The organism is Streptomyces sp. NPDC002138 (genome assembly GCF_040296485.1).
Taxonomy (GTDB): domain Bacteria; phylum Actinomycetota; class Actinomycetes; order Streptomycetales; family Streptomycetaceae; genus Streptomyces.
In genome coordinates, this window is sequence record NZ_JBEOXE010000004.1 from 168792 (window position 1) to 215298 (window position 46507).

A 46507-nucleotide genomic window follows, 5' to 3' on the forward strand; every position below is an offset into this window, starting at 1 on the left:
GGGGTGCTCAGGGAGCGGGTCTCAAGCCCCCGCCCCGCGCGGGACGAAGGAGGCCTGGCCGGCGAAGGACGCGGTGCCGTCGGAGCCGTCGAGCCAGATGCCCCCGTCGCGGTGGCGCAGGACCGATCCCGGGTAGTTGTGCGCGTGCAGGGTCACCGATCCGGGGGCCGAACCGGTGCTCGGGCAGAAGGTGGCGTCCTCACGGAACAGTCCGCTGCCGTCGTCGGCGCTCAGCCGCAACCGCAGGAGGCGATGGCGCAGATAGCGGCCGTCAGCGGCGCGGAAGGTGACGCACCGCGGGTCGGCCAGCCCCTGGACGACCGTGAAGGTGACCCGCTCCCGTGTCTGCGCGCCGCTGGACGCGGAGACTCGGCCGAGCGCCGCGAAGTCGTCGGCGTACGTGAGGTACAGGCCGGGTTCGTCCACGGACTCCAGCGACCGCGCGCCCAGCGGCACCGTGCCCGCGGCGGCGGACGGGCCCGACGGGGACGGGCCCGACGGGGACGGGTCGGCCGGAGACGCGCCGGCCGACGGGGTGGTGCCCGTCGGGACCGGCGTGGGACCGCCGGCCGTGGGGGCGGCGAGGACGCCGGACCCCCGATGCTCCGGTGCGGGCCAGGTCGCGTAGGTGGCGGTCCCGGCGATGAGCACCGCGGCGGTGGCGAGGCTCACCACCGGATGAGCGGTCACCACCTGCAGCTTGCCGATCAGCGAGCCGTACAGGCCGCTTCCCCCCGCGGCCGTGCCGAAGGCGGCGGGCGCCGTGGCCAGCCCGGCGGCGCTCGCGGCCGTGCCCGACAGCAGGCCCTTGGCCACCAGCGCGGCGCCGAGTCCGGCCGGGACGGCCAGCGGCAGGAGGCTGAGGACCAGCCGTTCGGCCGGAACCCGCTCCGTCGTCGTCGCCGTGCAGAGCGGGCAGCCGCGGGTGTGCCGCGCGATCCGCTTGCGCCACACGGAGGACCGCAGACCGTCCCAGCCGACGACGGTCCCGTCCAACTCCGGACAGCGCGGGTCCGCCGCCAGCGCGGCCACGATCGTCCGGCTCAGCTCCAGCTGCTCGCGCATGCGCTGCAGGCGTACGCCGACGTGGGCGACGGTGAGTCCCAGCGAGGCGGACATGTCGTCGCGGCTCAGCGAGCCGGCGCATTCCTGCCACCACAGCGACAGCAGCACCCGATGGTCCGGGTCGAGCCACCGGCCGGCTTCGACGACCTGCCGGCGCTCGTCGGACACGTGCAGACGCAGGAGCGTCACGTCCTCGGGTTCGGCGCCCAGGTCCGGTATCCGCAACGCCTCGTCGATGACCGTGGTCCGGTCGGCGGCGGCGCGTTGCCGCTGCCAGTGCGTGGTGATCTGGCGGAGCGTGATCGACACCAGCCAGGACCGGAAGCTCTCCGGGGCCCGCAGGGCGGGCAGGTCGCGCACCACGCGCAGCAGGGTTTCCTGGACGACGTCGTCGACGTCGGCATGCCCGCTCAACGCCCGGCCGACGATGTTGTACACCAACGGCAGGTAAGCGGCGATCAGTTCCTCGCGCGCCCGGTCGTCACCGGCCTGCGCCGCGAGCACCAGCCCCGCGTGGTCCGCGTTCATGAGCCCCATTCCCTACCTCCCTCAGGGGAGCGCCCGCCGAGTACGGCGCAACACCTTGGCGTCGGCAAGGGTATGTGGCCCGAGCCCATGCCCCGGGTCCCGGGAAAGGTGACCTGGAAAAGACTTCCGGCTCGCGGCAACCCTTTGCGGTGCCTGCGGCGACAAGGGGGCGGATCCGGCCGGTTCTGGCGGCCGGGATCCGCATTTCCTCTGGTGAACGGCATGCAAGGAGAACACCTCCCCCATGAAGAACCCCACGAACGGCGGGCGCCGCGGGCGTCACCGCCGTCGCTGGACCGCCACCGGTCTGCTGCTCGGCGTACCGGCCGTCCTCGTGCCGTATCTCCTGTTCGTGCAGGAGGACTCGCAGGCCGCGACGATCGATGACGCGGCCTACTACCGGCTGGTCTCCGTGCGCAGCGGCAAGGTACTGGACGTCAACGCCTTCTCGACCGCCGACGGCACCCGGATCCAGCAGTGGACCGACCAGAACACCGCCAACCAGCAGTGGAAGCTGAAGCCCACCGGCGACGGCTACTACGAGCTGGTGAACCGCAACAGCGGCAAGGTGCTGGGCATAGCCGGTCAGTCGGCTGCCAAGGCGGCCGCCGCGGAGCAGCAGACCGACAGCGCCTCCCCCTCCCAGGAGTGGCGGATCGACGATGTGGGCGGCTCCGGCGCGGTCACCTTCACTTCACGCCGGACCGGCCAGGTCCTGGACGTCTCCGGGGGTTCCACGGCCGACGGCGCGGGAGTCATCCAGTATCCGAATGGTGGCAGCGCGAACCAGCAGTGGAAGCTCGTGAGAGTGCCCGGGGATCGGGCGGCCGGGGCGAGCGGACCGTACGTGTGGAAGAACGCCCAGGTGGTGGGCGGTGGTTACGTCACCGGGCTGGTGTTCAATCCGCGGGAGAGGGGTCTGCTGTACGCGCGGACCGACATGGGTGGCGCCTACCGCTGGGACTCCGAGGCCGAGCAGTGGATCCCGCTGACCGACTGGGTCGGCGAGAAGGACTGGAACCTGCTGGGCATCGACTCGCTGGCCACGGACCCCGTCGACCCGGGGCGGCTCTACCTCGGAGCGGGCACCTACACCAACGACTGGGCCGGAAACGCCGCGATCCTGCGTTCCACGGACCGGGGCCGCACCTTCCAGCGCACCGAGCTGCCCTTCAAGCTGGGCGGCAACGAGTCCGGCCGCGGCGCGGGCGAACGGCTGGTGGTCGACCCCGCGGACCACGGCACCCTGCTGCTGGGCACCCGTAAGAACGGCCTGTGGCGCAGCACCGATTACGGCGTGACGTGGAAGCAGGTCTCCGCCTTCCCCGTCAAGGACGGGGCGAGCAGCGGCACGGGCATCTCCTTCGTGACGTACGGTCCGGCCGGCAGCAGGACGGTCTACGTCGGCGTCGGCGACAAGTCCACCTCCCTGTACCGCTCCACCGACGGCGGAAACACCTGGCAGGCCGTCTCCGGGCAGCCCACCGGGCAGATGCCGCAGCACGGCGTGCTCTCCGGTGACGGCTCGCTGTACCTGACGTACACCAACGACGTCGGGCCCAACGACGTGACGGCCGGCTCGGTCTGGAAGTACACGCCGGCTGGCGGGGCGTGGAAGAACGTCTCCCCCTCCCAGGGCAGTTACGGCTTCTCCGGTCTGGCCGTCGACCCTCAGAAGCCCTCCACGGTGATGGTGACCACCCTCGACCGCTGGTGGCCCGAGGACGAGGTGTACCGGAGCACCGACGGCGGCGCGACCTGGAAGGCACAGGCCGCGAAGTCGGAGCGGGACGCCTCCGCCGCGCCCTACTTCGGCACCGGCATCGGGCACTGGATGACCGCCCTGGCCATCGATCCCTTCAGCTCCGGGCACGTGCTGTACGGCACCGGCAACGGCATCTGGCGCAGCAAGGACGCCTCCGCCACCGACAGCGGCGGCACCAGCCACTGGACCCCGGGGGCGCGCGGGCTGGAGGAGACGGCGCTGGCGGACGCGATCGCCCCGCCCGGCGGCGCCACCCTGATCACTTCCATGGGCGACCAGGGCGGTTTCCGGTACGACGGCTCCCTGGCCACGGTGCCCGCCGGGCGGCTGAAGAACCCGCTGATGTCCAACAGCACCAGCATCGATTTCGCCCAGTCCAACCCCTCGATGATGGTTCGCGTCGGCCGTGGCGGCACGCAGGACGGCGCCTACTCCACCGATGGCGGCGTCAACTGGAACGGCTTCACGGCAGAGCCGGTGGCCGGCGCCCACAGCGGTCATGTGGCGATCTCGGCGGACGGCTCCGCCATCGTGTGGACCGAGGCCGGCCAGGCTCCGTACCGCTCGACGGACCACGGGGCGAGCTGGTCGAAGGTCGGCGGCCTGGGCACCGACGCCGTGGTCGTCGCCGACCGCTCCTCGGCCAGGACGTTCTACTCGCTGTCCGGCGGCACGCTCTACGCCAGCACCGACGGCGGCGCGACCTTCACCGCCCGCGCCACCAACCTGCCCAACGGCCGGGTCTCGGCCGTACCCGGCATCGCCGGGGACCTGTGGATCGCCGGCGGCGGCAAGGGACTGCTGCACTCCACCGACGGCGGCCGCGCCTTCACCACGCTCGACGCGGTGCAGTCCGCCTCGGGCATCGGATTCGGCAAGGCCGCGCCGGGCGCCTCCTACCAGGCCCTGTACATGATCGGCACCGTCAAGGGCGTCCCCGGGGTCTTCCGCTCCACCGACAAGGGCGCCACCTGGCTCCGCGTCAACGACGACGCCCATCAGTGGGGCAACTTCGCCGGCCTCGGCATCGTCACCGGTGACCCCGACACCTTCGGCCGGGTCTACATCGGCACCAACGGACGCGGCCTCCAGTACGGCGACCCGTCCTCCTGAACCCGAGTTGAACCCGATGTGAACCCGACGCCGGGGCGGGGCCGCAGGCACGAGGAGCCTGCGGCCCCGCTCCTGGAATCACGGGCCATGGAACTCCGGCAGTTGCGGTACTTCGTCGCGGTGGTGGAGGAGGCCGGCTTCACGCGCGCCGCCGCCCGCCTGCACCTGGCCCGGCCGGGGATCAGCGCCCAGATCCGGCAGCTGGAACGGGAACTCGGGCAGTCGCTGCTGGACCGCTCGGGCCGGTCGGTGACCCCGACAGCGGAACGCCTTCCAGTAGGGGTGCAGATCGACGACGTTGAACGGCATCAGGCTGATGCGCGCCGGGGAGACGTGCAGGCGCTGTGCGGTCCGGCCGAAGTGCAGCTCCTCGGCCAGCGCGAGGAAGATCTCGATGTCCCGCAGCTCCGCCGGTTCCCCAGCCCCCGTCGGTAACCCAGCGGTTATCGAACCGCGCGGAAGTTCGCATTGATCATACGGGCGCGTCGAAAGAGGGTGGGGGGCATGGAAGCACGCATGCGGAAACCCGTTCGACCCCGTCAACGCCGTGGTCGGTGAGCCCGCCGACGTCGGTGAGCTCGCCGTGGTCGGTGAGCCCGCCGACGCGTCCGCGCCCCGGAACCGGCCATGAGCGACGCCATCGATCTGACCGTGATGTACGCGATGCACGACGCCCTGCGCGGGGAACTGGCCCAGCTGGACCGGATCACCGCCACCGCGGACCGTGACCCCCGGGACGTACTGGCCGCCGGCGCCGGGTGGCGGCTATTCAAGAAGGCGCTGCGCGCCCACCACACGGCCGAAGACGACGCCCTGTGGCCGGTGTTGCGCCGCCGTCTGGCCGGCCGCCCGAAGGACCTGGCCCTGCTGGAGGTGATGGAGGCCGAACACGCCGCCCTCGAACCGGTGATCGAGGCCATCGACGCGGCGCTGGCCGACCCGTGGGCCGCCCCGCTGCGGCTGGGCCCGCTGACCGACGCGCTGACCGGCGGCCTGGCCGGGCACCTCGCGCACGAGGAGGAGGCGGTCCTGCCGCTGGTCCGGCGGGTGTTGATGGCCGCGCAGTGGGACCGCTTCGTCCGGGTCCACGCCCGACAGCTGGCCCGGGACGCGCCGGTGCTGCTGCCGTGGCTGCTGGACGGCGCCGACGGACCGGCCGCCTCGGACCGTTGGAGTCCGGACCCTGCGGCCTGACGCGGCCTGACGCGGTTTCACCTGCCGCGGCACCCCGAAACACGACCGACTCGATCACGGGAGACATCGCCTTGTTTGAGAATGTCCACGCCACCCCGCTCCAGCACGCCCCGGTCACCGACACGGACACCGACACGGACACCGCGCACCGGGCCGTCGCCGCCTCGATGGCGGCCGCGCTCCGCCGGGATCAGCGGGGCCGCCCCGATCCGAGCCGCCGAGCCCGGACCCGGGCGCGCCGCCTGCCGACCGGCTGGACCGGAACGGCCGCCGACGACTTCGGCGACGACTCCCCGTACCCCTAGCCTCCCGCGCACCCACACCCTCACCGCACTCACACCGGCATCGAACGAGCGGGACACCCATGCGCAAGCTGATCTACTACATCGCCACCACCCTCGACGGCTACATCGCCGGTCCCGAGGACCAGTACGACTTCTTCCCCTTCGAGGGCGAGGAAGCCGCCGCCATCCTGAAGGCGGCGTCGTACGAGAATCCCAGGATTTAGGATCGCGGCATGGCGCTGATCACGAGTGACGTCGACCGGTTCGAGGCCGCCAGGCCGCGGCTGGAGGCCATCGCCTACCGGCTGCTCGGGTCGGCGAGCGAGGCGGAGGACGCCGTGCAGGAGACGTTCCTGCGCTGGCAGGCGGCCGACGTCGGGCGGATCGAGGTGCCCGAGGCCTGGCTGACGAAGGTCCTCACCAACTGGTGCCTCAACCTGCTCACTTCGGCGCGCGCCCGGCGCGAGACGTACGTGGGCAGGTGGCTGCCCGAGCCGCTGCTCACCGGGGACCCGATGCTCGGCCCGGCCGACACCGCGGAGCAGCGCGAGTCGGTGTCGTACGCCGTCCTCGTCCTGCTGGAGCGCCTGTCGCCGGGCGAGCGGGCGGTGTACGTGCTGCGCGAGGCCTTCGACCACCCGCACCGGGAGATCGCCGAGATCCTGGAGATCACCGAGGCCGCCAGTCAGCAGACCTACCACCGGGCCAAGAGGCACATCGCGGACGGCAAGGCGCGCACCGAGATCGACGAGGCCACCGCGCGGAGCATCGTCGAGGAGTTCCTCGCCGCGGCGACCAGCGGCCGTACCGAACCCCTCCTGCGCCTGCTCACCCAGGACGCCGTCGCGGTCGGCGACGGCGGCGGGAAGGTTCCGGCCCGCGCGAAGGCGTTCGAGGGCGCCGTCGCGGTCGCGACCTTCATGCGCGGCCTGTTCAAGCCCGCCCCGGCGAAGCGGGCCCATGTCGGCGGCGCGCCCGACATCTACGCCACGACCGCCAACGGCGGGCCCGCCGTCGTGGCGGTCGTGGACGGCCGGGTCGTCGGGATCATCTGCCTGGAGGTCACCCCGGAGGGCATCACCACCCTCAGCAGCCAGGTCAACCCCGACAAGCTCGTCCGCGCGACCGCCCAGTGGGCTGCCGGGGACCACCGGGAGGGCCCGCTGCACACCCTCTGAGGCGATGTGGCGCAGGTCACCTTCCGATCCTGTCAGGGATCGGGGCGCTGTCCGGTTCAAGGGGCGACACCACGCCGGACACCGGCGGCCCCGCCCAGACAGGAGCACGGACATGCAGGACACTCGGCACCGCATCGTCGTTCTCGGAGCCGGCTACACCGGCGCCGTCACCGCCGGCCGCCTCGCCAAGCGGCTGCGCCGCGAGGACGTCACCATCACCCTCGTCAACCCCGAGCCCGACTTCGTCGAGCGCGTCCGGCTGCACCAGATCGCGGCCGGCCAGGACCTCGCGCCCCGGCCGTTCGGCGAGATGTTCGCGGGCACGGCCGTGGAGCTGAAGGTCGCGCGGGTCACCGCCGTGGACGTGGACCGCAAGACGGTCACGGTCGCCCCCGCGAGCATCTCGCCGACCGGCCCCGGCCAGGAGGAACTGGCGTACGACACCCTGATCTACGCCCTCGGCAGCGGCTGGAACGACGGGGGCGTCCCCGGCGCCGCCGCACATGCCCTCGAGGTCTCCAGCCGCCCCGGCGCCCTGCGCCTGCGCGATCGCCTGGCCGCCCTGGAGGCCGGCCGGCCCGTCGTCGTGGTCGGCGGCGGCCTGACCGGCCTGGAGGCCGCGACCGAGATCGCCGAGGCCCGCCCGGACCTCGACGTCGCCCTGGCCGCCCACGGCGCCCTCGGCGACTGGCTGTCGGAGAAGGGCCGCGCCCACCTGCGGAAGGTGGTGGACACCCTCGGCATCACCGTCCACGAGCGGACCGAGGTCGACGCCGTGGGGGCGGACGCCGTGACGACCGTCGACGGCCGGACCCTGCCCGCCTCGGTCACGGTCTGGACCACCGGATTCGCCGTCCACCCGATCGCCGGGGCCACCGCCCTGGAGCTCGCCGACGACGGCCGGATCGCGGTCGACGACACCATGCGCTCGGTGTCCCACCCGGACGTGTACGCCGTGGGCGACGCGGCGATGGCGACCGGCCCGGGCGGCAAGCCCCTGCGCATGTCCTGCGCCTCGGGCATCCCCATGGCCTGGCAGGCCGCCGACGCCCTGGCCGCCCGGCTCACCGGCATCAAGGTGCCCCGGGTCGCCATCCGCTACTCCCAGCAGTGCGTCTCCCTCGGCCGCAAGGAGGGCCTGATCCAGTTCGTCACCGCCGACGACCGCGCGGTCGAGCGGGCGCTGACGGGCCGCGTGGCCGCCTTCTACAAGGAACTGATCTGCAAGGGCGCGGCCTGGAGCGTCGCCAACCCGACCGTGGGCATGCCGACCCGGCACCGCCGGGTCGTCCGGCAGGAGACCCGCAGCGGCGCACGGACGCGGGCCGCGGCCTGAGGCCGGCCCACCAGGCACCCGCGAGGAAGCCCGCTGTCAGCGCGGTCGGAGGCGGAAGTCCGGGCAGGTGTCCGGGTCACCGCGCCGGATGCTCGGCGCGGTGGGCGGGGCAGGCGGCGTGCGGCAGGCGGGTGCCCGTCGCCTTCAACACCGCCCGGACGTCGGTGAAGTAGACCCGCCAGGAGCAGTTGCGGCCGTTGCCGGTCGGTGCGCCGGAGCAGGGGGCCGTCTGCTGCCGGTCGTACGCCGTGATCATGCCGTGCGCCATCACCGGTCCGGTGCTCGTGGTGGCCGAGTAGACCGGTCCGCCGCTGTCACCGTTCCCGGCCGCCGCGACGTGCCCGGTCTGTTCGGCCTCGATCTGATCGGGGACGTCCGTCCCCGCGACGGACACCACCACGCCGGTCCGGGTGACGCGCAGGCCGCAGTGCGTCCCGGACACCGCGCCCGAGGTGCACACGTACTGGCCGACCTCGGGGGAGCGCGCCTCGGTGACCGTCCGGGCCGCCTCGTCGATGCCGTCGAGGGTCTCGCTCACCGCGCCGTGCCAGACCCGGTCGGAGCTGTTCACGTCGATGACCAGGGCGTCGGCCTCGGGGTGGCGGGAGACCGCGTTGCCGAGGAACTCCCCGTCCCCGTTGAACCACGGACTGCCGACGGGCCCGCAGTGCCCGGCGGTGAGCAGCTGCTTCCTGCCCGTCGCCTCGCTGACCACGCCGAAGCCGGCCGTGCACGTCTCGGGCTGGGTGATGAGCAGCGCCCCGCCGGACACGGGCGCCCTGTCGTTCACCCGGCCGGGCGGCCGGGGCGCGGGCGCGGGATCCGTGGTCCCGGCGACCGCTCCGGCCGCGGTCCCCGCCGCCACCGGCACCTGGCGGGCCGCGCCGGTCCCGCCGGGGTCCGGCGCGGGCGCCCGGCCGACCTCGATGCGTACGGAGGGCCCGCCGAGGCGGCGTACGGTCCGCTGCGCCGCGGCGGGGAGGGGGCCGTCCCAGTACAGGTGGAGGGTGGAGCGCTCCGGATCGACGGTGATGCCGGAGAAGCCGGGCAGGGCGGCCGTGCCCGCCTGGCGCAGCTGGTGCGCGGCGTCCAGCAGCGGTCGCTGGCGCCGCATCAGCGCCATGGCGGCGGCGTCCGGATCCGGGCGGGGCGTGGCGGTGGCAGTGGCGGTGGCGGTGGCGGTGCCCGTACGGGGACCGTCCGGAGCGGGCGCGGCGTACGCCGGTACCGCCGCCGTGGCCAGCAGGCCGAGGGCGAGAGCGCCGGCGCGCAGGGATGCGGACACGGACGCGGACAGGGGCGTGGACATCACAGAACTCCTCGGAGGGACCGGAGGGATACCGGGAAACGAAACGAGAGGGGACGGGCGCGGACGGCCGCGGACGGCCGCCTACGGGCGACGGTTCAGCCGCGCACGTGCGACCAGGCCCGCACACCGGCCCAGGCCGCCAGACCGGCGGTGCCGAGCAGCAGGCCGCCGCCCATGACGCAGCCGGCGAGCAGGCTCGGCGCACCGCGCTCGACGCAGCGCAGCCCGTAGGCCAGGAAGGGGAACAGCACCGCGCAAGCAGCCAGCGGACCCCGCAGGTACCAGACGGCCACCTGGATCACCGCCGTGTTCCCCATGGCCGTGTCGGCGCCGACGAGGAGCTCGAGGGGCAGCGTCCCCCGGCAGGCGGAGACCAGCGCCGCGCCCACGAGGGCGGGGAAGCAGCACAGCAGCAGGACGGCGGGCAGCACGGGCCGGCCGAGTACGGCGACCAGCGCGCAGGCGGCGCCACCGGCCGCCGACAGCACCACGAGCGGCAGCGCCGCGTGGCGCAGGACGATGCCGGGAAACGCCCAGGGCAGGGCCCGGGAGCGGTTCACGTCGTCGCCGTCCAGCCGCGCCGCCTCCAGCAGCCCGGCCGCGGCGCCGTACCCGGCGGCCAGCGCCACCAGCACGGCGGCGGCCCGGTCCAGGCCCTCGGCGGCGGGGGCGACCGTCACGGCGGTGTACGCGCCCGCCAGCCATACGGCCGCCCAGCCGAGGCGGCCCGGCCCGGCGAGCCAGCCGACCGCGGTGCGCCAGGGAACGACCAGCTCGGGACGGCGCGGCGCGGGCAGCGCGGGCAGGCGGGACCGGGCCCCGCCCGCACCGGCCTGCCGGACCGCCAGGCGGGCCCGCCGGAAGTCCACGCTCACCACCGCCGCGGAGACCGAGGTCGCCGAGCGGATCCGCCGCAGCAGCACGCCCACGGGCACGCCGGCGATCTCCCGGTCGGCCCGGCGGACCACCCAGGCCGCGCAGCCCACGAGCAGGGCCGCGGCCACGGGCCAGCCCACGGGCGGGGCGCCGGACGCGGCGGCCAGGCACTGCGTCACCCAGCCCCACGGGCCCGACCACAGCAGGACCGACTGCGCCCAGGCCGGGGCGGCCGACACCGCGCAGAGCAGCGCCGCCGCGGCCAGGGCCGTCAGCGCGGTGGCCGCCCGGCGCGCGGACACGACGGCGTCACGGCACACGACCAGAGCGGCGGTCCCGACCGTCAGCGCGCCGAAGGCGGCCGCGGCGGCCGCCGCGAGGCCGATGCCCGCCGTGGGCCTGCCCAGCATCACCAGGTTCAGGAAGTACCCGGCCACCGCGGTCAGCAGCCCGGCCACCGTGGCGTGCAGCACGACCGCGCGGCGGAGCCCGGGCCGCAGCAGCCGGCCGCGGTCGACGGGCGCGGGCAGCAGCCAGGCCGCGGTCGCCGCGTCCAGCAGGGCGGGCCCCCGCCACCGCGCGTCGCCCACGACGACGCGCAGCCAGGTCAGGGCGACGGCCGTACCGGCGCAGGGCAGCGCCTCGCGCGCGTACGAGGCCCAGGGCTCCCTCGGGCCGCCCGCCGCGCCGTAGGCCATCGCCCCGAAGGGGACGAGGTACACGGCCGTGAGGAGCAGGACGACGTAGAGGTGGAAGGCCGTGTCGCCGCGCCTCCGCAGCCGGTGCTCGCGGCGCAGCGCGTGCAGGAGGCCGAACGTCTCGTCGGTCGCGTCCCGGCACTCGGGCCCCGCGCCCGCCGGGGCGGGTTCCGCCGTGCCGTTCGGTATCGCCGGGGTCTCCCGGGTCATCGGGCGGCCTCGCGCAGGACGCTCCCGGGCGGCCCCTCGTCGACGAGCCGGCCGTCGGCCAGGACGAGCACCCGGTCGGCCGCGCCCAGGGCCAGCTCGGTGTGGTGGGTGGCGAAGACGACCGCGACGCCGCGCAGCCGCTCCTGCCGGATGTGCTCCATGAGCCGCGTCCGCGCCTCGGGGTCGAGCCGCTGCTCGGGCTCGTCGAGGACGAGCAGGTCCCGGGGGCGCACCAGCGAAGCGGCGAGGAGGAGTTGCTGGGCCTGCCCGGAGGAGAGCGCGGAGGGCCGCAGGTCCGCCTGACCGGTCAGGCGGGTGTGCTCCAGCGCGTGCGCGACGAGCGTGCCCGCCCCGCCGCCCGCGCCGTGGGCCACCGCGACCAGCCGCAGGTGCTGGCGGACCGTGAGGTCCGGGTAGAAGGAGGGCCCGTCGGCGACCACGGCGATGCGCGCCCGCACCCGGGGGTCGTCCTCGTGCAGCGGGCTCCCGTCGAAGGTGACGGCGCCCTCGGTCGGCCGGTCCCGGCCGACCGCGATCCGCAGCAGGGTGGACTTGCCGGAGCCGTTCGGCCCCATCAGGGCGACGGACTCGCCGGGGCGCAGCGTGAGGTCGACGGGGTGCAGCACCGTGCGCTCGCCGTACGTCTTGCGTACGCCGTCCAGTTGGAGCAGGGGCGCGTCGCTCACGTCCGCTTCCAGCCCCGTACGAGGCACCACGCTCCACCGCCGATCAGGACGAAGGTCGCTCCGCGCATCCCGAGGGTGGCCATGAAGCGGATGTCCTGCGACATGTCGGCGACGTAGATCTGCGTCAGGCGGATCAGTACGACGCCCAGGACGACGAGGACGACACCCCCGGCGAGCCACGCCGCCCTGGCGAGCGGGGAGGTGGCCGTGGTCTGGTCGCGCTGCTCGGACGGCATGGTGAATTCGCCTTCGTGTGGGGGGATCTGTGCGGGGGAGCGGGTCACGTCGCCTCCGCCGCCGGCTCGTCGAGGTACCCGGCGGCCTGGAGGCGGAACAACTCGGCGTAGGTGCCGTCCCGTTCCATCAACTCTAGGTGCGTGCCCTCTTCGAGCACGCGGCCCTGCTCCATCACCACGATGTGGTCGGCCACGCGCACGGTGGAGAAGCGGTGGGCGATCAGCAGCGTGGTCGCCTGGCCGGAGATCTCCCGGAGCTTCTCGAAGATCTCGGCCTCCGCCGCCGCGTCGATGGCGGCGGTGGGCTCGTCGAGCACCACCACGGGTGCGTTGCGCAGGAAGGCCCTGGCCAGGGCGACCTTCTGCCACTGGCCGCCGGAGAGCTGGCGGCCGCCTTCGAACAGGCGGCCCAGCTGGGTGTCCAGGCCGTCCGGCAGCCGGTCGATGAAGCCGGTCGCGTCGGCCTGGGCGGCGGCCCGGCGGATGCCCTCCTCGTCCTGGAGGTCCGTCACCTTGGCGTAGCCGATGTTGGCGCGGGCGGACTCCTCGTACTGGACGAAGTCCTGGAAGATCACCCCGATGTTGGCGCGCAGCTCGTCGAGGTCGTACTCCTGCACCGGGTGACCGTCGATGAGGATCGTCCCGCTGTCCGGCTCGTACAGCCGCGAGAGCAGCTTGACGATGGTGGTCTTGCCCGCGCCGTTCTGGCCGACCAGCGCCACGCAGCGGCCGGCGGGGAGGGTGAGGCTGAATCGGTCGAGGACCGGGGCGGTGGTGCCCGGGTAGCTGAAGGTCACGTCCCGGAATTCGACGCCCTTGCCCAGCCGCGCGGGGAAGGGCCTGGTCCCGGTGGCCACCGCGCGCTCGGGTATGTCGAGGAACGCGAAGAGGTTGCCCAGGAACAGGTTGTGCTCGTACAGCTCGCCGAAGCCGGAGAAGAGCGCGTGCGCGGAGCCCTGCACCACGGTGACGGCCGCCATGTACCCGGCGAGCTGCCCGATGCTGCCGCTGTCGATGGTGCTGGTGATGGCGAAGAGGATGGCGCCGCTGGTCGCGGCGACGCTGAGCAGGCCCAGCAGGGCGTTGGCGGTGGACTGCCGCCGGGCCACGGAACGGTCGACGTGGTAGAAGCGGCCGATCAGGTCCCGGTAGCGGTCGAGGAAGAAGCCCCCCAGGCCGAAGAGCCGGGTCTCCTTGTAGGTGCGGTCGCTGGTGACCAGGTACTGGAGGTAGTTGGTGCGGCGGCGGTCGGCGGAGCGCTCGTTCTCCACCTGCCAGGTGATCCGGCTGAAGAACATGGTGGCGCCGACCGCGGGCAGCGGCGCGCACAGGACGGCCACCGCCACCCACGGGTCCCAGGACAGCAGGACGGCGGCGACGGACACCAGGGTGACCGCGTTGGACATCACCGAGATCAGCTGGGTGAAGAGCTGGTACGGGCGGTAGGCCGCCTCGCGGTTGGCGAGCTGCAGGCTGTCGTAGGTGGCGGAGTCCTCGAAGTGCTCCAGCCGCAGGCGTACGGCCTTCTCCATGATCCGGGTGTTGATCCCGTTGGCCATGCGGTACTGCAGCAGGGCCTCGAGGTAGTTCTGGGCCGTGGAGCACAGGTGGCCGAGCAGGGCGACCGCGGTCAGCAGGATGCCCGCGCCCAGGGCGGCGCGCCCGGCGGCGCCGTCACCGGCGACCGCGTCGGCCACCTTCTGCACGGCCTGCGTGGTCAACTGCACGGAGGCGGCGGGCATCAGGGCGCTCAGCACGGTGGTGACGACCACGCCCAGCATGTGGGCGGGGCTCACCTGCCACAGCAGGCGCAGCGTACGGGCCCAGTGCCGCCGGGACGGCTCGGCGCCCGGGTCGGCCGCGGTCATCGGCCGTCTCCCGGGGCCGCGGCGGCGGTCGCGGTGGCCGCGGTGGTCGCGGTGGTCGCGGCCGGGCGCCGGCGTATCGCCTCGGCGGCCAGGATCCACAGATCGTGGCAGAGCCGCTCGCGGTCCTGTCCCAGGCCCAGGAACCGGTTGGCGTGCATGTGCGCCAGACTTGCCAACATTTGCCGTTCGTCCCCCACGAGCCGGTTCCCCGATGCCAACGCCCGTACGTGGTCACTCACTTCGGCCAGCACACCTTGCTGACGGGAAACTATACCTTCAACATGTTCTCGGCTGTTTCGTGCGGTCTGGTCCGGGTATGCGTCCCAGGGGACGAGCAGGTCGCACAACTGCCGCTGCACGCGGCGGAAGTGCTTGCGCGCGGCCTCGGAGATCCGCCTCCCGGCGGGCGGGGGCAGCAGCTCCAGGGGGTCGAGCCCCCAGTCCCGGTAGAGGGCGTGCATCCCCAGGACGCACAGCACCTCGTCGTCCAGCGGCACCCCGCCCTGGCGGCGGGCCGCGACCAGCTCGGCGCAGACCTCGCTGTTGGCCTGGAACAGGCGCTCCATGGCGTCGATCGCCTCGGGGCCGCCGTAGCGCTCCACCTCGCGGTCGTAGGCGACCACGGCCACGTCGTGGGCGAGACCCTCGGCGATCAGGCCGTTCGCCCAGTCCAGGCAGGCGGCGAGCACCGGGGCCGCCAGCTCCGGCCGGGCCGCGCGGAAGCGGATCCGCAGGTGGGGCATCGGATCGGCGTACCGCAGGAAGAACCAGCGGTCGACGGCCCCTTGCTCCCCCAGGCTCGCCGCGAGCTCGCGCAGCGGACCGGCGACGACGTCGTCCTGCCCTCCCACCGGGCAGTACAGCTTCAGGTACGTCCACTCGCCGCCCGGCGGGAAGCTGCGCGGGTGTGCCGGAGCGGTGACGTCGGTGAGCGGCGCCGCCGACGGGCCGGACAGCGGCCGGGCGGGACCGGCCGGGACGGCGGAGCGACGGCAGTGCTCCGGGTCGCGGGCCAGCAGGGGGACGACGACCTCGTTGAGGTACTGCCCGCCCGCCGGGTCCCGCAGCCAGGTGCGCGGGAAGCCGGTCAGCGCCTCCTGGACGACCACGTGCTGCCGGTCCGCCCCGGGCAGGGCGGCCACCTCGTCGTACAGCTCGTCCACGGACAGCGGGTGTTCCAGGTCCAGCGCCAGCCAGTTGTCCATGTACACCAGCGAGACGTACCGCGGCACGTTCCAGCGCTCGCGCCAGCGCTGCACGGCGGCGTGGAAGTCGTCGCGGCCGGGCAGAGCGCCCTTCCCGGCGGGAAGGCCCAGGCGCTCGGGGGTGAGGGACCACTGCGCGGGGTGCAGTACGGCGCGCCCGCGGGTCACCCGGGGCAGGAAGGGGGACATGCGCAGCGGCCCCCAGTCGAAGCCCGCGAGCGGCGCGTAGCCGTCGTCGGAGAGCTCCAGGAGGAGCCTGCACGCGTTCGGCGCCTGGAACGCGCTGAGCATGTGCCCTTGGGAGACGACCAGTTCCTTGCCGAGCCGGGCCGAGCGCAGGAAGAAGCGGCTCGCCGTGGCGCCCACCAGGATGTCGTCGAGCGCGATCTGCCGGTCCGGCCCGAGCGCGGGCGCGGTGTTGACGCAGATCTCGTGGGAGCGCAGCCCGGGGTGCAGCGCCACATTGGCCGAACGGCCGTGCGGGTGCAGGTAGTTGAGGTCGGCGAAGACCACGTCCGGGCACAGCTCTTCCTCGGCCCGCGCGTACTGCCGCAGACGGGCCAGGGTCGCCTCGTCGAAGAGGTCGAAGAAGCGGCCGAAGGTGCGGCCGCCCTCGGCCATGCCCGCGGGGGCCAGCACCAGGCGCCAGTCGCCGTCCCGCAGCGCCTCGGGCGACTCGGCCGCGATCTGGGCGTACAGGTCGATCGCCGGGCGCACGCGGGGCTGCGCCTCGGCCGCCTGCCACACCGACAGCTGCCGCAGGCGCTCGTCGGTGATCTCCAGCTCGTACGCCCCCGTCCGCAGGGCCTCGGTGAGCAGCGCGGCCAGGCGCATCTCCTTGCCGACGGCGCGGTCCTCGCCGACCGGCGGCAGCGGGAAGGCCCGCACGGGATGGCTGTACGAGTTGGGCGCGTCGAGCCCGGTCTCGGGGCTGAGCAGCTGGAGCAGCGGGATCTCGGAGTCGACGCCGAACTTCTCCAGGAAGGCCGCGTGGTATTCGGCGATGTGCTGGGGGCGGGGCGGGAAGCTGCCCATGCGCAGGAGCGCCTCGGCCGTGCCCGCCGCCTCGGCGCCGATCTCGCGCGGCAGCCCGGTGCCGGTGACGGCGAGCGCGGTGTCGAGCTGGTAGGTCTCCCGGGCGTAATCGGGCGCCAGCGACTTCTGCTGCGCGGTGAGTTCGCGCAGCAGGGACACCGGCGCCGCGCCGCGCGCGGCGTCGACGCGCCCGGCCAGCTCCCGGACCGTGTGGAGCCCGCCTCGGACGTCCGCGGTCGCCTCCAGCCCGGTCAGCCGCTTGGCGAGCTCCCGCTCGGGGTGCGGCTCGACGAGCGACGGCCGCAGGTCGCTGGTCAGGACGTGCAGGTCCCACAGCTGGGCGAGGAACGCCTCCGCCTTGTCGCGGGTCGCGCCCGGCACGGTGGCCGCGACGCGGTCGAGGATGTCGCCGTACAGGGCGCCCGGGAGGGCGGCGGCGCGCAGCGCCAGCTCCGCGGGCTCGGTGATGCGGAATCCGGCGAGCCGGTTGTCCTCCTCGCCGTAGACGTCGGCGCCGGGCAGCACGCCCCGGCCGCCCGCCCGGTAGAGGCCGGAGTTGACCCGCACGCCCAGCCCGGGCCTGACGGCCGGATCGTTCTCCAGCCGCTTGAGGAGGGCGAGGAGCCAGCCCAGATCGGCCCGGGTCCGGGTCCGGGCGACCGGATCGGCCGCCATCCCCAGGTCGGCCGTGTCGGTGAACAGCCCCGTGGCCACGCCCGCGAACAGGCCGTACGGCGTGGACCGGGTCGACATGCGGGTCAGGTACCGGAACAGCGTGGAGTAGGTGCGCCGGACCCGCTTGCCGTCCTGCGGACCCTCGCCGAGCCGGTCGAGGCCGACGGTGACGGAGCCGCTGGCGATGTGCAGCGCCTGGGCCACCCGCGGCTCGCGCACCCGCTCCCGCAGCAGGCCGCGGCCGTGCTCGCGCATCCGCTCGAGCCGGTACGGATCCTCGGGGCCGGTGGCCGAGCCCTGCGGCCCGGGGCCGCCGGTGAGCGCCAGGAAGTCCTGTACGGGCAGCACGGGCGCGCGCAGCAGGAAGAAGTCGGCGGCCCGGTACAGCGGGCCTCCGGCGGTGGCGGAGGGTTGACGTGCTGCCTGCAAGTGACTGTGCTCCTCGATGACCCGTCAGTGTCCTGGCGTCGTACGTGCTCTCACGCGATCAGCAGCGCGCGCGTCCAGCGGGCCGGTACGGAGGTGGAGACCGCCCACAGCGCCAGGGCCACGCCGTCCGCGCCGGTCAGGATGCCGGGGCTGTCCAGCAGGACACCGGGCTGCTCCAGGTCCTGGACGCCGAGCGGAAGGCCGGGATCGCAGTGCGTCAGGAGGTGCTCGGTCAGCGGGACGAGGGACGCCGCGGCCTTCCGGCTCCCGGTGCGGCGGGCGAACTCGGCGCACATGACCACCAGGCCGGCCGCTCCGTGGCACACGGTGGCGGAGGGGAAGCCGTCGCTGGCGTCGAACCGGCGCAGCACCGCCTCGAAGGCGTCGACGGCGACGGCGCGCAGGGCCGCGTCACCGAGCGCCTCGGCGGCGTTCAGCAGCGCGCAGGCGATGCCCGGCGCGCCGTAGCACCAGGTGGCGCGGGCGGGACGCAGGCCGGCGGTGGGCTGTTCGGCGCCGGAGGCGTCCAGCGGGATGCCGGTGGGCCAGTTGCGGCCCCACGGGTCCTCGAAGGAGGCAGCGACCACCTGGTCGGCGATCCGCCGTACGGCCGCGGCGAGTCCGGGCGTGCCGTCGCCGCCGGACAGGGCGAGCGCGAGGGCGGAGAGGATGCCCGGTACGCCGTGGGCGAGGCCGAGGTTCACATAGCCGTGCGGGAACGTCTCGCGGTAGCTGTCGAGCGGGTAGTGCCGCGGGGGGACGTACCAGCTCGGCCGGCCCTCGGCGGTCCGGGCGCCGGACAGGGCGACCAGTTCACCGGTCAGGGAGCGCGCCGCGCTCCGTACGGCCTCGCCGCCCGGTCCCCGGCCGCTGGGCGTGGTCGCCAGGTGGGCCAGGACGCCGGACAGGCCGGCCACCGCGTCGTACGCGTCGAAGGCGACGCCGTCCCCCGCGGTGGTGTGGCCCGGCGGCAGGTCGGCGATCTGGGCCGCCAGCTGGGCGTCGACGCTCGCGAGCGCCGGGGCGTACCGGGCGTCGTCGGCCGCGAAGTCGGCGAGCGCCAGGGCGAGTCCGGCGGTGCCGCCGGCCATCCCGGGGGCGTCGATGGGTTCGTCGTGGGTGGAGCGCACCACGGCCGCGAGGCGCTCCTGGGCCAGGCCCGTCCAGTACGCGCCCTCCTCGGGAACGGCCCGGGCCGCGTACCGGAAGGTGAGGGCGCTTCCGGCCTCTCCGGCCAGCAGGGAAACACCGCCCCACATATAGGGATTGGCGGCGTTCCGCTCGCTGGAAGCCAGGGAATCGCGCACCACATCAGGGTCGGCCAGACGGCGGACGATGATTTCCGCGAATTCCCGGGAGCGGGCCGCGAGGGCGTCCGGGATAAGGGGAAGGACACTTGTGGACACGGCCAGGGTGTTCTTTCAGGAGGGGGTGGAAAAGGGGGGTGTGCCGCCGCCGACGGCGGCACACCCATGGGGCCGCGGCAGCGGCCCCGCACCGACTAGCAGCTGATCGGCGTCATGGTCACGCAGGACGCGCAGGTGCAGCTGTGGCAGGTCACCTTGGTGATGACCTTCGCCGTGGTGCGGACGACGGCGGTCCACGAGGCGGGCTCGGCGCCCGTCTGCTGCGGGGTGGCGACTCGGACGTCCAGGTTGAACGGGTCGTTCGCGGACATGGAATTCTCCTTCAGGAAATGCTTGCCGAAAGGCAGGAAGTGAGCACGCTCGATATGTGCGCGCATTCCTGAAGCATTTCCCGGATCAGGCCGCGGCCGATAGTGGACCTTGGTACACACCCGCAGGTCCGAGCGGGTGGCACAGCATGTCGTGATAGCGCAGGGCGACGATCGCGCTCTCCGTCCGCGACCCCAGACCGAGCTTCGCCATGATGCGCGTCAGATGCGCCTTGGCCGTGCGTTCGGTGATGTGCAGGCTCCGGGCGATGGCCCGGTTGGTGTCGCACAGAGCCAGTCGGCTCAGCACTTCCCGCTCCCTCGGCGTGAGTTCCGCCAGCTCCCGTACGAAGTCCTCGGTGATGGCGGGTACTCCGCCCAGACATCGGCACTCCTGGCCGAACGGCGCCGGGTCCGGTCCGGCCCCTTCCGCCTCGCAGTGTCGCCCGTCCCCCGTGACGTGCTTCAAGTTGGCTCTCCCTGTGCAATGAACCCCGTAGGAAGCGCCGGTCGGCATCGGGCTGAGCTCGTCACGCACCGGTCCGCCGGACGCTTCCTGCCACTCACGCGCTCTGTCCGCGGACCCGGCTGGTCAGGGCCGTGCCGCGGAGGCGTCGGTGAAAGCGACATAATGATCTTTCCAATGATGTCCCCCCGTCCGGTCGCCCGGCTGCGACCACGGGATGACATCGGTTCTACGACTTGAGGCCGGTCGCCGACGGGGGGAGACGGTAGCCGTGGTCCGGGTGCTGCTGGTCGACGACGAGGAACTGGTACGGGTCGCGCTGCGGGCCGTCCTCGATTCCGCACCGGACATCGAGGCGGTGGCCTGCGACGGCCCCGAGGCGGTCGGGCTCGCCCGCAGCGCCGCGCCCGACGTCGTCCTGCTGGACGTCAACATGCCCGGGGAGGACGGCTTCTCCGTGCTGCGCGAGCTGCGCGCCCTGCCCGAGCCGCCCCCGGTCGCCATGCTGACGCTGATGGGTTCCGACGAATACCTCGATGCCGCTCTGCGGTTCGGCGCCTGCGGCTACCTCCTCAAGGACACCGAGCCGCACCTCCTCATCGACTGCGTCCGCATCCTCGCCCGGGGCGGCGTCGTCTACGTGCCGCCCCGGAGCCGTTCCGTGATGGGCGTCCACGTCGGCGCGCCGCGGCCCGCGCCCGTCCCGGCGGGGCTGCGGGACCTGCTCACCGGCCGCGAGCAGGAAGTACTGGCGCTCCTCGCGGCGGGACTGACCAACACGCAGCTGGCCGGGCGGCTCGGGGTGGGCGTGACCACGGTCAAGACGCACATCGGCTCCCTCAAGAGGAAGCTCAACGCTCCGAGCCGGGTGGCGATCGCCGCCATCGCCCACCGCGAGGGTCTGTCCGCCGTCAGCCCAGCGGAAGCAGCGCGCTGACCAGGAACCCCCGGTCGCTCGTGGGGTGCGCCTCCAGGGTGCCGCCCACGTCGTGCGCCCGCTCCTTGAGCCCCACCAGCCCGTGGCCGCCGCCGGTCTCGCACCGCGGCGCCCGGCCGGGTGCGGAGGGACCGTTGCGCACCTCGATCCGCAGGGCCTCCCCGTCCCCCTCCAGGGCGATCACGACGTGCACGTGCGCGGCCGGGGCGTACCGGCGCGCGTTCGTCAGCGCCTCCTGCACGGTCCGGTAGGCGGTCCGCTCGACGCCCGTGGAGAGCGGGGCGTCCGCCGGGACGTCGTTGCGGTACGCGACGTCGAGCCCCGACTGGCCGATCATCCGGGGCACGTCCCGCAGACGCGGCCGCGGAGCGGGGCGGGCGCCGTCGCCATCGCCGTCGGTGCCCCTGTCCGGGTCGGCGCCGCCGCGCAGCACCCCGACCATGTCCCGCAGTTCGTCGAGCGTGCGCGCGGACAGCTCCCGTATGGTCCGGGCGCTCTCCCCGGCCCGCGGGTCGTCCGTCGTGAGCTGGAGCGCTCCCGCCTGCATGCTGATCAGGCCGACCTGATGGGCGACCACGTCGTGCATCTCCCGGGCCAGCCGGGCCCGCTCCGCGGCCAGCACCTGGTCGGCGAGCAGCCGCCGCTCGCCGGCCCGGCTGCTGCGCAGCACCGCCATACCGGCGGCCAGTTCGCGGCGGGTCCGGACGAGCAGCCCGAGCGCCAGCGGCACGGCCACCGCGCCGCAGGTGTCGACCGCCGCGAGCGCGATCTCCCGGTGGGAGTGCCCGGCGAGCTCGGAGACCGGGTACGGAACGAAGTGGGCGACGGCGAACAGGGCTCCGGCCACCGCCAGGAGCCAGTCCCGGCCGCGCGTGGAGGCCATCGTGTACAGGGCGATCAGCGGCGCGAACCACACGTAGCCGAGGTACAGACCGGGCAGCGTGGCCAGGAACACCACCGCGGGCCACCGCCGGCGCGCCAGCAGCGCGACGGCCGCCCCGAGACCCGCGCCCATCCCGGGCCCGACGTCCCTGCCGTGCACGAGCAGCGCGTCCAGCACCCCGAGCAGCACCGGCGTGAACAGCGCGGCCCGTCGGACCAGGGCGGGACTGGCCTTCATACGACGAGGTACGCGGAGGCGGCGGGCGCTGCGGTGGCGGGCGCTGCGGTGGTGGGCGCTGCGGGCGTGCCGTTCGCGGTGCCGCCGGTCACGCGCTGTACTCCGGACAGGACCGCAGCAGGGCCCGGGTCCGCTGCTCCGGGACGGCCTTGTAGGCGGCGGCCACCCGCAGCAGCCAGGCGACCTCGCCGTCCTGGTCGGTGGCGTGCTTGGTCTCGAAGGCGGCGGCCTTCCCGGCGGGCGCTCCCCCGGCCTTGGCGGCCAGGGCCGCCTTGATCCAGTACGCGTCGGCGAGCGAGCCCGTCTTCGCGGGGTCCGCGCCCTCGCCCGCGGCGGCTTCCTTCGCGGCGGCCAGCAGGCTGTCGGGCACGTAGTGCCGCAGCTTCTCGACCGCGTCCGCGATGTCGGCGGCCCAGCGGTCGACGCGCAGGTCGGCGGGGGTGTCGAAGCGGGTCAGCTCCCGGGTGAGCGAGGCCGGCGCGGCGAAGGGCTGGTCGGGGAAGGCCGTCATCAGCTCGCGCCACAGCGGATGCAGGTTCACCTGGGCCCGCCACAGCCGGGCCCGCCGCCAGCCCTTGCTGAACGCGGGAATGGAGGCGCCGAGCGCGAAGAAGGCGAAGAGGACCAGCTGGGCGGCCTCGGTGGCCTTGTCGAAGGTCAGCGCGAAGCTCTCGCTCGGCCGGTCGACGACGCTGATCCACAGGAACAGGGTCCGGCTGAGGGTGTAGGCGACACCGATGAACATGGCGAAGGTCATCATGCCGAGCCCCACCCGCAGGTGGAGCAGCTTGGTGTCGGCGGTGGCCAGGGCCCACTGGTAGGCGCAGACGGCGGACGCGGCGCCCAAGTACAGGTAGAAGACGCTCATGTAGAGCGTCGCGCCCCACTCACCGGCGTGTTCGGCCACGAACCGGTCGGCGGGGACCGAGCGGTCCACCACCGTGAAGAAGAGCACGGTGAGGAGGACGAGGGTGACCACGGAGGCCTTGGTGGCCAGCCGCTGGACGACGCGCGCGAACCGGACGTGGCGCGGGATCGCCCCACCCTCCGGGAAGTGCCCATAGATGGCGACGATGTAGCTGAGGATCGCCAGGATGGCGATGGTGGACGTGTAGTGCTTGATCAGCACCGCGAGGTCCACGACGGAGCTGTTGTTGAGGCCGATGCGGACCACGCGGGTCTTGGTCCACAGGGCTATGGCGAAGCCCGCGTAGCAGCCCCACAGGGCCCGGCGGCGTCTGTCCTCCTCATCGCCCCAGAGTGCGGCCGGCATGCGCCACAGGGCTACGGCGGTCATCAGCGCGGCGATGAGGTAGCCGGCGAGGTCGAGCGCGGTCACGTGAGTTCCTCGGGGGTCTGCGGGTCTGCGGGGGGGGCTGCGGGGCGGGTGTGCGGGTCGACTGTGGCACGGGCCGTCGGCGGGTGGACCCTCAGGTGGCGCTACGAGCGGCGGAAGAGGCCGCGGAGCAGACCGCTGCGCCGGTGGGCGACCGGCTGGGAGAGCGAGTTGGCCAGCCGTCCGACCATGTCGTCGCTGGTCACGTCCCGGGCCATGCGGGGGATGAGGGAGGCGCCGAACTCCGCGATCCGCTCGTCGTGCGTGCCGTACTGCGCCCGGGCCTGGACCGCCTCGGACGACAGCACCCGCTTGATCAGCGAGGCGTCGAACACCGGCAGCAGCAGCCGCAGTTGATCCGCGTCCAGGCTGCTGCCATGGTCGAACCACTCGTGGCACAGCTCGTGCAGGATCACGTGCTGGGTCTGGTACGCGGTGGGGCGGCGGCGGTAGAGCACGTAGCTGGTGGTGCCGGACTTCAGCCGCAGCCCGCAGGGCGCGTTGACGCGCGCCAGCCGCTCGGGCAGCTCCTGGAGGACGATGGTCCGGCCGCGGGCCGCCTCCATGTTCGCCACCAGGCCCTCGATGGTGAAGGGGGCGGGTATGGGGAGGTCCGCCAGTCCGGCTTCGCACTCTTTGCGCAGTTCACGCAGGGACATTGAGGCCTCTTGGTCGTCGTCACGCGTTCGTGACATACGGTCGGCGAGTTTAGCCAACGCCGCCCGTCCGCACAGAGACGCCCGCGCTAGCGCCCCGGTTCCCCGTCCTGCACACCGTCGGGCCGCTGCTTGGCCTTGGTGTCCGCCAGCAGGGAGAGCGCGAACTCCAGCAGCTCCGCCGACAGTCCGTCGTCCTCGACACCACGGCCCGCGACGCCGCTGATCTCGCCGGTGCGCCGCTTGGCGAGGAACTGGAGCCCGGCGACCACGTCGCCGACGACCTCCGACTCCTCCTTGAAGAACCGCCAGTCCACGCCGAAGCCCAGCCCGAGCGCCTTGAGGATCTCCTCGGAGGGCTCGGTGACCTTCCCGGCCAGGATGTTCGAGAAGTAGCTGTGGGAGAGGGAGCCGCCGCGCTCCTTGACCAGCTCGGCGAAGGTCCGCCCGGACACCTTCTGCCCCGGGAAGGTCTTCTCCAGCATGTACTCGACCTTCTGCCGCAATGACTGCAGCTCAGGCACGTGTTCTTCGCCGACGTCCATCCGGTTACCCACGTTCGCATCATGCTCCGGCGCGTGTGCCGGGCTTGCGTAAACACTCTACGTCACTGTTAACTGCAAAAAACACGGTCAGGGGACCACAGGGGAGTCCCCTGCCCGTGGGGCACGTTCGTGCGCCGATCACGCCATCGCGCCGCACCGGCCTATGGCTGTAGCCCTTCGCGACGGGGGATGCACGAAGGGCTACCCGAGCAGTATGCCAGCCTGTCAGGGGCCTTTCCACAGCGCACCCCTGACGCCCCGCGCGATCCCCGCCCAGCGGCGGCTGACAAGGGCTGACAGCGGCTGACAGCCGGTGGCGCGGGGCTGTCAGGGAACAGGCCGCGGACTGTCAGCGCGGGTCGGCATCGTCAGGTCCATCGAGAACGACAGGGACCTGACGAGGAGTTGTTGAGCATGGCGTATGCGATCCGGGCCGAGGGACTGGTCAAGAAGTACGGCGACTTCACCGCCCTGGACGGCGTCGACCTGGAGGTCCCGGCCGGCAAGGTCGTCGGCGTGCTGGGCCCCAACGGCGCCGGCAAGACCACCACCGTCCGCATCCTGGCCACCCTGGCGCGCCCCGACGGCGGGCACGCCACCATCGGCGGTCACGACATCGTCAAGGACCCGGTCCGGGTCCGCCGCCTGATCGGCCTGACCGGGCAGTACGCCTCCGTGGACGAGACCCTGTCCGGAGCCGAGAACCTGGTGCTCATCGCGCGGCTGCTCGGTCTGTCCCGGCGCGACGCGAAGGCGCGGGCCGCCGAGCTCCTGGAGAGCTTCTCCCTCGCCGAGGCGGCCCGCAAGCCGATCGCCACCTTCTCCGGCGGCATGCGGCGGCGGCTGGACCTGGCCGCCTCCCTGGTCGGCCGGCCCCAGGTGCTCTTCCTGGACGAGCCCACCACCGGCCTGGACCCGCACGCCCGGCAGGAGGTCTGGGACGTCGTGCGCACGCTGGTCGCCGACGGCTCCACGGTGCTCCTGACCACCCAGTACCTGGAGGAGGCCGACCAGCTCGCCGACTCCATCACCGTCTTCGACAAGGGCCGCAAGGTCGCCGAGGGCCGCCCCGGTGAGCTCAAGCGCCGGGTCGGCGGCCAGATCCTCCAGGTCCGGCCCACCGTGGCCACCGATGTGCCGCAGGTCGCCGGAATGCTCGCCGAGCTGACCGGGCACCACCCCGCCCAGGACTCGGGCGTGCTCACCGTGCCCGCCGACGACCCGCTGGTCGTCGCCGCGGTCGCCCGCCGCCTGGACGGCGCCGGCATCACCACCGACGAGCTCGGTCTGCGGCTGCCCAGCCTGGACGAGGTCTTCCTCGCCCTGACCGGACACGCGCCCGCCGGTGACCGGCCCGTCGCCGCCTGAGACCCGGCTTTCCGGGGCTTCCCCTGGCTTCCCCGACTTCTCCCGGCTCCCCGGCTCCCCCGCTTCCGCGCAGACTTCCCGAGAGGACCCCGTCATGAGCACCCAGACCCTCCCCGCCCCCGCCCCCGCCACCGCGCCGGCCACCGCCCGGCTCAGCGGCCGCATCGGCCTCGCGCAGACCGCGCAGCACAGCCTCGCCCTCGCGGGCCGGGGCGTCACCAAGTTCATGAAGTCGCCGATCCAGCTGGTCGACGTGGTCCTGACCCCGATCATCAGCCTGCTGATGTTCATCTACCTCTTCGGGGACGCCATGTCCGGCGGCGACACCGACGGGTACCTGAGGCTCGTCACCCCGGGCGTCATGGTGATGGCCGTCTTCCAGGCCAGCATCGGCATCGGCGCCTCGCTCTGCGCCGACGCCGGCACCGGAATCTTCGACCGGTTCCGCAGCATGCCGATCGCCCGCTCCAGCCCGCTGATCGGCGCCGTCCTCGCCGACATCGTCCGCTACGCCGTCTGCCTGGCCACCCTGGCCGTCCTGGCCCTGGTCATGGGGTACCGCGTCCAGACCGGCCCGGTCGCCGCGCTCGCCGCGGTCGCCCTGCTCGTCGGCTTCGCGCTCAGCTTCTCCTGGATCTCGGTGTACCTCGGCATGCTGATCAAGAACCCCGCCTCCGTGCACGGGCTGATGACCGTCCTGATCCTGCCGCTCACCTTCGCCAGCAACGTCTTCGTCCCCCGGGAGGGCATGGCCGGCTGGCTCCGGGCGTGGTCCGACGTCAACCCCGTCTCCCTGGTCTCCGACGCGGTCCGCGGCCTGCTGAACGGCGGCCCGGTCGCCGGATCCCTGGCCGGCACCTTCGCCTGGATGGCCGGCGTGATCGTGGTCTTCTTCCCCCTGGCCATCCGCGCCTACCGCAAGAACGCCGGCTGATCCGGCGACGAGCCCGGCCGGGCGGAGTCCGCACCCACGGGGGTGTGCGGACCCCGCCCGGTCGTCATGCGTCCCCGCCCGGTGGTCCGTGCGTCCCCGCCCGGTCGTCGTGCGTCCGCGCCCCGTCAGGCCCGTGGCGCCGCCCGCAGGGCCTCCGCCTCCAGCCAGCGCAGAGCGTCCGCACGGGAGTACGCGGCCCCCTCCTCGTACGCCTCCTTGAAGCGCGCCTCGCCCAGCGTCGCCACCATGCGGTCGACCAGCTCGCGCCACTCCGGCTCGCCCCGGTCGAAGGCGCCGCGCATCACCTCGCTCATGCCGAGCGACCTGGCGCCGTCCTCGGGAGCGCCCTCCAAGGTCCGCAGACCGCCGAGCAGTTCGGCCACCCAGGCGAGGGCCGCGCCCGCCCCCTGGCCGAGCAGCGCGCCGGCCGCCTCGGGCAGCAGCGCCCGGGCCGCCGCGGCGTCCCCCTCCGCGAGCCGGTTCTCGATGCGGGTGCTGACGATCAGATCGCGGGCCGTCTCGCGCAGCGAGGGGCGCCGCACGCTCAGGGCCTCGAGGCGGTCGAGGGTCGCGTCGGAGCGCGCCAGGTCACCGGCCCTGCGGTGCACATTGGCCAGGCCCACCAGGATGTTGGCCTCCAGGCGCAGCTGGCCGCGCTCCCGGGCCTGGCGGTGCGCGGCGTGCAGATCGCGGAAGGCGCCCTCCAGGTCGCCGCTGCGGCGTCGCTCGCGGGCGAGCCGGGCCTTGCTGAGGTAGAGGTAGTCCTCGGTGCCGAGTTCGGAGCTGAGCGCCACGGTCCGCTCGAAGGTGGCGATGGCCTCGGGGTACTCGCCGCGCAGGGAGTGGTCACGGCCGATCGGGAGCAGACTCATCACGAGCCCCCAGCGGTCGCCCACCTCCTCGAAGCCGCGCAGGGCCGCCATCCGGGACTCCGCGCCGGAGACCAGGTCGCCCTGCTCGGTGAGGGCGAAGTCCCGGGCCAGGTGGGCGCCGGCCCGCACCCACGGGTCCGGTGAGTCGAGCGGGTCCCCGGCCGCGGCCGGGCCCGGTCCCGCCGCACCGGCCGGGAAGGAGACCCGGGACATCCGCAGGAGCAGCAGGGCCGGGTGGAACTCCCGCGCCGTCGCCGACTCGCCCTCGGGGGCGGCCTCCGGCAGGTGGGTGTCGAGCCGGGCGCTCATCCCCCGGATGCCCCAGTACCAGTACATCGCCGCGGCGAAGCGGGCCGCCAGGTCCGCGTCCCCGGCCTCGGCGACCCAGCGCAGCGCGAGGACGAGGTTGTCGTGCTCGGCGTCGAAGACCTCGATCGCGCGCAGCTGCTCGCGGGTGCGCAGGCGGGGTTCGTACTCCTCCGCGAGGGCCAGGAAGTACGCGGTGTAGCGCCGGCTCACGGCGTCCCCGGACCCGGGGCCGTCGCCGCCCCCCGGCCCGACCCCCGGCCCGACCCCCGGCTCGGCCTCGGCGAGGCGCCGCGCCGCGTACGCGCGGACCGTCTCCAGCATCCGGTAGCGCGGCTCGCCCGTCCCGTCGTCGACGGCGCCGACCAGCGACTTCTCGACCAGGGCGTCCAGGACGTACGGGATGTCGGCGGCCGGGAGCGAGGCGTCCGCGCAGACCGCTTCGAGCGCGGGGACGGTCGCGCCGCCGGGGAACACCGACAGTCTGCGGGCGAGGATCCGCTCGGGCTCGTCGAGCAGGTCCCAGCTCCACTCGACCAGCGCGAGCAGCGTGCGCTGGCGGGGCAGCGCGGTGCGGCTGCCCGAGGCGAGCAGCCGGAAGCGGTCGTCGAGGCGGCGCGCTATCTGCTCGACGCTCATCGAGCGGAGCTTCGCCGCGGCCAGTTCGAGGGCGAGCGGTATCCCGTCGAGCCGTCGGCACACCTCGACCACGGCGTCGAGGGTCGTGTCGTCGAGCGTGAAGTCCGCGCGGACTCCGGCGGCCCGGTCGACGAAGAGGCGCACGGCGGGCGACTGCGCGGCCTCGGCGGGCTCCGGTGATCCTGTCGGGACGTCGAGGGGACCGAGGTGACACAGGGACTCGCCGGTGATGGCGAGGGCCTCGCGGCTGGTGGCGAGGATCCGCAACTCCGGCAGCTGGTCCAGGAGTTCGATGGCGAGCTGCGCGGCCGCCTCGACCAGGTGCTCGCAGTTGTCGAGCAGGAGCAGGGCGTCGCCGCTGCCGAAGAGGGCGGCCATGCGCTCGAACGGCGTGGCCCGCTGCCCCTGGCCTGCGTCGTAGAGGCCGCCGTCGGTGGAGCCGAGGGCGCCGAGCACCGCGTCGGTCAGCCCGTCCGGCGCACTCACACCGGCGAGCGGCACGAGCCAGACCCGGCCGCGCGCGTGGGCGCCGTCCCGGGCGGCCGCTTCGAGGGAGAGCCGGGTCTTGCCCGCGCCACCGGGACCGACGATGGTGACGAGCCGAGACCGCTCCAACTGCCGCCCCAGACGTGCCAGTTCGTCCTCGCGCCCGACGAAGCTGGTCAGCCGGGCCGGGAGCCGGCTCGGGGCGGCCTCGGCCGCCCGCCCGGTCGGCGAACCCAGCTCGCCCCGGAGCAGGGCCAGGTGGATCTCGCTCAGCTCCGCGGAGGGGACCACGCCGAGCTCCTCGTCGAGCCGCGCCCGCACCGCCCCGTACACCGCGAGGGCGTCGGACTGCCGCCCCGCCGCGGACAACGCCCGCATCCGCAGCCCGGCCACGCGCTCGCTCAACGGGCGCTCACCGGCGGCCGCTTCGAGATCGGCCAGCACCTCCGCGTACCGCCCGAGCCGCAGCTCGGCGTCGCAGCGGTCCTCGGCCGCCGCCGTCCGCAGCGCGTCGAGACGGGTCGCGACGGGTCCGGCGAACGGGGCGTCCAGCACATCGGCGAGCGCCGCGCCCCGCCACAGCCCGAGCGCCGCCCCGAGCAGCGGGGCCGCCTCGCCGGGCCGGCCGGCCGCGAGCTCCCGCCGGCCCCGGGCGCTCAGGTCCTCGAAGCGGTGCACGTCCACGTCCTCGGCCCGCACCGGGAGCCGGTAGCCGCCGGACGCGGACTCCACCGCCGCGGCTCCGCGCAGCGCCCTGCGCAGCCGGGACACCAGCGCCTGCAGCGCGTTGGCCGCGTCGGCGGGCGGCGCCCCGCCCCACAGACCGTCCACGAGCGAGTCGACGGACACCGGCCGGCCCCCTTCGAGGGCGAGCCGGGCGAGGAGCATTCGCAGCCGTACGCCGCCCACCTCGACCGGCGTCCCGTCATCGGCGTACACCTGAACCGGTCCGAGCAGCTCTACGCGCACCACGACGGTCTCCCCCTGTCCGACCGACCGACCGGCCGCTGCCGTGTCGATCTTCCTCCAACGCCGGGTCAGCATCACCCACCTGAGGTCTGCGGTAAAGGTTCGGCCGGGCCGCCCGCCGGTCATGCCAGGACACCCGTGGAGCGCGGGACTAGCCTGAGAGGGGGGATCCGTCCTCAAGAAGGTGGCGGCCGTATGAAGGCGCAGAGCAGTGGCGTGCTCGTTGTCGCGATCGCGGTGCTCGGGGCCCTGGCCGGGCCCTCCGCGTCCGCGGACGGCATCGACCCCAGGAAGATCTACGAGCGGGCGGCGCCGGCCACCGTGCTCGTCACGGGGAAGTACTCCGAGGGCAGCGGCTTCGTCTACGACGCGGGCAAGGGGCTCATCGCCACCGCCGCGCACGTGGTGCAGGGCGAGCCCTCCTTGAAGGTCTCGGTCGGGGACCGCCCGCCGGCGCCGGCCCGCGTGGTCGGGATCGATCCCTGCGAGGACCTGGCGGTCCTGCAGTTCACCACCGCGGTGCCGTCCGATCTGAAGGCGCTGGAATTCGACAAGAGCGCGAGCGTCCAGACGGCCGACACCGTCATCGCGCTCGGCTATCCGGCGGCGCTCGGCGATACCACCACCCAGAAGGTCGTCTACACGGCCGGCTCGGTGCAGAACCCGAACGTGGTGAACGCCGAGCCCTCGAGCTCGCTGCCGCGTTACCCCGCGACGATCCAGCACTCCGCGACCGTGAACCCGGGCAATTCCGGCGGCCCGCTGCTCAACGGCGACGGGAAGGTCGTCGGCATCAACGCGCTGGCCGCGACCGGCGATACGCAGGGGCAGTTCTACGCCATCTCCAGCGACCACGCGCGGCCGCTGCTCGACACCCTGGCCGCCGGGGTCACGAAGAACGATCCGGGCTGGAGCCTCGTGGGTCTCGACGACCCGGACCTCAGCTCGTACTTCACCGACGCCAAGGACCAGGCTGAGGCGGCGAAGGACCAGAAGAAGCTGATGGCCGACGGGGTGACCGGGGTGTTCGTCCTGGAGACCCGGACGAACTCGCCCGCGGCCAAGGCCCTGCTGGGCACCGGGGACGTGGTGACCTCCATGAAGGACACGCCGGTCAAGTCGGTCGGCGACGTCTGCGACACCCTCGAATCGTCCACGGGCGGCGAACACGTCCCGCTGGAGGGCGTGTACTCGCTCAACGCCGACGGTACGAAGACCAAGTTCGGCGAGGCCTGGTCGGCCGACCTCGTGCTCGACAAGGGCGCCGCGCCCGGTCGGTGAGGGCGGCCGCTTCCGGCGCTCCCCGGTTACCCGGTGGGCTCGGCCGCGACGAAGAGGGACAGGACGCCGGTCATCTCCAGCAGGCGCAGGAGCTGCGGGTTGAGGTCGGTCAGGCGGACGGCGGCGCCGCTCTCCTGGGCCGTGCGCCGCGCGGCGATGAGGGTGTTGAGCGCCGAGGAATCGCAGAAGGTGACGCGGCCGCAGTCGACCACCACGGGCCGGGCCGGTGAGGCGTGGGCGAGGGCCTCGGTGAGGGCGAGCCGCAGGGCGGGCGCCGTGTCGAGGTCGATCTCGCCGACGGGGCGGACCACGACGGAGTGGGCCAGGACCTCCACGGCGATGCCGTGGCCGTCGGCGTCACGGGGAGGGGTTGCGGCCATGGTGGTTCACTCCTTCGAGACGGGGGTGGCTCCTCACGGGCCGCCCCGCAGCAGTGGCGGCCAGGGACGATTACCTACCCCTCTAACACCGAGAAATCTACAGTGGCCATAGTAGACATATGGCCACGACGTCATGACTGTTTCTCCTGTAGCCGGGATCACAGATGGCCCGCCATGCGTCACGGGCATACGTTGTTGCCCATGACGCGCGGCAGCAAGCAGGGCGGGGCCCAGGGCGGGACTCCGCAGGGTGACGGCGCGCTGGACAGCCTGGTGCGCCAGCGGATCCGGGCCCTGCGCGTCGCACAGGGCTGGTCCCTGGCGGAACTCGCCGCGCGCGCCCACATCAGCCAGTCCACGCTCAGCCGGATCGAGACCGGCGGCCGCCGCCTGGCCCTGGACCAGCTCGTCACCCTCGCCCGGGCCCTGGACACCTCGCTGGACCAGCTCGTCGAGACGGCCGCCGACGACATCGTCGTCAATCCGGTGATCGACGCCGCCCACGGCAGCATGCACTGGCCCATGAAGGCGGAACCCGGGATGACCGTGGTGCGCCGGCGCATGACGGACCCGCCCCCCGACAGCCCCGTACGCATGCGGGCCCATCCGGGCCGCGAATGGCTCGTCGTCCTCTCCGGCACCGCGGTCCTGCTGCTGGGGGACCGGCGCGTGCGGGTGGAGACGAACCAGGCGGTGGAGTTCCCCACGATGCTGCCGCACGCCATCGGCGCCGAGGGCGGGCCCTGCGAGATCCTCGGCGTCTTCGACCGCGACGCCCGCCGCGGCCACCAGGGCGGCGACAGCGACGACGGGTCCTGAGGGCAGGGTCCGCGCGGGGGCCCGGCCCGCCCCCGGGCCGCCGTACGCCCCGCCGCTTGCGCGTTCGGCAGCCCGTCCGGCCATCGTCTTGCGCGTTCCGGGAACCCTGGTGCCGTGACGGCAACGCCCTCCTAGCGTGGCCGTCATGACTCAGCACTCCCTCGACTCCTCCGGCCAGGCCGAGATCCTGGACCTGGACGCGGACGTACTCGCCGAGCACACGGCGTCCATCACCTCGTGGCTGCCCGTCGGGGCGCAGCCGCGCCACATCGTCGACCTGGGCTGCGGGACCGGCGCCGGCACCTTCGCCCTGCTCGCGCGCTTCCCCGGGGCGCGGGTGACCGCCGTCGACTCCTCCGAGCGCCACCTGCACCGCCTGCGGGAGAAGGCCGGGGTACTGGGCCTGGCCGACCGGGTGCGTACCGTGGCGGCCGATCTCGACGCGGACCGGCCCGACCTCGGCCGGCCCGAGCTGGTGTGGGCCTCCGCCTCGCTGCACCACATGGCCCACCCCGACCGCACGCTGAGCGCGGTCCACGGCCTGCTGGCGCCCGGCGGCCTCTTCGCCGTCGTCGAGCTGGCCGGCTTCCCGCGCTTCCTGCCCGCCGACGCTCCGGCGGAGCGGCCCGGCCTCGAGGACCGCTGCCACGCCGCCCTCGCCCACCACCACGCCGAGCGGGTACCGCACCGCGGGGCCGACTGGGGGCCCCGGCTGACCGCCGCCGGGTTCACGGTCGAGGGCGAGCGCACGGTCACCGTGGACGTCGGCGCAGCCCGCGGCGAGGCGGTCGGCCGTTACGCGCTCAGCGGCCTGGGGCGCCTGCGCGAGCGCGCCGCCCCCGCCCTCACCGCCGAGGACCTCGGCGCCCTCGACCGGCTGCTCGACACCGACGGCCCCGGCAGCATCCTGCTCCGCCCCGACCTCGCGGTCCGCACGGAGCGCACGGTGTGGGCCGCCCGCCGCGCCTGACCCCGGCCCTGCCCGCCACGCGCCGGCAGCGTCATGGCCTCCCGCTCCCGCACCCCTTCGGCCCGGAGCTCGGCCGGCACGACCGACCCCTGTTCGGCGGCTTCCCGGCGCGCACGGGCGGCCTCGTGGCGCGCCGCGGCGATCTCCTCGAGGTACTGGCCGAGAATCCGGGACGCCTCCCGCCCCGTCTCCTGCGCGCGCTCCATACCGCCGTCGATGGAATCCGACCGCTCGGCGAGAACGCGGTTCATACGGGGCAGCAGAACCACCGCGAGGAACCCGGACACGATGAGGAACGCGAGCGCTCCGACCGACAGTTCCCACCACTCGGACAGGAGAATTCCCATGATCACAACCTACGTCGCCGCAGGCCCCGACCCATGACCGCGACAAGCGAATTGGCGGGCAATACCCCCGCCATGACCGGCCGGTCCAATATCCGGAATTGCGGAATCCGATGACCGTGAATACCGCGCGCGCCGCACTCCCCCGACCGGTCGGCGACTTCCGGACAAGACGATAAGCTGTTCTTTCTTTGCTTCCCGGGGGGTGCAGGCAGGTGGAGTTTCGGCTGCTCGGATCGGTTTCGGTCGCCACCGAAGCCGGGGACCTACCGCTCGGGCCCGCCAAGCGGCGGAGCCTGCTGGCCGCGCTGCTGCTGCGGCCCAACCACCCCGTCCCGCTGCGCCAGCTCACCGCCTCGCTGTGGGACGGCGAGCCGCCCGCGCGGGCCCGCAGCGTGATCCAGGGGCACGTGTCCCGGCTGCGCACCCTGCTGGACACCGCCCAAGCAGGGTTGTACGGCGTCGAGTTGGCCACCCAGGGCGCGGCGTACGTGCTGCGCGTGCCGGAGGCGCTGCTGGACGCGCACCGCTTCCAGGAGCTGGTCACGCGGGCCCACGGGCAGCGTTCGGCCGGGGAGGCCGTGGTCATGTACCAGGAGGCCCTCGCCCTGTGGCGGGGGCCCGCGTTGACGGGTGTGCACGCCAGCCCGCCGCTGCAGAGCGCCGCGGACGCGCTGGAGGAGCTGCGGCTCACCACGGTGGAGCACCTGGCCGTCCGGTACGGGCACCTCGGCGCGCACGCGCAGGCCGCGGCCGTGCTGCGCGCCGAGGCGAGCGCCCATCCGCTGCGCGAATCGCTGTCCGCCGCCCTGGTGACGGCCCTCCAGCGGGCGGGGCGGCGCTCCGAAGCCCTCGACCAGTACCACCACACGCGCCGCATGCTCGCCGAGGAACTCGGTGTCGACCCGGGCCGCGAGCTGAGCGACGCCTACGCGCTGGCCCTGCGCGGCCACTGCGGCCCGAGCGGCACGCAGGAGGACGGCCGGCCCGACAGCCACTCCGGCGGCGCCGACGGGCATCGGCCCAGCCGCCGGGACGGCGACCGGCCCGGCGGCCCGGGCACCGGTCGGGGCAGTGCCCGCGCCGCCGGGGACACCGCCCCGGAACCGGCCGCGCCCACCCCGTACGCCGACCTCCTCGACCTGCTGCCGCGCGCCCCCCGCGGCTTCCACGGGCGCGCGGCGGAGCTGCGGACGCTCTCGCGGGCCGCCGCCGCGGAGGCGCCCGTATGCCTGGTCACCGGGCCCGCCGGGGTCGGCAAGAGCGCCCTCGTGGTCCATTGGGCGCACCTGAACCACGACCGGTTCCCCGACGGCCGCCTCCATGCCGACCTGCGCGGTTTCGGGGACACGGGCGAGGCCGGGCCGATGGAGGTGCTGCGCGAATTCCTGCTGGCGCTGGGCGTCACGCCCCTGAGCGTCCCGGAGTCGGTGACCCGGGCCGCCGCCATGTTCCGGTCCCTGACCGCCGGGCGCCGCGTGCTGATCGTCCTCGACAACGTGCGCGCCTCGGAGCAGGTGCGCCCGCTGCTGCCGAGCGGGTCCGAGTGCGTCACGGTCGTCACCAGCCGCCACCGGCTGCGGGGGCTGATCGCCTCCGACGCGGCCCGGCCGGTCCCGGTGGACGTCCTGGGCGCGGACGACAGTACGGCGCTGCTCGCCGCGGTGCTCGGCGCGGACCGGGTGCACGCCGAGCCGGAGGCCGCCCGGCGGCTGGCCGGGCTGTGCGACGGACTGCCGCTCGCCCTGCGGGTCGCCGCCGCCCGACTGGCCGACCAGCCGCACCTGACCCTGGCCGCCATGGCGGCGGAGCTGTCGGACACCACGCGCCGGCTGGCCCTGCTCGACGCCGAGGACACCGGGGTCCGGGCGGCCCTGCACCTGTCGGTGCGGAGGCTCCCGCCGGGCGCCGCGCACCAGCTCGCCCACCTCGGCCGCCACCCGGGCACGCACATCGACCGCGGTGTGGCGGCGGCCCTGGCGGGCACCGGTCCGGACGCGGCGGAGGCGGCCCTCGACCAGCTCGCCGCCGCCCACCTGCTGACCTGCGGCGCGCCGGGGCGGTGGGTCATGCACGATCTCGTACGCCTCTACGCCCGCGACATGGAGACCGGTCCGCACGCGCTGTCGCGCCTGCTCGACCACTACATCGCCACCGGCCTCGCGGCGGCCGCGGCCGCCCAGCAGGACGCGCGGCCCTGCTTCGCGACGCCCCCGGACTTCTACCGGCCCCCGGGCGTACGGACGTTCCGCGACCGGGACGAGGCGATGGACTGGTACGCCGCGCAGCGCGAGGACCTGGCCCTGGCGGCCGGGGCCGCGCACGCCGCCGAGCTGCACGGCCGGGCGTGGCGGATCGTGCTGTCCCTGTGGCCGCTGATGGTGTGGCGCGTCCTCGACGGCTGGGCGCCGCTCCTCTACACCGCGCTCGACTCGGCCTGGGCCGACGACGACCTGCACGGCCAGTCGCGGGTCCTCGCCCTCCTCGGGTGGGTGCTGACCGAGGAGGGCCGCACCGACGAGGCGCTGCCCCACCTTGAGGCCTCCGTCCTGCTGGCCGCCCGGGCGGGCGACCGCAGCGGCCAGGCCACCGCCCTCGTCAACCTCTCCCTGGCGCGGGCCGCGCTCGGCGATCTGGAACCGGCGGCGCGGGACTGCGTACGGGCGGCGGAGCTGGCGCGCGCGGCCGGGGACCCGACCACGGAGCGCCTCGCGCTCTACCACCTCTCCCGGCACCAGATCGAGTCCGGGGAATGGCGCGAGGCCCTGGACAGCACCACGGCGGCGCGGGCCCTCCCGCTCCCGGACCCGGCGTCCCCGACCCGGGTGCTGCTGCTCACCGCGACCGGGGAGGCCCTGGTGGGGCTCGGCGAGCGGACCGAGGGCATCCGGTATCTGGACGAGGCCGCGCGCAAGGCCGAATCGACCGGCTACGACGAGGGCGCGGAGCGGGCGCTGGAGGCGCTGCTCCAGCTGTCGGCGCAGGCATCGGTCGGGGTGCGGGCGAGCGGGCCGTGCGGCGCGGCGGACGGAGCCTCGGACGGGGCGTCGGACGGAGCGGCGTACCGCGCCCGGTACGACGAGGTGCGCGCGCGGCAGACCGTACGGGCCTGACGCCCCCGCGCACGCACCACCCGGCCCCCGGGGCGGGTGGTGCGTGCGCGCCCGTGCGCGCTCGGTGACTCACGCGCGGATCCGCGTACGTCAGCGAAACGTCAGCGGGGCGTGATCGCGGCGCCAGCAGTACCCGGCACAGTGGGGACCACGCGGGAAGTTCTCCGCGTGCCTGCCGTTTCCTCCCGGGAGTTCCCTCATGCACGCCCACCGCCTCCGCAGCGCGGCCCTCGCCGCCACCGTCACCGCGGGCCTCGCTCTGGCCTTGACCGCGTGTGGCGGCTCGGGCGGCGGGACCGGCGCGGTGGACACCGGTGCGGGCAAGGAAGCGGACAAGGCGGCCTCGACCGGGGCGGCGGGCGGTGCCTCGGCCGCGGGTGCGCAGGGCGCCCCGGCGGACGGCAAGAGCGGCGGCTCGGCCCCCGCCACCCCGGCGACGGCGGGCGGCCCGGCCGCCAAGGGCGCGGGCGACACCACCGGTGACGCCTACGCCTACACCCACCCGTGCCCGGCGCGGAGCCTGACCGTCAAGGTGACCTCCCCGCAGGGCGCCCCGGCCGGCGTCCGCGTCGTCACGGTGACCAACAACGGCGCCACCTCCTGCGGCCTCGACTTCCACCCGGCCATCGGTTTCAGCGCGAAGGGCGCCGCGCTCGGCGTCCAGGCCACCGCCCCCGGCGGTCTCGGCGGCGCACCGGCCCACCCGGTGCGGCCCGGCGCCACCGCGTACGCCGCCGTGCGCCTGGCCCCCGCGGGCGGCACCGGTCCGGTGGCCGACGAGATCAGCGTCCTGGCCGACGCGACGCACATGGCGAACGCGGACGGCGTCAGCCTCCCGCTGGCCGAGCCGGGCACCGTCGCGCAGCCCGAGGTCGGTCTCTACCGCGGCAGCGCGCGGGACGCGATGGGCGCCCTCTGAGGTCCGCCCCACCCCCTGAACCCTCCGGGCCCCCGAACACCCCCGACGGCACCCGGAGCCCGATCACCCCCAGGCCCACGGCCTGGGGGTGATCGGTTTTCCGGTCGCCGGGGTCACCGCGCGAGCGAGTCGATGTCCTCCATGAAGCTCAGCATCCGGGCGTTGACCAGGTCCGGGTGGTCGATCTGCGGACCGTGTCCGGTCGCGGCGACGATCTCGGCCCGGGCCCCGGGAATCACCCGCGGGATCCGCTCCACCTGCACCTTCGGCTTCACGAGCAGGCTGCGTTTGCCCATGATCAGGTAGAAGGGCGTCCGGATGGAGCCGAGTTCGGCGTCCGACAGGGGCAGCGGCGCGGGGCGGCGGATGCGGAAGGCGCGCACGCCGGTCTGGATCATCTTCCGCAGCTCGGGGACGATCAGCACCGGCTGTTCCAGCCAGGACGCCAGCCGCGGGCGCAGTGCCCTGGGCGCGAAGGTCGCGAAGAGGCTGACGAAGACCCACGCGAAGAAGCGCAGGCCGACCTTTTCCAGGCCGCCGGGGTCGAGGGCGATGACCGAGGCGAGCCGCCGCGGCCTGCGGTGGACCGCGTTGATGACCAGCCAGCCGCCGTAGGAGGAGCCGACCAGGTGGACCCGGTCCAGGCCGAGGGCCTCCAGGGACTCGTCGAGCCACTGGGCGGCCCGCTCCGGCTGCCACATCGCCTCGCGCTGGACGCTGCGGCCGGGGTCGCCCGGGGTGTCGAGGGCGTAGACGGGCCGCTCGGCGCCGAGCGCGCGGGTGTTGGGGTACCACTGCGCGGAGCAGCCGCCCGAGCCGTGGATCAGGACGACCGGAGTACGGGCCTCGGCGGCGGGGTCGGCGGGGCCGTACCGGTAGACGTGCGTGGTGCCGAAGCTCGTCTCCACGTCGGTCTCGGAGCGGGCCGGCGCGCCCTTCGCGTAGACGGCGTCGCAGGCGGCGAAGTAGCGGTCGCGCAGGCGCTCGTTGACGTAGCGGCCTATGTCGCGACGGACGTGGGTCGTGGTGTCGGGCACGGGGGCACCTCCGGAAGGATCCGTCTTCGTGATACGAACGTACCACGATCTTGGTACGGCGGTACCATGAAAGAGGCCGGGCGGGGTCGGACAGGGACCCCGGACCGGTCACCGAGGGGCGGAGACACCAGCACATGCCGAAACGCGTGGACCACGAGGAACGGCGCACCCAGATCGCCGAAGCGCTCGTCCGGGTCGCCGGGCGCCGCGGGCTGCACGCCGTCGGCATGCGGGACGTGGCGGCCGAGGCCGGGGTCTCGCTCCGGCTCGTGCAGTACTACTTCGAGACCAAGGAGAAGCTCCTCCTCTACGGACTCCAGCACCTCACCGACCGGTTCACCGCGCGCGTCGGCGCCCGCCTCGCCGCCGCCGGCCCCGCGCCCGGCCCGCGCGCGACGGCCGAGGCGCTGCTGCTGGCCTCGCTGCCCACCGACGCGGAGAGCCGCACCTTCCACCTGCTCTACAGCGCGTACGCGATCCTTTCCGTGACCGACGAGGCGCTGGCCGCCACGCCCTTCATCGACAACCCCGACGCGGCCGAGGACGCGCTGACCGGTCTGATCCGCCAGGCCCAGGAATCCGGCACGGCCGACCCCGGCGCCGACGCGCGCACCGAGGCGATCAGCCTGCTCGCCATGGCGGCGGCCATGGGCACCAGCATCCTGGTGGGCCAGCGGGGGCCCGACGCGGCCGTCGCGGTCCTGCGCCACCACCTGGACCGGATCTTCACGGTCCCGGGTGAGCCCGGGACCGCCGCTCCGGAGCAGTGACGGTCAGCGGCCGCCGTCCGCCCGGCCGCCGTCCGCCTGACCGCTGCCCGCCAGCGTCTTGAGGGCCCGCTCGCGCAGCGGGGCGATCCGGGTGCGGGCGGCCGGGCCGTCGTGCACGGCGTTGGTGGCGATGACCACGTACCGCCCGGTGGCGGGGGCCAGGAACAGGCTGGTGCCGGTGAAACCGTGGTGGTAGGCCACGGCGCCCCCGGCGGCCAGGATCCACCCCAGGCCCCGCTGCAGACCCGGATCCATGTCCGCCACCGGCACCAGGCTCTCCCGCAGCCAGCCGCCGAGCGGGCTGCGCGCACCGGCCGACAGCAGGCGCTCGGCGAAGGTCGCGAGGTCGGCCGCCGGGGCGAACACCCCCGCGTGCCCGGCCACATCGCCCATCGCGGCCGCGTTCTCGTCGTGGACCGCGCCCCAGAGCCGGTCGTGGCCGTCACGGTGCTCGGTGGGCGCGACCCACGCGGCCTGCGGCACCGGACCGTAGGCGGTGCGGTCCATGCCCAGCTCGGCCCAGAACGCGGCGGCGAGCCGGTCCAGCGGCTCGCCGTGGACGTGGGCGAGGGCCAGGCCGAGCAGGACGTACCCCCGGTTGATGTAGCGGTGCGTTCCGGGGAGGTTCTCCAGGGGCTCGCGGCAGATCAGCTCGTGCAGCGGGCGCTCGGCCAGGTCGTAGAGGTCGAACCGGGTCGCCGCCCGCAGCCCGGAGGTGTGCGAGAGCAGCTGCCGCACGGTGGCCCCGGCGCCGGGCAGGTGGCCGAGGTCCTCGTCCATGGGCGGCAGGAACTCCCGTACGGGCGCGCCCGTATCGAGCAGCCCGGCCGCGACGGCGCGGCCGACGAGCGGCCAGGTGGCGGTGACCTTGGTCAGCGAGGCGAGGTCGTAGACGGTGTGCTCGTCGGGGGCCTTCGGGTTCGTGAACGGGGAGACGACCCCGGCCGACAGGGCCGTACGGTCCCCCGCGGCCGTACCGCAGACGACGACCCCGCCCGGGCAGCCGCCGTCGGCGACGGCCTCCTCCAGCGCCTCGCGCAGCCCGTGGACGTCGGCGGTCGTGAAGGGTGCGGCCTGGGTCATCTGCGCCTCCGGTGCGGTGGGTGGGGTCTGCGGGGCTGGGGTCCGCGCGGCTGGGTTCCACGGGGCTGGGTTCCGCGCGGCTGGGACTCCCGCGTCCCCACCCTGGCCACCGCACCGGGCAGGGCGGCGCAGCCGCGCCGAAGGGGGGTCCGGGCCGCCCGAATGCCCGGGCGATTGCGGCCCGGTGCTGTTCGACTCCACGTCACCCGCAAAATCCGTCGTGTTCATGTCCCGCTCTTAGCGTCGGAGCGCCCGCGCCATTCATTTCCGAGGGGGACCTCCCGCATCATGCGACGCAGACCTGCCAAGACGCTGACCGTACTGGCCCTGACCGGCGCCCTGGCCGCCGGTGCCGCGGCCACCGCCAACTCGGCGCCGCAGCACGGCGGCCAGGGTGAGATCCGCAACGTCATCTACCTGCTCGGTGACGGAATGGGCCGCACCCACGTCACGGCTGCCCGCGACCGGTTCTACGGTGCGTCCGGCAAGCTGAACATGGAGACCCTGCCCTTCACCGGCGCGGTCGCCACGTACGCCGTCGAGAAGGGCACCTCGAAGCCCGCGCTCGTCACCGACTCCGCCAGCTCGGCCACCGCGTGGTCGACGGGCGTCAAGACGTACAACGCCGCGCTGAGCGTGGACGCGTACGAGAAGCGCGTCACCACGCTGATGGAGCAGGCCAAGAAGGCCGGCTTCGCCACGGGCAACGTCTCCACCGCCGAGGTCACCGACGCCACCCCGGCCGCCCAGTTCAGCCACGCGCTGCTGCGCGGCTGCCAGGGCCCGGTCTACTCCGACGCCGCCTGCCTCCCCAAGAAGGAGGACGGTTCGTACGAGGCCGCGCCCGCCGACAAGACGCTGGTCACGCCGATCGCCGAGCAGATCGCGCGCAACGGCACCGCCGACGTCATCCTCGGCGGCGGCCTCGCCCGCTTCGAGCCCGACGACCAGAAGGCGCTCCAGGACCAGGGCTACCAGGTGCTCGGCAGCTTCGGTGACCCCAAGCTCCCGGCGCAGACCGCCGCCAGCCAGAAGGTCGCCACCAAGACCGACCTGAGCCACGCCAACGGCAAGAAGGTCATCGGCCTCTTCAACCGCGGCAACCTCACCGTCGAGCAGGCCAAGGCCGGGCTGCCCGCGGACGCCGCGCAGAAGCAGGAGCCGACGCTCGCCGACATGACCCGCAAGTCGATCTCGCTGCTCGGCGAGCGCGGCGGGTACGACAAGAACCGCAAGGGCTTCCTCCTCCAGGTCGAGGGCGCCCAGATCGACAAGCGCTCGCACGCCAACGACGCCGCCCAGACCCTGGGTGAGATCAAGGCCTTCGACGACGCGGTCAAGGTGGCCACCGACTTCGCGAAGAAGGACGGCCACACCCTGGTCGTCGTCACGGCGGACCACGAGTGCGCCGGCTTCAACATCATCGAAAAGGGCACCTACACCAACGCCGAGTCGGTCGCTCCCCCGGCCAACACGGACGCGGGCAACCCCGCCAACAACAGCACCACCTCGCGCCCCACTTCGGGGGCCAAGGACCCGGTGCGCTCGACCGGCATCATCAACGGCGCCGGCGCGGGTGACGCGAAGAACTTCGCTCCCGCCACCTTCCGCACGCCGAACGACGCGCCCGAGGTCAAGGACGGCAGCCCGGACGCCAGCCTCTGGCTGACCTACCTGTCCGGCAACCACACCGGCGCCGACGTGCCGATCTTCGCCTACGGCCCGAACGGCAGCGCCTTCGCGGCCAGCCAGAACAACACCGAGCTGTACGGCAAGCTGTACCGCTCGCTGTTCGGCAAGTCTCCCCAGCAGCACTGACCCACCGATCGGGCAGCCGGGGCCGGGAGGACATGGTCCTCCCGGCCCCGGCCAGTTCAGGAGCGTTCCGATGAGACACCTCACCCGCCGCACCGCCGGGGCGCTGGCCGCCGCGGCCGCCGTCCTCGCCCTCGCCTCGGGCTGCTCCGGCGGCGCGGCATCCGACGCGGCCGACGGTTCCGGGGAAGCGGCCGGATCCGCCGCCCCCGTCGCCCTGCCCGCGCCCCGCAGCGCGCCCGCGCCCGCGCCCGTCCTCGCACGGCCCGCCGCACAGGGCGAGGTCCGCATCGAGGAGGGCCCGTTCACCGACCGGGTGAAGCTGACGGCTCTCAAGCTCACCGACAAGGCGTCCGTCACCGGGCACCTGACCATCACCTCCGACATCAGCGACGTCCTGGCCCTGGAGGTCGGCGCGGCGTACTACGACGCGAGCGGCCACCTGTTGGGGACCACGAAGTTCCAGTACCAGGAGGAGGGCGAGGACGCGCAGGGCGGCGACCACCACGACGGTCCGCGCGCGGCGGCCGCCGGCATCGACTTCACGGTGCCCGCCGGACAGTTCGCCCAGGCACCGGCGAGCGTGGTGCTGTCCCTGCCGGTCCTCGTCAACGAGTAGCGGCGGGGTCGCCGCCGCTTCCGCGCCGCAGCAGGCCGTACGCCCAGCGCTCGTTCAGTCCGGCGAGGAAGCCCACGCCGCCCCAGAAGAAGAAGGCCTTGATCAGCGCCTGATGGCCCGCCGGGGACAGCGGCGCGTCCCCGCACAGGCCGTCGGGGGCGGCGGGCGGGGTGAAGAGGGCCAGGATTCCGCCGTTGACCAGCACGAAGAGCGACACGGCGAGGAACCAGCCGACGACCACCCGGTACCAGCCCTCCTGGCGCATCAGCCGGGCCAGCTGGACCGGATCGGCGGGGACGTCCGCCGGGAGCTCGCCGGGTGCGGGGGCTCCGGTCGCGCTTCCGGTGTACGGGTCGGCGGACCCGGCATCCGGTGCGTCGCGCAGCCTGACGATCACGCTGAGGACCGCGCCCAGCGCCCCGCCGGAGAAGCAGATCAGGGCCTGCGTGAGGGTGAACCGCTCCGGGCAGCCGAGGGCGGAGCCGAACAGGGGCGGCAGGGCCTGGGCCGCGGCGAGGGTCAGCACCAGGGCGACCGGGCTGAACAGGATGCCGAAGGTCAGGCCGGTGTTGAGCCCGCGGGCCCCCGCGAGGGCCGCGTCGGCCGCGAGGGCCCGGGCGGCCGCCCCGGCCTCGGCGTCGAGCGTGGCCGTACGTATCGCATGCGCTTCTGCCTCCGGTTGCGACTCCGGTCGTGCCTCCGGTTGTGACTCCGGTTGTGACTCCGCCGCCTCGCGCAGTGCCGTGCGGACCGCGTGCTCCAGATCCCCGCACACCGCATCCCTGGTGCGCTGCTCGAAGGCCCGCTGGGCCGCCCGGTGCAACCGCTCGATCCGGGCGTACCGCACCGGCTCGACCCGCCGCAGGTGCCGGAGCCCGGGGTCCCCCTCGTCGAGGCCCAGCGCGGCGGCCAGCGGCCGCGGTGCCGCCTCGGCCGCCCCCAGCAGCCACGCGCCGGTCCGCCGCAACCAGTCGCCGTGCTCGCGTAGTTGACGCATGCCGGTCAGATTACGGTCAGCAGCCCGTGTCGCGGGCCGGCCGGTGGCCGGTGGTCAGGAACTCGGTGACCGCGCGGTCTCCGCAGGCGTTGCCGTTGTTCAGGTAGACGCCGTGGCCGCCGTGGTCGACGGTGACCATGCGCGCCCGGTCGCCGAAGGCCTCGCGCATCTTGCGGGCCCCGAAGACCGGGGTGGCCGGGTCGCGCAGGTTCTGGATCATCAGCACGTTGGAGGGGCCGTCCGCGGTGATCCGGGTGGGCTTCTCGGCCGGGGCGTCCTTCCAGAACGCGCAGGGCGTGATGCTGGCGGGCATCCCGGCCGTCAGCGGGTGGGCGGCGCGGTCGGCGGCGGTGGCGCGGGCGTAAGCGGCCACGTCGGTGGGCCACTTCACGTCGTTGCAGATCACCGCGACGGCGACCGCCGCGTCCTCGTCCCGCATCGGCCCGGCCAGCTCGGGCGGCAGGACGGGCGTCGCGGCCGGGTCCTCGGCCTGCCGCACGAGCCGGGCCAGGGCGGGGAAGGCGTCGTCGTCGTACAGGGCGTTCTGCAGGGCCTGGCGCAGCATGTTCCCGGTCAGCGGGGTGCCCGCGGTGGTCGAGGTCCGGGGCGCGTGGTCGAGCGTCGCCGCGAGGGCGAGGAACCGCGGGCGGACCTCCTCGGGCCGCTCGGCGAGCCGCAGGCCCTCGGCCGCGCGGGCCGGATCGGCCGCCCAGGCCGCGAAGTCCGGGAAGCGGTCGTCGGCGGCCTGGGCCATGTTCGCGAGCCAGCCGCGGGCCAGCCGCGCGGGGTCGGGGTCGCCGCTGCTGTCCAGGACCCAGCGGTCGGTGTGCTGCGGGTACTTCTGCGCGTACACGGCGCCGACGTACGTCCCGTACGAGGTGCCCCACGCCGACAGCTTGCGCTCGCCCAGGGCCTGGCGCAGCCGGTCCATGTCCCGGACCTGGTTGGCGGTGGTGAAGCTGCGCAGCACCTCGCCGCCGTTGACCCGGCACGCCTCGGCCACCCGGCGGGAGCGGGCCTCGGTCGCCGCGGTGCCGCCGTCCGCCTCCGGCCAGGGCCGCAGCGTGACCAGCCTGCGGTCCTCCGGGTCGAGTCCGCAGCTCGCGGTGGAGCTGGCGCCCACGCCGCGCGGGTCGAAGGAGACCAGGTCGTACGCACCGCCCATCTCCCTGCCCAGCGCCTCGCCCTTCTGCGCCAGCGCCCGCACCCCGGAGCCGCCGGGGCCGCCGGGCAGGACCATCAGCGTGCCGCGGCGGGCGGCGGGGCGGTCGCTGCGGACGCGGGAGACCGCGAGGGAGAGGACGCGGCCGTGCGGGGCGGCGTAGTCGAGCGGCACGGGCAGGTCGGCGCACTCCTGTCCGGCGGGACCGCCGGGAAGCGCGCAGGGCCGCCAGGTCAGGGTGGGGGCCGCCGCCGTCCCCGCCCCGGCGGTGGCGGCGGTGGCGGCGGTGCCGGCCGCGTCGGCCGAGGGGGCGAAGGCCACGGTCAGAGCGGTGGCGACGGTCACGGCGGAGAGGGCGAGGGCGGCGCTCGTGCGGTTGTAAGTCGTCATGGCGCAAGGGTGGTTGCTGCGCGCCCGCCGTCCCATCCGGCAGGCGTGACGGCCGGGGGTGGGGCTAACCCCCCGGGGTCGCCCCAGGGGACGGCCCCCGGGCGCCCCCTCGGGGCCGTCCGGACGGCGCGCCCCCGCCCTCCCCCCGGACGGTCCGTCAGAGGTCGAACTCGTGCGGGGCGAGGCCCAGCGCGAAGCACGCCTCGCGGACGACGGCCTGCTCGGTCTTGTCGAAGTCGCCGTCGGCGCCGCCGATGACGATCCCGATCTGGATGACCGCGCGCGCCTCGGCGGGCTTCTTCTTCGCCTTGGCTATCTCCTGCATGACGCTGACCTTGCCGAAGGCGAAGTCGGCGGCCAGCTTGTCGAGGTTCTCCTCGAAGCGGCGGCGCAGCTCGTCCGCCGGGAAGTTCTGCAGCACCTCGTTCGTCCCGATCAGCTGCGCCACGCGCTGCCGCTCGGCCGCGTCGATCGTGCCGTCGGCCGCGGCCACGAGCGCGCACATCGCCATGCTGGAGTCCCTGAACGCGCCGCTCTTGAGGTCGTTCCGCTTGGCCACCAGCTGCGTCTGCATCGTCGCGGCGGAATCCTTGATGCGGTCCCACAGGGCCATGTCTGTCTCCTTATGTCATAGATCGTCGGCACCCGGACAACGGACGGGACCGCCCGTGCGTGCCCGGGCCGCCGATCTCTTCGCCGCACGAGGCGGGCGCCGCTAGGGGGTGTCTGACGGATGTGCGTGGGGAAGGAGGGGTGTCCGGTGCGTGCTCTCGGTGCGCCGACCGGAAGCCCGTGTACTGGACGTACTC

Annotated in this window: 38 protein-coding genes and 3 pseudogenes; 18 read left to right on the plus strand and 23 right to left on the minus strand. The window is 74.1% G+C overall.

What is annotated here, in order from left to right:
• Positions 1 to 21: 21 nt before the first annotated feature.
• Entirely contained in the window at positions 22 to 1593 is a 1572-nt protein-coding gene (locus tag ABT084_RS04015; protein WP_351038086.1) for a sigma-70 family RNA polymerase sigma factor, read from the minus strand.
• Between the two features lie 244 nt (positions 1594 to 1837).
• Here ABT084_RS04015 and ABT084_RS04020 point away from each other — a divergent pair, with 244 nt between their 5' ends.
• Both ABT084_RS04020 and ABT084_RS04025 read left to right on the plus strand, forming a co-directional pair.
• Positions 1838 to 4471, plus strand: a complete 2634-nt coding sequence (locus ABT084_RS04020; protein ID WP_351038087.1) for an RICIN domain-containing protein — start codon at positions 1838 to 1840, stop codon at positions 4469 to 4471.
• Between the two features lie 87 nt (positions 4472 to 4558).
• Positions 4559 to 4732 (plus strand): annotated as a pseudogene (locus ABT084_RS04025) (LysR family transcriptional regulator); the annotation flags it as partial.
• A 51-nt stretch (positions 4733 to 4783) separates the two neighbouring features.
• On the opposite strand, the pseudogene ABT084_RS04030 reads toward ABT084_RS04025, so the two are convergent.
• Positions 4784 to 4918, minus strand: a pseudogene (locus tag ABT084_RS04030) (helix-turn-helix domain-containing protein); the annotation flags it as partial.
• Between the two features lie 180 nt (positions 4919 to 5098).
• Here ABT084_RS04030 and ABT084_RS04035 point away from each other — a divergent pair.
• The 5 genes from ABT084_RS04035 (at position 5099) to ABT084_RS04055 (ending at position 8463) form a co-directional block, all read left to right on the plus strand.
• Complete coding sequence (locus ABT084_RS04035; protein ID WP_351038088.1) at positions 5099 to 5665, plus strand: hemerythrin domain-containing protein; 567 nt, start codon at positions 5099 to 5101, stop codon at positions 5663 to 5665.
• Between the two features lie 71 nt (positions 5666 to 5736).
• A complete protein-coding gene (locus tag ABT084_RS04040; protein WP_351038089.1) occupies positions 5737 to 5970 on the plus strand; it encodes a hypothetical protein in 234 nt (77 codons plus the stop codon).
• Between the two features lie 59 nt (positions 5971 to 6029).
• Positions 6030 to 6173, plus strand: coding sequence for a hypothetical protein (locus ABT084_RS04045; RefSeq protein ID WP_351038090.1), 144 nt, complete (start codon positions 6030 to 6032; stop codon positions 6171 to 6173).
• A gap of 9 nt (positions 6174 to 6182) precedes the next feature.
• Entirely contained in the window at positions 6183 to 7127 is a 945-nt protein-coding gene (sigJ, locus tag ABT084_RS04050) for an RNA polymerase sigma factor SigJ (RefSeq protein ID WP_351038091.1), read from the plus strand.
• A gap of 112 nt (positions 7128 to 7239) precedes the next feature.
• Positions 7240 to 8463 (plus strand): NAD(P)/FAD-dependent oxidoreductase, encoded by a 1224-nt coding sequence (locus ABT084_RS04055; RefSeq protein ID WP_351038092.1) that lies wholly within the window; start codon positions 7240 to 7242, stop codon positions 8461 to 8463.
• Positions 8464 to 8539: 76 nt separating this feature from the next.
• Here ABT084_RS04055 and ABT084_RS04060 read toward each other — a convergent pair whose 3' ends face one another.
• From ABT084_RS04060 to ABT084_RS04100, 9 genes are all read right to left on the minus strand, one after another.
• Complete coding sequence (locus ABT084_RS04060; RefSeq protein WP_351038093.1) at positions 8540 to 9772, minus strand: S1 family peptidase; 1233 nt, start codon at positions 9770 to 9772, stop codon at positions 8540 to 8542.
• A 95-nt stretch (positions 9773 to 9867) separates the two neighbouring features.
• Positions 9868 to 11556, minus strand: a complete 1689-nt coding sequence (locus ABT084_RS04065; RefSeq protein ID WP_351038094.1) for a hypothetical protein — start codon at positions 11554 to 11556, stop codon at positions 9868 to 9870.
• On the minus strand, positions 11553 to 12242 hold the full coding sequence (locus ABT084_RS04070) for an ABC transporter ATP-binding protein (protein ID WP_351038095.1): 690 nt from the start codon (positions 12240 to 12242) through the stop codon (positions 11553 to 11555). The genes ABT084_RS04065 and ABT084_RS04070 overlap by 4 nt, the downstream gene beginning before the upstream one ends.
• Positions 12239 to 12478 carry a hypothetical protein gene (locus ABT084_RS04075; RefSeq protein WP_351038096.1) on the minus strand — a complete coding sequence of 80 codons (240 nt, stop codon included), beginning with the start codon at positions 12476 to 12478 and terminating at the stop codon, positions 12239 to 12241. Before ABT084_RS04075 ends, ABT084_RS04070 begins: the two co-directional genes overlap by 4 nt.
• A 44-nt stretch (positions 12479 to 12522) precedes the next feature.
• On the minus strand, positions 12523 to 14346 hold the full coding sequence (locus ABT084_RS04080) for an ABC transporter ATP-binding protein (protein ID WP_351038097.1): 1824 nt from the start codon (positions 14344 to 14346) through the stop codon (positions 12523 to 12525).
• Positions 14343 to 17690, minus strand: coding sequence for a lantibiotic dehydratase (locus ABT084_RS04085; protein WP_351038098.1), 3348 nt, complete (start codon positions 17688 to 17690; stop codon positions 14343 to 14345). The genes ABT084_RS04080 and ABT084_RS04085 overlap by 4 nt, the downstream gene beginning before the upstream one ends.
• A gap of 50 nt (positions 17691 to 17740) precedes the next feature.
• Positions 17741 to 19096 carry a lanthionine synthetase C family protein gene (locus ABT084_RS04090; RefSeq protein ID WP_351038099.1) on the minus strand — a complete coding sequence of 452 codons (1356 nt, stop codon included), beginning with the start codon at positions 19094 to 19096 and terminating at the stop codon, positions 17741 to 17743.
• Between the two features lie 95 nt (positions 19097 to 19191).
• Positions 19192 to 19368 carry a hypothetical protein gene (locus tag ABT084_RS04095; RefSeq protein ID WP_351038100.1) on the minus strand — a complete coding sequence of 59 codons (177 nt, stop codon included), beginning with the start codon at positions 19366 to 19368 and terminating at the stop codon, positions 19192 to 19194.
• An 85-nt stretch (positions 19369 to 19453) separates the two neighbouring features.
• Positions 19454 to 19834, minus strand: coding sequence for a helix-turn-helix domain-containing protein (locus ABT084_RS04100; protein ID WP_351038101.1), 381 nt, complete (start codon positions 19832 to 19834; stop codon positions 19454 to 19456).
• Between the two features lie 268 nt (positions 19835 to 20102).
• Between ABT084_RS04100 and ABT084_RS04105 the strand changes: the two genes are divergently transcribed.
• Positions 20103 to 20768, plus strand: a complete 666-nt coding sequence (locus tag ABT084_RS04105; RefSeq protein ID WP_351038102.1) for a response regulator — start codon at positions 20103 to 20105, stop codon at positions 20766 to 20768.
• Here ABT084_RS04105 and ABT084_RS04110 read toward each other — a convergent pair.
• The 4 genes from ABT084_RS04110 to ABT084_RS04125 all read right to left on the minus strand — a co-directional run bounded on the left by ABT084_RS04110 (position 20743) and on the right by ABT084_RS04125 (position 24425).
• Complete coding sequence (locus tag ABT084_RS04110; RefSeq protein ID WP_351038103.1) at positions 20743 to 21888, minus strand: sensor histidine kinase; 1146 nt, start codon at positions 21886 to 21888, stop codon at positions 20743 to 20745. The genes ABT084_RS04105 and ABT084_RS04110 overlap by 26 nt on opposite strands.
• Before the next feature lie 88 nt (positions 21889 to 21976).
• Positions 21977 to 23227, minus strand: coding sequence for an MAB_1171c family putative transporter (locus ABT084_RS04115; RefSeq protein ID WP_351038104.1), 1251 nt, complete (start codon positions 23225 to 23227; stop codon positions 21977 to 21979).
• Positions 23228 to 23328: 101 nt separating this feature from the next.
• Positions 23329 to 23883 (minus strand): toxin, encoded by a 555-nt coding sequence (locus ABT084_RS04120; RefSeq protein ID WP_351038105.1) that lies wholly within the window; start codon positions 23881 to 23883, stop codon positions 23329 to 23331.
• Between the two features lie 86 nt (positions 23884 to 23969).
• The gene (locus ABT084_RS04125) at positions 23970 to 24425 is read right to left on the minus strand and encodes a hypothetical protein (protein WP_351038129.1); all 456 of its coding nucleotides are present in this window, start codon (positions 24423 to 24425) and stop codon (positions 23970 to 23972) included.
• Positions 24426 to 24839: 414 nt separating this feature from the next.
• Here ABT084_RS04125 and ABT084_RS04130 point away from each other — a divergent pair, with 414 nt between their 5' ends.
• A complete protein-coding gene (locus ABT084_RS04130) occupies positions 24840 to 25793 on the plus strand; it encodes an ATP-binding cassette domain-containing protein (RefSeq protein WP_351038106.1) in 954 nt (317 codons plus the stop codon).
• Positions 25794 to 25887: 94 nt separating this feature from the next.
• Entirely contained in the window at positions 25888 to 26727 is an 840-nt protein-coding gene (locus tag ABT084_RS04135; RefSeq protein ID WP_351038107.1) for an ABC transporter permease, read from the plus strand.
• 125 nt (positions 26728 to 26852) lie between these two features.
• Here ABT084_RS04135 and ABT084_RS04140 read toward each other — a convergent pair whose 3' ends face one another.
• On the minus strand, positions 26853 to 30002 hold the full coding sequence (locus ABT084_RS04140; protein WP_351038108.1) for an AfsR/SARP family transcriptional regulator: 3150 nt from the start codon (positions 30000 to 30002) through the stop codon (positions 26853 to 26855).
• A 192-nt stretch (positions 30003 to 30194) separates the two neighbouring features.
• Between ABT084_RS04140 and ABT084_RS04145 the strand changes: the two genes are divergently transcribed.
• Positions 30195 to 31280 carry a S1C family serine protease gene (locus tag ABT084_RS04145; protein ID WP_351038109.1) on the plus strand — a complete coding sequence of 362 codons (1086 nt, stop codon included), beginning with the start codon at positions 30195 to 30197 and terminating at the stop codon, positions 31278 to 31280.
• Positions 31281 to 31306: 26 nt separating this feature from the next.
• On the opposite strand, the gene ABT084_RS04150 is transcribed toward ABT084_RS04145, so the two are convergent.
• The gene (locus tag ABT084_RS04150) at positions 31307 to 31660 is read right to left on the minus strand and encodes an STAS domain-containing protein (RefSeq protein WP_351038110.1); all 354 of its coding nucleotides are present in this window, start codon (positions 31658 to 31660) and stop codon (positions 31307 to 31309) included.
• Between the two features lie 201 nt (positions 31661 to 31861).
• Between ABT084_RS04150 and ABT084_RS04155 the strand changes: the two genes are divergently transcribed.
• Together ABT084_RS04155 and ABT084_RS04160 are read left to right on the plus strand one after the other, a co-directional pair.
• Positions 31862 to 32479 (plus strand): helix-turn-helix domain-containing protein, encoded by a 618-nt coding sequence (locus ABT084_RS04155; protein WP_351038111.1) that lies wholly within the window; start codon positions 31862 to 31864, stop codon positions 32477 to 32479.
• Between the two features lie 145 nt (positions 32480 to 32624).
• Entirely contained in the window at positions 32625 to 33449 is an 825-nt protein-coding gene (locus tag ABT084_RS04160) for a class I SAM-dependent methyltransferase (protein WP_351038112.1), read from the plus strand.
• Between the two features lie 41 nt (positions 33450 to 33490).
• Here ABT084_RS04160 and ABT084_RS04165 read toward each other — a convergent pair.
• Positions 33491 to 33796 (minus strand): annotated as a pseudogene (locus tag ABT084_RS04165) (F0F1 ATP synthase subunit B family protein); the annotation flags it as partial.
• 212 nt (positions 33797 to 34008) lie between these two features.
• On the opposite strand from ABT084_RS04165, the gene ABT084_RS04170 reads away from it, so the two are divergent.
• Together ABT084_RS04170 and ABT084_RS04175 are read left to right on the plus strand one after the other, a co-directional pair.
• Positions 34009 to 36906 carry an AfsR/SARP family transcriptional regulator gene (locus ABT084_RS04170; RefSeq protein ID WP_351038113.1) on the plus strand — a complete coding sequence of 966 codons (2898 nt, stop codon included), beginning with the start codon at positions 34009 to 34011 and terminating at the stop codon, positions 36904 to 36906.
• 199 nt (positions 36907 to 37105) lie between these two features.
• Positions 37106 to 37825: a DUF4232 domain-containing protein gene (locus ABT084_RS04175; protein WP_351038114.1), complete on the plus strand. Its 720-nt coding sequence runs from the start codon at positions 37106 to 37108 to the stop codon at positions 37823 to 37825.
• A gap of 113 nt (positions 37826 to 37938) precedes the next feature.
• Here the strand turns inward: ABT084_RS04175 and ABT084_RS04180 are convergent, their stop codons facing one another.
• A complete protein-coding gene (locus ABT084_RS04180) occupies positions 37939 to 38862 on the minus strand; it encodes an alpha/beta fold hydrolase (RefSeq protein WP_351038115.1) in 924 nt (307 codons plus the stop codon).
• 134 nt (positions 38863 to 38996) lie between these two features.
• Between ABT084_RS04180 and ABT084_RS04185 the strand changes: the two genes are divergently transcribed.
• On the plus strand, positions 38997 to 39632 hold the full coding sequence (locus ABT084_RS04185) for a TetR/AcrR family transcriptional regulator (protein ID WP_351038116.1): 636 nt from the start codon (positions 38997 to 38999) through the stop codon (positions 39630 to 39632).
• 3 nt (positions 39633 to 39635) lie between these two features.
• On the opposite strand, the gene ABT084_RS04190 is transcribed toward ABT084_RS04185, so the two are convergent.
• Positions 39636 to 40715: a serine hydrolase domain-containing protein gene (locus tag ABT084_RS04190; RefSeq protein ID WP_351038117.1), complete on the minus strand. Its 1080-nt coding sequence runs from the start codon at positions 40713 to 40715 to the stop codon at positions 39636 to 39638.
• A 288-nt stretch (positions 40716 to 41003) separates the two neighbouring features.
• Between ABT084_RS04190 and ABT084_RS04195 the strand changes: the two genes are divergently transcribed.
• Both ABT084_RS04195 and ABT084_RS04200 read left to right on the plus strand, forming a co-directional pair.
• The gene (locus ABT084_RS04195; RefSeq protein ID WP_351038118.1) at positions 41004 to 42533 is read left to right on the plus strand and encodes an alkaline phosphatase; all 1530 of its coding nucleotides are present in this window, start codon (positions 41004 to 41006) and stop codon (positions 42531 to 42533) included.
• 70 nt (positions 42534 to 42603) lie between these two features.
• The gene (locus ABT084_RS04200) at positions 42604 to 43149 is read left to right on the plus strand and encodes a hypothetical protein (RefSeq protein ID WP_351038119.1); all 546 of its coding nucleotides are present in this window, start codon (positions 42604 to 42606) and stop codon (positions 43147 to 43149) included.
• On the opposite strand, the gene ABT084_RS04205 is transcribed toward ABT084_RS04200, so the two are convergent.
• From ABT084_RS04205 to ABT084_RS04215, 3 genes are all read right to left on the minus strand, one after another.
• Positions 43139 to 44146 carry a hypothetical protein gene (locus ABT084_RS04205; protein ID WP_351038120.1) on the minus strand — a complete coding sequence of 336 codons (1008 nt, stop codon included), beginning with the start codon at positions 44144 to 44146 and terminating at the stop codon, positions 43139 to 43141. The two genes, ABT084_RS04200 and ABT084_RS04205, sit on opposite strands and share 11 nt — an antisense overlap.
• Before the next feature lie 16 nt (positions 44147 to 44162).
• Positions 44163 to 45698, minus strand: coding sequence for an alpha/beta hydrolase (locus ABT084_RS04210; RefSeq protein WP_351038121.1), 1536 nt, complete (start codon positions 45696 to 45698; stop codon positions 44163 to 44165).
• A 157-nt stretch (positions 45699 to 45855) separates the two neighbouring features.
• Positions 45856 to 46311 carry a tellurite resistance TerB family protein gene (locus tag ABT084_RS04215; RefSeq protein ID WP_351038122.1) on the minus strand — a complete coding sequence of 152 codons (456 nt, stop codon included), beginning with the start codon at positions 46309 to 46311 and terminating at the stop codon, positions 45856 to 45858.
• Positions 46312 to 46507: the final 196 nt, after the last annotated feature.

Bases quoted from the DNA above. Each gene is read 5' to 3' on its own strand.
- ABT084_RS04015 (WP_351038086.1), bottom strand. From the start codon at position 1,593: ATGAACGCGGACCACGCGGGGCTGGTGCTCGCGGCGCAGGCCGGTGAC.
- ABT084_RS04020 (WP_351038087.1), top strand. From the start codon at position 1,838: ATGAAGAACCCCACGAACGGCGGGCGCCGCGGGCGTCACCGCCGTCGC.
- ABT084_RS04035 (WP_351038088.1), top strand. From the start codon at position 5,099: ATGAGCGACGCCATCGATCTGACCGTGATGTACGCGATGCACGACGCC.
- ABT084_RS04045 (WP_351038090.1), top strand. From the start codon at position 6,030: ATGCGCAAGCTGATCTACTACATCGCCACCACCCTCGACGGCTACATC.
- sigJ (WP_351038091.1), top strand. From the start codon at position 6,183: ATGGCGCTGATCACGAGTGACGTCGACCGGTTCGAGGCCGCCAGGCCG.
- ABT084_RS04055 (WP_351038092.1), top strand. From the start codon at position 7,240: ATGCAGGACACTCGGCACCGCATCGTCGTTCTCGGAGCCGGCTACACC.
- ABT084_RS04060 (WP_351038093.1), bottom strand. From the start codon at position 9,772: ATGTCCACGCCCCTGTCCGCGTCCGTGTCCGCATCCCTGCGCGCCGGC.
- ABT084_RS04065 (WP_351038094.1), bottom strand. From the start codon at position 11,556: ATGACCCGGGAGACCCCGGCGATACCGAACGGCACGGCGGAACCCGCC.
- ABT084_RS04075 (WP_351038096.1), bottom strand. From the start codon at position 12,478: ATGCCGTCCGAGCAGCGCGACCAGACCACGGCCACCTCCCCGCTCGCC.
- ABT084_RS04080 (WP_351038097.1), bottom strand. From the start codon at position 14,346: ATGACCGCGGCCGACCCGGGCGCCGAGCCGTCCCGGCGGCACTGGGCC.
- ABT084_RS04095 (WP_351038100.1), bottom strand. From the start codon at position 19,368: ATGTCCGCGAACGACCCGTTCAACCTGGACGTCCGAGTCGCCACCCCG.
- ABT084_RS04110 (WP_351038103.1), bottom strand. From the start codon at position 21,888: ATGAAGGCCAGTCCCGCCCTGGTCCGACGGGCCGCGCTGTTCACGCCG.
- ABT084_RS04120 (WP_351038105.1), bottom strand. From the start codon at position 23,883: ATGTCCCTGCGTGAACTGCGCAAAGAGTGCGAAGCCGGACTGGCGGAC.
- ABT084_RS04125 (WP_351038129.1), bottom strand. From the start codon at position 24,425: ATGGACGTCGGCGAAGAACACGTGCCTGAGCTGCAGTCATTGCGGCAG.
- ABT084_RS04130 (WP_351038106.1), top strand. From the start codon at position 24,840: ATGGCGTATGCGATCCGGGCCGAGGGACTGGTCAAGAAGTACGGCGAC.
- ABT084_RS04135 (WP_351038107.1), top strand. From the start codon at position 25,888: ATGAGCACCCAGACCCTCCCCGCCCCCGCCCCCGCCACCGCGCCGGCC.
- ABT084_RS04145 (WP_351038109.1), top strand. From the start codon at position 30,195: ATGAAGGCGCAGAGCAGTGGCGTGCTCGTTGTCGCGATCGCGGTGCTC.
- ABT084_RS04150 (WP_351038110.1), bottom strand. From the start codon at position 31,660: ATGGCCGCAACCCCTCCCCGTGACGCCGACGGCCACGGCATCGCCGTG.
- ABT084_RS04155 (WP_351038111.1), top strand. From the start codon at position 31,862: ATGACGCGCGGCAGCAAGCAGGGCGGGGCCCAGGGCGGGACTCCGCAG.
- ABT084_RS04160 (WP_351038112.1), top strand. From the start codon at position 32,625: ATGACTCAGCACTCCCTCGACTCCTCCGGCCAGGCCGAGATCCTGGAC.
- ABT084_RS04175 (WP_351038114.1), top strand. From the start codon at position 37,106: ATGCACGCCCACCGCCTCCGCAGCGCGGCCCTCGCCGCCACCGTCACC.
- ABT084_RS04185 (WP_351038116.1), top strand. From the start codon at position 38,997: ATGCCGAAACGCGTGGACCACGAGGAACGGCGCACCCAGATCGCCGAA.
- ABT084_RS04190 (WP_351038117.1), bottom strand. From the start codon at position 40,715: ATGACCCAGGCCGCACCCTTCACGACCGCCGACGTCCACGGGCTGCGC.
- ABT084_RS04195 (WP_351038118.1), top strand. From the start codon at position 41,004: ATGCGACGCAGACCTGCCAAGACGCTGACCGTACTGGCCCTGACCGGC.
- ABT084_RS04200 (WP_351038119.1), top strand. From the start codon at position 42,604: ATGAGACACCTCACCCGCCGCACCGCCGGGGCGCTGGCCGCCGCGGCC.
- ABT084_RS04205 (WP_351038120.1), bottom strand. From the start codon at position 44,146: ATGCGTCAACTACGCGAGCACGGCGACTGGTTGCGGCGGACCGGCGCG.
- ABT084_RS04210 (WP_351038121.1), bottom strand. From the start codon at position 45,698: ATGACGACTTACAACCGCACGAGCGCCGCCCTCGCCCTCTCCGCCGTG.
- ABT084_RS04215 (WP_351038122.1), bottom strand. From the start codon at position 46,311: ATGGCCCTGTGGGACCGCATCAAGGATTCCGCCGCGACGATGCAGACG.